The 46598-nt window shown below is 70.1% G+C and carries 42 protein-coding genes and 1 pseudogene; 20 read left to right on the top strand and 23 right to left on the bottom strand.

Translation table 11 applies throughout. The features are described 5' to 3' along the window. Window positions 1–195 precede the first annotated feature (195 nt). Window positions 196–786: a malonic semialdehyde reductase gene (locus tag AB0K36_RS28695; protein WP_005312557.1), complete on the top strand. Its 591-nt coding sequence runs from the start codon at window positions 196–198 to the stop codon at window positions 784–786. Between the two features lie 112 nt (window positions 787–898). Here the strand turns inward: AB0K36_RS28695 and AB0K36_RS28700 are convergent, their stop codons facing one another. Further along, window positions 899–1465 (bottom strand): DUF4245 domain-containing protein, encoded by a 567-nt coding sequence (locus AB0K36_RS28700; protein ID WP_364599933.1) that lies wholly within the window; start codon window positions 1463–1465, stop codon window positions 899–901. Between the two features lie 136 nt (window positions 1466–1601). On the opposite strand from AB0K36_RS28700, the gene glpX reads away from it, so the two are divergent. Beyond that, window positions 1602–2633 (top strand): class II fructose-bisphosphatase, encoded by a 1032-nt coding sequence (gene glpX, locus AB0K36_RS28705; RefSeq protein ID WP_364599875.1) that lies wholly within the window; start codon window positions 1602–1604, stop codon window positions 2631–2633. Window positions 2634–2729: 96 nt separating this feature from the next. On the opposite strand, the gene AB0K36_RS28710 is transcribed toward glpX, so the two are convergent. After that, complete coding sequence (locus tag AB0K36_RS28710; protein WP_159687804.1) at window positions 2730–3083, bottom strand: WhiB family transcriptional regulator; 354 nt, start codon at window positions 3081–3083, stop codon at window positions 2730–2732. Between the two features lie 198 nt (window positions 3084–3281). Beyond that, the gene (locus AB0K36_RS28715; RefSeq protein ID WP_364599877.1) at window positions 3282–3974 is read right to left on the bottom strand and encodes a DUF1707 SHOCT-like domain-containing protein; all 693 of its coding nucleotides are present in this window, start codon (window positions 3972–3974) and stop codon (window positions 3282–3284) included. 282 nt (window positions 3975–4256) lie between these two features. On the opposite strand from AB0K36_RS28715, the gene AB0K36_RS28720 reads away from it, so the two are divergent. The 3 genes from AB0K36_RS28720 to AB0K36_RS28730 all read left to right on the top strand — a co-directional run bounded on the left by AB0K36_RS28720 (window position 4257) and on the right by AB0K36_RS28730 (window position 9914). Beyond that, entirely contained in the window at window positions 4257–5231 is a 975-nt protein-coding gene (locus tag AB0K36_RS28720) for a helix-turn-helix domain-containing protein (protein ID WP_364599879.1), read from the top strand. A 188-nt stretch (window positions 5232–5419) separates the two neighbouring features. Next, the gene (locus AB0K36_RS28725; RefSeq protein ID WP_364599881.1) at window positions 5420–8092 is read left to right on the top strand and encodes a S8 family serine peptidase; all 2673 of its coding nucleotides are present in this window, start codon (window positions 5420–5422) and stop codon (window positions 8090–8092) included. A gap of 145 nt (window positions 8093–8237) precedes the next feature. Further along, window positions 8238–9914, top strand: coding sequence for a fumarate hydratase (locus AB0K36_RS28730; protein WP_364599883.1), 1677 nt, complete (start codon window positions 8238–8240; stop codon window positions 9912–9914). 74 nt (window positions 9915–9988) lie between these two features. Here the strand turns inward: AB0K36_RS28730 and AB0K36_RS28735 are convergent, their stop codons facing one another. The 4 genes from AB0K36_RS28735 to AB0K36_RS28750 all read right to left on the bottom strand — a co-directional run bounded on the left by AB0K36_RS28735 (window position 9989) and on the right by AB0K36_RS28750 (window position 11858). Then, a complete protein-coding gene (locus tag AB0K36_RS28735) occupies window positions 9989–10300 on the bottom strand; it encodes a hypothetical protein (protein WP_364599885.1) in 312 nt (103 codons plus the stop codon). After that, on the bottom strand, window positions 10272–10850 hold the full coding sequence (locus AB0K36_RS28740) for an RNA polymerase sigma factor (RefSeq protein ID WP_364599887.1): 579 nt from the start codon (window positions 10848–10850) through the stop codon (window positions 10272–10274). Before AB0K36_RS28740 ends, AB0K36_RS28735 begins: the two co-directional genes overlap by 29 nt. A 424-nt stretch (window positions 10851–11274) precedes the next feature. Beyond that, window positions 11275–11421 (bottom strand): hypothetical protein, encoded by a 147-nt coding sequence (locus AB0K36_RS28745; protein WP_364599889.1) that lies wholly within the window; start codon window positions 11419–11421, stop codon window positions 11275–11277. Window positions 11422–11513: 92 nt separating this feature from the next. Continuing rightward, on the bottom strand, window positions 11514–11858 hold the full coding sequence (locus AB0K36_RS28750; RefSeq protein WP_364599890.1) for a hypothetical protein: 345 nt from the start codon (window positions 11856–11858) through the stop codon (window positions 11514–11516). 163 nt (window positions 11859–12021) lie between these two features. On the opposite strand from AB0K36_RS28750, the gene AB0K36_RS28755 reads away from it, so the two are divergent. After that, window positions 12022–12285, top strand: a complete 264-nt coding sequence (locus AB0K36_RS28755; protein ID WP_364599892.1) for a GntR family transcriptional regulator — start codon at window positions 12022–12024, stop codon at window positions 12283–12285. A gap of 27 nt (window positions 12286–12312) precedes the next feature. On the opposite strand, the gene AB0K36_RS28760 is transcribed toward AB0K36_RS28755, so the two are convergent. Further along, entirely contained in the window at window positions 12313–13833 is a 1521-nt protein-coding gene (locus AB0K36_RS28760) for a ricin-type beta-trefoil lectin domain protein (protein ID WP_364599894.1), read from the bottom strand. 106 nt (window positions 13834–13939) lie between these two features. Here AB0K36_RS28760 and AB0K36_RS28765 point away from each other — a divergent pair, with 106 nt between their 5' ends. The 3 genes from AB0K36_RS28765 (at window position 13940) to AB0K36_RS28775 (ending at window position 18363) form a co-directional block, all read left to right on the top strand. Continuing rightward, window positions 13940–15334 (top strand): class II fumarate hydratase, encoded by a 1395-nt coding sequence (locus tag AB0K36_RS28765; protein WP_364599896.1) that lies wholly within the window; start codon window positions 13940–13942, stop codon window positions 15332–15334. 70 nt (window positions 15335–15404) lie between these two features. Further along, complete coding sequence (fomD, locus tag AB0K36_RS28770) at window positions 15405–16133, top strand: cytidylyl-2-hydroxypropylphosphonate hydrolase (protein ID WP_364599898.1); 729 nt, start codon at window positions 15405–15407, stop codon at window positions 16131–16133. Between the two features lie 337 nt (window positions 16134–16470). Then, window positions 16471–18363 (top strand): SpoIIE family protein phosphatase, encoded by a 1893-nt coding sequence (locus AB0K36_RS28775; RefSeq protein ID WP_159687830.1) that lies wholly within the window; start codon window positions 16471–16473, stop codon window positions 18361–18363. Window positions 18364–18429: 66 nt separating this feature from the next. Here the strand turns inward: AB0K36_RS28775 and AB0K36_RS28780 are convergent, their stop codons facing one another. Continuing rightward, window positions 18430–20664, bottom strand: a complete 2235-nt coding sequence (locus AB0K36_RS28780; RefSeq protein WP_364599900.1) for a transglycosylase domain-containing protein — start codon at window positions 20662–20664, stop codon at window positions 18430–18432. A gap of 278 nt (window positions 20665–20942) precedes the next feature. Between AB0K36_RS28780 and AB0K36_RS28785 the strand changes: the two genes are divergently transcribed. The 5 genes from AB0K36_RS28785 (at window position 20943) to AB0K36_RS28805 (ending at window position 26010) form a co-directional block, all read left to right on the top strand. After that, complete coding sequence (locus AB0K36_RS28785) at window positions 20943–21911, top strand: SPFH domain-containing protein (protein WP_435877951.1); 969 nt, start codon at window positions 20943–20945, stop codon at window positions 21909–21911. Beyond that, window positions 21857–22186 (top strand): type II toxin-antitoxin system antitoxin, encoded by a 330-nt coding sequence (locus AB0K36_RS28790; RefSeq protein ID WP_435877952.1) that lies wholly within the window; start codon window positions 21857–21859, stop codon window positions 22184–22186. Before AB0K36_RS28785 ends, AB0K36_RS28790 begins: the two co-directional genes overlap by 55 nt. A gap of 199 nt (window positions 22187–22385) precedes the next feature. After that, window positions 22386–22910, top strand: coding sequence for a PadR family transcriptional regulator (locus AB0K36_RS28795; protein ID WP_364599902.1), 525 nt, complete (start codon window positions 22386–22388; stop codon window positions 22908–22910). After that, the gene (locus AB0K36_RS28800; RefSeq protein WP_364599903.1) at window positions 22907–23593 is read left to right on the top strand and encodes an ABC transporter ATP-binding protein; all 687 of its coding nucleotides are present in this window, start codon (window positions 22907–22909) and stop codon (window positions 23591–23593) included. The genes AB0K36_RS28795 and AB0K36_RS28800 overlap by 4 nt, the downstream gene beginning before the upstream one ends. Further along, window positions 23590–26010, top strand: a complete 2421-nt coding sequence (locus tag AB0K36_RS28805; RefSeq protein ID WP_364599905.1) for an FtsX-like permease family protein — start codon at window positions 23590–23592, stop codon at window positions 26008–26010. The genes AB0K36_RS28800 and AB0K36_RS28805 overlap by 4 nt, the downstream gene beginning before the upstream one ends. Before the next feature lie 25 nt (window positions 26011–26035). Here AB0K36_RS28805 and AB0K36_RS28810 read toward each other — a convergent pair whose 3' ends face one another. Then, on the bottom strand, window positions 26036–26980 hold the full coding sequence (locus AB0K36_RS28810) for a LysR substrate-binding domain-containing protein (protein ID WP_364599907.1): 945 nt from the start codon (window positions 26978–26980) through the stop codon (window positions 26036–26038). Between the two features lie 131 nt (window positions 26981–27111). On the opposite strand from AB0K36_RS28810, the gene AB0K36_RS28815 reads away from it, so the two are divergent. Together AB0K36_RS28815 and AB0K36_RS28820 are read left to right on the top strand one after the other, a co-directional pair. Next, window positions 27112–27666 carry a peroxiredoxin gene (locus AB0K36_RS28815; RefSeq protein WP_189466326.1) on the top strand — a complete coding sequence of 185 codons (555 nt, stop codon included), beginning with the start codon at window positions 27112–27114 and terminating at the stop codon, window positions 27664–27666. Window positions 27667–27672: 6 nt separating this feature from the next. Next, window positions 27673–28206 (top strand): alkyl hydroperoxide reductase, encoded by a 534-nt coding sequence (locus tag AB0K36_RS28820; protein ID WP_189466328.1) that lies wholly within the window; start codon window positions 27673–27675, stop codon window positions 28204–28206. Between the two features lie 65 nt (window positions 28207–28271). Here the strand turns inward: AB0K36_RS28820 and AB0K36_RS28825 are convergent, their stop codons facing one another. From AB0K36_RS28825 to AB0K36_RS28845, 5 genes are all read right to left on the bottom strand, one after another. Next, a complete protein-coding gene (locus AB0K36_RS28825; protein WP_364599909.1) occupies window positions 28272–29048 on the bottom strand; it encodes a hypothetical protein in 777 nt (258 codons plus the stop codon). Continuing rightward, window positions 29045–30394, bottom strand: coding sequence for an AI-2E family transporter (locus tag AB0K36_RS28830; protein WP_364599911.1), 1350 nt, complete (start codon window positions 30392–30394; stop codon window positions 29045–29047). The genes AB0K36_RS28825 and AB0K36_RS28830 overlap by 4 nt, the downstream gene beginning before the upstream one ends. Before the next feature lie 159 nt (window positions 30395–30553). Beyond that, window positions 30554–31255: an aggregation-promoting factor C-terminal-like domain-containing protein gene (locus AB0K36_RS28835; RefSeq protein WP_189466334.1), complete on the bottom strand. Its 702-nt coding sequence runs from the start codon at window positions 31253–31255 to the stop codon at window positions 30554–30556. Window positions 31256–31675: 420 nt separating this feature from the next. After that, window positions 31676–32998, bottom strand: a complete 1323-nt coding sequence (phoH2, locus tag AB0K36_RS28840) for an RNA 5'-3' helicase PhoH2 (RefSeq protein ID WP_189466335.1) — start codon at window positions 32996–32998, stop codon at window positions 31676–31678. A gap of 421 nt (window positions 32999–33419) precedes the next feature. Continuing rightward, window positions 33420–34181, bottom strand: coding sequence for an isoprenyl transferase (locus tag AB0K36_RS28845; RefSeq protein WP_189466337.1), 762 nt, complete (start codon window positions 34179–34181; stop codon window positions 33420–33422). Between the two features lie 107 nt (window positions 34182–34288). Between AB0K36_RS28845 and mgrA the strand changes: the two genes are divergently transcribed. Both mgrA and AB0K36_RS28855 read left to right on the top strand, forming a co-directional pair. Beyond that, window positions 34289–35326: an L-glyceraldehyde 3-phosphate reductase gene (gene mgrA / locus AB0K36_RS28850; RefSeq protein WP_364599914.1), complete on the top strand. Its 1038-nt coding sequence runs from the start codon at window positions 34289–34291 to the stop codon at window positions 35324–35326. Between the two features lie 317 nt (window positions 35327–35643). Continuing rightward, window positions 35644–36849 carry a winged helix DNA-binding domain-containing protein gene (locus AB0K36_RS28855; RefSeq protein WP_364599916.1) on the top strand — a complete coding sequence of 402 codons (1206 nt, stop codon included), beginning with the start codon at window positions 35644–35646 and terminating at the stop codon, window positions 36847–36849. A 27-nt stretch (window positions 36850–36876) separates the two neighbouring features. On the opposite strand, the pseudogene AB0K36_RS28860 reads toward AB0K36_RS28855, so the two are convergent. Together AB0K36_RS28860 and AB0K36_RS28865 are read right to left on the bottom strand one after the other, a co-directional pair. Then, a pseudogene (locus AB0K36_RS28860) lies at window positions 36877–37286 on the bottom strand (cupin domain-containing protein). A gap of 50 nt (window positions 37287–37336) precedes the next feature. Then, the gene (locus AB0K36_RS28865; protein ID WP_364599918.1) at window positions 37337–38050 is read right to left on the bottom strand and encodes a prepilin peptidase; all 714 of its coding nucleotides are present in this window, start codon (window positions 38048–38050) and stop codon (window positions 37337–37339) included. 40 nt (window positions 38051–38090) lie between these two features. Between AB0K36_RS28865 and AB0K36_RS28870 the strand changes: the two genes are divergently transcribed. Next, the gene (locus AB0K36_RS28870) at window positions 38091–38456 is read left to right on the top strand and encodes a DUF192 domain-containing protein (protein WP_364599920.1); all 366 of its coding nucleotides are present in this window, start codon (window positions 38091–38093) and stop codon (window positions 38454–38456) included. A gap of 55 nt (window positions 38457–38511) precedes the next feature. Here the strand turns inward: AB0K36_RS28870 and AB0K36_RS28875 are convergent, their stop codons facing one another. The 6 genes from AB0K36_RS28875 to AB0K36_RS28900 all read right to left on the bottom strand — a co-directional run bounded on the left by AB0K36_RS28875 (window position 38512) and on the right by AB0K36_RS28900 (window position 45309). Then, window positions 38512–39084, bottom strand: coding sequence for a hypothetical protein (locus tag AB0K36_RS28875; RefSeq protein WP_364599922.1), 573 nt, complete (start codon window positions 39082–39084; stop codon window positions 38512–38514). Between the two features lie 92 nt (window positions 39085–39176). Continuing rightward, a complete protein-coding gene (locus AB0K36_RS28880; RefSeq protein WP_364599924.1) occupies window positions 39177–41456 on the bottom strand; it encodes a DUF6571 family protein in 2280 nt (759 codons plus the stop codon). Between the two features lie 48 nt (window positions 41457–41504). Next, the gene (locus tag AB0K36_RS28885) at window positions 41505–41951 is read right to left on the bottom strand and encodes a hypothetical protein (RefSeq protein WP_364599926.1); all 447 of its coding nucleotides are present in this window, start codon (window positions 41949–41951) and stop codon (window positions 41505–41507) included. 2 nt (window positions 41952–41953) lie between these two features. Next, window positions 41954–43231, bottom strand: coding sequence for a type VII secretion-associated serine protease mycosin (mycP, locus tag AB0K36_RS28890; RefSeq protein ID WP_364599928.1), 1278 nt, complete (start codon window positions 43229–43231; stop codon window positions 41954–41956). A gap of 17 nt (window positions 43232–43248) precedes the next feature. Further along, the gene (locus AB0K36_RS28895; RefSeq protein ID WP_364599930.1) at window positions 43249–44718 is read right to left on the bottom strand and encodes a hypothetical protein; all 1470 of its coding nucleotides are present in this window, start codon (window positions 44716–44718) and stop codon (window positions 43249–43251) included. A gap of 102 nt (window positions 44719–44820) precedes the next feature. Next, on the bottom strand, window positions 44821–45309 hold the full coding sequence (locus AB0K36_RS28900; RefSeq protein WP_435877953.1) for a DUF2563 family protein: 489 nt from the start codon (window positions 45307–45309) through the stop codon (window positions 44821–44823). A gap of 551 nt (window positions 45310–45860) precedes the next feature. Here AB0K36_RS28900 and AB0K36_RS28905 point away from each other — a divergent pair. Continuing rightward, entirely contained in the window at window positions 45861–46403 is a 543-nt protein-coding gene (locus tag AB0K36_RS28905) for an endonuclease domain-containing protein (RefSeq protein WP_364599932.1), read from the top strand. Window positions 46404–46598: the final 195 nt, after the last annotated feature.

Raw genomic sequence — 46598 nt, forward strand, 5'->3', positions numbered from 1 at the left:
CGCGTCCACCCGCCTACCCAGTGGGCGCGCCCACTGGGTAGGCGGGTGGACGCGGGCCCAGGGCCAGGGAGGCGGACGCGGCGCGAAGGGCCGGTGTGAGGACGGACACATTGGGCATGTAGTTGAAATTTAATTCAACGCGACCGGGTTGGCAGCCTCCGTAAGGCTTTTTCACGCACGCGGAAGGTACGCCCCATGTCCCTCGTTCTTGACCCCGTCGCCCAGGACCTCCTCTTCCGTGAGGCCCGTACCGCCAACACGTTCACCGACGAGCCGGTGACCGAGGAGCAGGTCCAGGCGATCTACGACCTGGTCAAGTTCGGCCCGACCGCCTTCAACCAGAGCCCGCTGCGCGTGGTGCTGGTCCGCTCCGCCGAGGCCCGCGAGCGCCTCGTCGGCCACATGGCCGAGGGCAACCAGGCGAAGACCGCTTCCGCCCCGCTGGTCGCGATCCTGGCGGCCGACAACGAGTTCCACGAGGAACTGCCGTCCCTGCTGCCGCACTTCCCGCAGGCCAAGGACATGTTCTTCAGCGAGCGCCCGGTCCGCGAGCAGGCCGCCGGCCTGAACGCCGCCCTCCAGGCCGCGTACTTCATCGTGGGCGTGCGCGCCGCCGGCCTGGCCGCCGGCCCGATGACGGGCTACGACGCCGCCGGCATCCAGAAGGAGTTCCTGGACGACGACCACACCCCGCTGATGGTCGTGAACATCGGCAAGCCGGGTGACGACGCCTGGTTCCCGCGCTCCCCGCGTCTGTCGTACGAGGACGTCGTCACCACCGTCTGAGCGACGCGCCGCCCCCTACGGGCCCGCACAGCACACGAAGGCCGCCGCACCCACACGGGTGCGGCGGCCTTCGCCGTACGGGACGGGCACCCGCAGCGCGGGTTCCCAGGGGTCAGGAGCCGGCGGAGGGCTTCGCCGACGGGGTGGGCGACGCCGTGCCGGCCGGCTCGGCGGCCTTGAGCGACGCCGCCATCTCGGCGAGACGCTCCGGCCCCGCCGTGCCGGTGACCACCGTCGTCGCGCGGTTGTCCGTCAGCACCAGGGCGTCGTACTTCGGGCCGTCCCAGAACTGCCAGGCCCGTCCGGCCACCTGCTGGGTCCGCTCCGTCCTGACGGCCTCGTGGGTGACCTCGCGGATGTACTTGTCGGCCGGCCGGGCCGTGGACTGCTCCACCGCCACGTACTGGTCCTGGGGGTCGAGGAAGCCGAGGTGCCAGGCGTGGGCCTTGTCCCGCTCGAACGTCACCGAGGTGGCCCGCCACCCCTTGTCCAGCCCGTCGGGCGCCGCCACCGGGTACGGGGCGGCGCGCTGCGCCGTCACCAGTTCGACGCGGTAGTCGACCGTCCTGATCGGGTCGGCGTTCTCGTCGTGCGGAACGAGCATGTAGATGCCCGCCACGACGACGCCGATCACCGCCATGGACTGGAACATGCCCCGGATCGTCTGCTTGCCTCGCATACCTGCCACGTCCACCATGTTCGCATCCGACAGGTCTGCTCATCCGTGGCCCCCTCTGCTCAATATGTCGACGTACCGATAGAGTCGCCCCACCCTCTTTATTTACGGCCGTCGTCGTACAGAAAGGTGCGCTCCGATGACCGAGAATCATCTGCCGTCCCAGCTCGAGGTCTCTCCCGAGGCCCCCGACCGCAACCTCGCCCTGGAGCTCGTCCGGGTCACCGAGGCCGCCGCCATGGCCGCCGGCCGCTGGGTCGGGCGTGGTGAGAAGAACGGCGCCGACGGCGCCGCGGTCAAGGCCATGCGGACCCTCGTCTCCACCGTCTCGATGAACGGCGTCGTCGTCATCGGAGAAGGCGAGAAGGACGAGGCCCCGATGCTGTTCAACGGCGAGCGGATCGGTGACGGGACCGGCGCCGAGTGCGACATCGCCGTCGACCCGATCGACGGCACCACGCTGACGGCCAAGGGCATGCCCAACGCCATCGCCGTCCTCGCCGCCGCCGACCGCGGCACCATGTTCGACCCGTCCGCCGTCTTCTACATGGACAAACTGGTCACCGGCCCCGAGGCCGCCGACTACGTCGACATCAACGCCCCCGTGTCCGTCAACATCCGGCGGGTCGCCAAGGCGAAGCACTCCTCGCCCGAGGACGTCACGGTCGTCATCCTCGACCGCCCCCGCCACGAGGGGATCGTCAAGGAGATCCGCGAGACCGGCGCGCGGATCAAGTTCATCTCGGACGGCGACGTCGCCGGTTCGATCATGGCCGTCAAGGAAGGCACCGGCGTCGACCTGCTGCTGGGCATCGGCGGTACGCCCGAGGGCATCATCTCGGCGTGTGCCATCAAGTGCCTGGGCGGCGTGATCCAGGGCAAGCTGTGGCCCAAGGACGACGCCGAGCGGCAGCGCGCGATCGACGCGGGCCACGACCTTGACCGCGTCCTGAGCACGAACGACCTGGTCTCCGGGGAGAACGTCTTCTTCGTCGCCACCGGCATCACGGACGGCGAGCTGCTGCGCGGCGTCCGCTACCGCGCGGAGACCGCGATCACCCAGTCCCTGGTGATGCGTTCCAAGTCGGGCACCATCCGGCAGATCGACTCCACCCACCGGCTGTCGAAGCTCCGGGCGTACAGCCAGATCGACTTCGACCGAGCGCAGTAGCCCTCGGGCCGGCGGCGCCGGCCGGAGTGCGGAGCAGGCAAACGGAAGGGGCGCCCTATGTGCGAGGGCGCCCCGTTTCCGTGCCGTTGTCCGGAGTCAGGCCGCTGAGGCCGACTTCTTCACCTCGACGTCGCGGCGCCTGCGGCGGGCCAGCACCACGCGGCGCTCCGCCGCGGTGAGACCGCCCCACACGCCGTACGGCTCGGGCTGGAGCAGTGCGTGCTCCCGGCACTCCACCATCACCGGGCAGCGGGCGCAGACCCTCTTCGCCGCCTCCTCACGGGACAGCCGCTCGGCCGTCGGCTCCTTGGAGGGCGCGAAGAACAGTCCCGCCTCGTCCCGGCGGCACACCGCCTCCGCGTGCCAGGGACCTGCCTGGTCCTCCCGGGCAGGAATGCGCTGGTGCGGCACGGCGGCCACCTGCAGGGACTGATGCGGCAGTTGCAGCACGGTCTACTCCTGACGACGGGATTCGCGAGCGAGAGACGATGCAGCAGTCCCTACCCGCTGTGCGCACGCCTATGCACTGAGTGGCACTGAGTTCCGACGTACGGAATTACGGATCGGCGCGTGCGGCGCGAAAGCGCCCCTTGGGCCCGGCCGCGCCCGCCCGCGCCCGCCCGCGTCCGGCCCTCACCCGCGGACCCGTCAGTGCAGGTGCTTGCGGAGCCGGTCGTGGAGATCGGAGATCCGCCGGCCGCGCTTCGGCTTCGCCTCGACATTGCCGAAAACCGTGTAGCCGTTGACGACGACCACCGGCGCCTCGGGATCGGCGGCCTCCAGCGTCACGACCTCGAAGTTCCCGAAGATGCCGGTCCCGCTGCCGCGCAGGGAGATGTTCTCGGGGACGCGCACCTCGACATTGCCGAAGATGGAGGTCGCGTTGATCACGGAGAGCCGCTGCCCGTAGAGCGCCTCGGTGAGGTCGATCTCGATGTTGCCGAAGAGCGAGAACGCGTTCGTCCTGCGGCCCACCCGCCAACGGCCCTTGCGGGTCGAGCTGGAGAAGACGGCGACGAGGTTCTCCGCCGGGCCGCCCGGGTCCGCCGAGTCGTCGTAGTCGCGAACGGCGGCGGAGTCGGTCCGCCGGCCGGAGGCGGGCAGGTCCCGCACGATCGGTTCCAGCTCGCCCACGGTCTTGGCGCGGTAGACCGCGTCGATGCGCTCCGAATGCTCCTCGGCGTCCAGCCGGCCCTCGGCCAGGGCGTCGCGGAGGATGTCCGCGATCCGGTCGCGGTCGGCGTCGGAGGCACGGATGGCGCCGCCCGGGTCCGGCGGGGCGGCCGGCTTCTTGGGCTCCCCGCGGCCGGAGGCCGCTGAATCATGCTTGTCGAGGTCCACGGCACCAGCCTAGCGAAACGCGATAGATCGCGACTAGTGGCCCACGCCGTTCCGCCCGAAGCAGCCACTCGCCCGGACGCGAGCCGACGCCGGAGGTCTGGCGGAAACCGGCCTGGCGGGAACCCGCCGCGCGTACCGGAGTTTCCGCCGGATCCGCCTCTGGCAGTGTCCCGGACGGAGCCCGGCGTACACAGGATGGCCGGATGCCGGCGTGCGAGGGGCGAGCCGTCGGGCCCGCTCGCTGTGAGCACCGGGCAGGGCGGGTCACGAGGAGGCGGGGCGATGCTCGAAAGTCTGGGACTCGACGCCGTGCAGGAGCAGGTCTACGTCTGCCTGCTCAGAGCTCCGGCAGCCGACGCGACGGCGGTGGCGGCCCGCACCGGGATCACCGCCGAGCAGGTGGTCCCGGCACTCGCCCGGCTGGAGGCGGAGGGGCTGGTGACCCGGCGCCCGGGCCGGCCCGCCGGCTACCACGCGGCGCCGCCCGACGTCACGTTGAACCTGATGGTGCTTCAACGTATGGACGAGGTGCGCCGGGTGCAGCTCGCCGTCGAACGCCTCGCCGCCGAGCACCGCGCATACGGACAGGGCGGCTCGGGGGCCGAGCCGGTCGAGGCCCTGGAAGGTGCCGCCGCCATAGCGGACCGCTACCGCCAGATCCAGCGCGGCGCCAAGGAGGTGTCCAGCCTGGTCGCCGGCCCGGCCGTGGTGGTGACCGCCTCGGACAACACCGGGCAACGGGACGCGCTGCGGGCCGGGGTGCGTTACCGGGCGGCGTACGAGCGGGCCACGCTCGAACTCGACAGCGCGGACAACCCGTTGCTGCTGGAGGAGTGGGCCGCCCTGGGTGAGGAGATGCGCGTCACGCCGGAGGTCCCCCTGAAGCTGGTCATCGCCGACCGGCGGATCGCCCTGGCGCTCCCTCGGCGGCAGGCGCCGGGGGCGCCGGTCGGGCTCGTGGTGCGCACCGGCATCATCCTGGAGGCCCTCAACTGGCTCTTCGACCGCATCTGGGCGACGGCCCTGCCGGTGCCCGCGGCCCTGGCAGCCGTGCCGGAAGGGCCGCTGTCGGCGTCCGACCGTCGACTGCTGTCGCTGCTGCTGACGGGCTGCACCGACCAGGCCATCGCCTCGCAGTGGGGCGTGAGCATGCGCACCGTGCAGCGGCGCGTGCAGCGCCTCATCGCTCTGGCGGGGGTGCAGACACGCCTCCAACTGGGCTGGCAAGCCGCACGTCTGGGGTGGATCGAGCCGTAGGCCCGGGACGCCGGAGAGGGGCGCGCGACGGCGCGCGACCCGGCCCGACGAGGCGGTGGGGACGACGCCGGACGGGCTGTCGCATTTGCGACAGGACGCCAACGCGACAGCCGCGAGGGCTGATGAAAGGCCATCACCACCTGCCAGTGTGACGGCCGTTCACAGCCCTCGAGTGCTGAAGGATGCCCATGTCCCGTCCCCGCTCCACCGCCACGAACCACAGAGCCGGGCGCAGCGCCGTCGCGATCGCGACGGCGCTGCTCGCCGCCGGGAGCCTCGCCCTGACCGCTCTGCCCGCCCAGGCGACCCCTGCCGCCGCCGAGCCCGACGTGTCCGCCGCCGCGACGCAGTCCGCCGACAAGCTCGGCAGCCACGACCGCGCGCTCCTCGCGACCTACCGCAAGCAGCACCTCGCCCGCACCACCATGAAGAACGCCGACCGGGCGGTCCCGGACTTCGCGACGCTGCTGATCGCCGTCCGGGACGGCCGGACCGCCGAGGCGGAGCGAGCGCTCGCGGCCCTCGGGATCGAGAGCGCCCGTACCGAGTCGGCCGTCGGCTACATCAAGGCCAACGTGCCGTTCGGCATGGTGGACCGGGTCGCCGCGATCGAGGACGTCGTCGCCGTCGACGTGGACGAGCTGCTGAGGATCGACGAGGTCCGCCCGGACGGGTCGGACGCCGTGACCGCCGCGGGCGGGCAGGGGCCGGAGGCGCCCTCCGCGAGGACCCCCGACAGCAACGCCTACATGCCCACCCGGGAGACCGGCTCTGTTCAGTTCAAGGAGGGCAACCCCTCCTACGACGGCCGCGGCATCACCATCGGCATCATGGACACCGGAGTCGATCCGACCCATTCGGCGCTCGCGACCACCACCACCGGGGAGCGCAAACTGCTCGACACGGTCGCCGGGACCGATCCGCGGAACTTGATCGACCTGCTCTTCGACGCGACCTGGCAGAACCTGTCGGCGACGGCCAAGGTGTCCGGGCCGGTCTTCACCGACCAGGTCCGCGGCGAGACGTGGAAGGCGCCGGACTCGGCCGACCTGCGCATCGGCCTGCGTCCGATCCAGCTGCCCCAGGGAGCCACCGTCGTACCGACGCTGGTCCGCGAGTCGGACTCCGCGGTGTGGGTCGACACCGACCTCGACCACGACTTCACCGACGAGGAACTGCTGCGTCCGTACAAGGACAAGCAGCAGATCGCCCACTTCGGGACCGATGACCCGTCGACGCCGGTCAACGAGCGGATACCGTTCACCGTCCAGGTCAGGAACGACTTCTTCCCCGGCACGGTCAGCGTCAACGTGAACGTCATCACCGAGGCGCACGGCACCCATGTCGCGGGCATCACGGCGGCCAACGGCATGTTCGGCGGCCGGGCGGACGGCCAGGCGCCCGGTGCCAAGCTGGTCTCGATGCGTGCCTGCCACTCCTTCGGGTGCTCCAGCGCCGCGCTGACCGACGGCATGATCGATCTCGCCACGAAGCACGGTGTCGACGTGATCAACATGTCCATCGGCTCCTCGCCCGAGTTCAACGACGGGCAGAGCGCCCGCGCCCTCGTCTACAACCGGCTGATCGACGAGTCCGGGGTCCAGCTCTTCATCTCCGCCGGCAACTCGGGTGCCGGTGCGAACACGGTCGGCGATCCGACGGCCGCCGACAAGGTCGTCAGCGTCGGCGCGTCCGTCTCCCGGGCGACGTGGTGGGCGAACTACGGATCGCAGGTGCGTGACGAGCTGGGCGTCTTCCCGTTCTCGTCGCGCGGACCGCGTGAGGACGGCGGCTTCAAGCCCGACCTGACCGCTCCCGGCGCGGCCGTGTCCACCGTCCCCGACTGGCTGCCCAACTCGTCCGTCCCCGAGACCGGCTACACCCTGCCCGTCGGCTACTCGATGATGAACGGGACCTCGATGGCGTCCCCGCAGGCCGCCGGCGCGGCGGCCCTGCTGCTGTCGGCCGCGAAGCAGCGTGACGTCAGCGCCACCCCGGCCGAGCTCCGCAGCGCTCTCTACTCGTCGGCCCGTTACAACGACGAGGTTCCCGCCGTCGCCCAGGGCCGCGGCGGCCTCGACGTCCCGGGCGCGTGGAAGTTCCTCTCCGGTGGGGACACCGCGGTCGAGGCGGTGAGCGTCGTCGCACCCGTGTGCACTCCGCTCTCCGGCAGGCTGCTCACCCCGCACACCGGCAGCGGCGTGTTCAACAGCTGCGCCCCGGGCAGCGGCGGCCAGGGCATCGGCGAGTCCCGCACCTACGACGTGACCGTCCGCCGGACCTCCGGACCTGACCGGAAGATTCCGTACCTGCTCTCCCTGACCGGGAACGACGGCACCTTCTCCACTCCGCGCACGGTCCTCCTCGGCCTCGACGAGCCGACCGTGGTCGGGGTCACCGCCGAGCCGGCCACGCAGGGTGTCCACAGCGCGGTCCTGACCATCGACAACCCGGCGACCGAGGCGGTCGAACAGGCAGCGATGCTGGCCGTCGAGGCGGCGACGCCGCTGGCGGAGGGCAGCACGTACGAGGTGACCGGCGTCGCCGAGCGCAACGGCACGGTCCACTACACCGTCGCCGTACCGGCGGGCACCACGGCGCTGACGGTGAAGCTGGACGGCCTCGCCGACGGCAGCCAGACCCGCTGGTGGGCGTTCCGGCCGACCGGCGTCAGCGGCGAGTCCGCCGCACCCGGCTCCCTGTCCTGCTACTCGGGGTACCTCGACGGAAACGGCTGTGACCCGTCCACCCGCACGTACAAGGCCCCGGCAGCGGGCGTCTGGGAACTGGTCGTGGAGTCCCGGCGCACGTCCCCGCTCCTCGACAACCCGTACCGGCTGACGGCGACCGTCACCCGGTAGCGACATCGCTTGCCTCGCCCGCGCGGCCCCGGTCCCGGCCATGATCCCGGCCAGTGAGCCTTACCTCACAGGATCGGGTCCGCGCGGGCGTCTTACATTGGATGGCGCTGCCAACGAAGGCACGCTGCTGTCTGCGAAGTGAGGAATGGGCGAAATGCCGGAGTTCGCGTATACGGATCTGCTGCCGCTCGGCGAGGACACCACGCCGTACCGCCTGGTGACGGCCGAGGGTGTCTCCACCTTCGAGGCCGACGGCCGTACGTTCCTCAAGGTCGAGCCGGAGGCCCTGCGCAAGCTGGCCTCCGAGGCGATCCACGACATCCAGCACTTCCTGCGCCCGGCCCACCTCGCGCAGCTGCGGCGGATCATCGACGACCCGGAGGCGTCGTCGAACGACAAGTTCGTCGCGCTCGACCTGCTGAAGAACGCGAACATCGCCGCCGCCGGCGTGCTCCCGATGTGCCAGGACACCGGCACCGCGATCGTCATGGGCAAGCGCGGCCAGAACGTGCTCACCGAGGGCGGCGACGAGGAAGCCCTGTCGCGCGGTATCTACGACGCGTACACCGAGCTGAACCTCCGGTACTCGCAGATGGCCCCGGTCACCATGTGGGAGGAGAAGAACACCGGCTCCAACCTCCCGGCCCAGATCGAGCTGTACGCGACCGACGGCGGCGCCTACAAGTTCCTCTTCATGGCCAAGGGCGGCGGCAGCGCCAACAAGTCCTTCCTCTACCAGGAGACGAAGGCGGTCCTCAACGAGGCCTCCATGATGAAGTTCCTGGAGGAGAAGATCCGCTCGCTCGGCACGGCCGCCTGCCCGCCGTACCACCTGGCGATCGTCGTCGGCGGCACCAGCGCCGAGTTCGCGCTGAAGACCGCGAAGTACGCCTCCGCGCACTACCTGGACGAACTGCCGTCCGAGGGGTCGGAGCTCGGCCACGGCTTCCGCGACGAGGAGCTGGAGAAGAAGGTCTTCGAACTCACCCAGAAGATCGGCATCGGCGCCCAGTTCGGCGGCAAGTACTTCTGCCACGACGTGCGCGTGGTGCGCCTGCCGCGCCACGGCGCCTCGCTGCCCGTCGCCATCGCCGTCTCCTGCTCCGCCGACCGCCAGGCCGTCGCCAAGATCACGGCCGAGGGCGTCTTCCTGGAGCAGTTGGAGACCGACCCGGCGCGGTTCCTGCCGGACACGACGGACGAGCACCTGGACGAGGCCGGTGACGTCGTGAGGATCGACCTCAACCGGCCGATGGACGAGATGCTGGCCGAGCTCTCCAAGTACCCGGTCAAGACCCGCCTTTCGCTGACCGGCCCGCTGGTCGTCGCCCGCGACATCGCGCACGCGAAGATCAAGGAGCGCCTCGACGCGGGTGAGGAGATGCCGCAGTACCTGAAGGACCACCCGGTCTACTACGCGGGTCCCGCGAAGACCCCGGAGGGCTACGCCTCCGGCTCCTTCGGACCGACGACGGCCGGCCGGATGGACTCCTACGTCGAGCAGTTCCAGGCCGCCGGCGGCTCCAAGATCATGCTGGCCAAGGGCAACCGCTCCCAGCAGGTCACGGACGCGTGCGGCACGCACGGCGGTTTCTACCTCGGCTCCATCGGCGGCCCGGCGGCGCGGCTCGCGCAGGACTGCATCAAGAAGGTCGAGGTCGTCGAGTACGAGGAGCTCGGCATGGAGGCGGTCTGGAAGATCGAGGTCGAGGACTTCCCGGCGTTCATCGTCGTGGACGACAAGGGCAACGACTTCTTCCAGGACCCGGCGCCCGCGCCGACGTTCACGTCCATCCCGGTGCGCGGCCCGGGCCTCGCGTAGCCCCGCACCCGACGGCTCGGCCCCTCCCGCAAGCTGCGGGAGGGGCCGAGCCGTCGGGTAGCGGCGCCTGCCCGCTACGTCGGGACCGAGGAGGTCGGCCGTTCCTCGTGGACCCGGTCCGCGACGGTCAGCCTGCACGCGCCGTCCTCGCAGGTGCGCCGCAGGCGGCCCCGCGAGACGGTCTGCATCAGGCCGATGGCCCAGCACATCGGGCAGCCGCGCAGTGCCAGCACGCCGACCGGCAGGAGCAGCAGGCTGACCGGACCGGTGACCGGGAGGAACGCGACCGAGCCGATCAGACTGCCGAAGCCGATCACCCCCCGGACCAGGTGTCGGGTCAGGGACGAACTCGCGAAGTCAGGACCGTCGGCCTTGGCTGTCGTCATGGGCGTCTCCAGACGCGGGTTCGGATGTGGCACGGAGGGACCGCTGGACCGCGGTGCGGGCGCGGTGCAGGCGCGATTTCATCGCGGCGGTACTGAGGCCGAGCGCCTCGGCGACCATGCGTCCGCTGTAGCCCTGGATGTCCCGCATGATCAGTACGCGGCGCTGCTCGGCCGGCAGAGCGGCGACGGCGGCCGCCACCTCGCCCGCCTCGATGCGCTGCAGAGCCACGTCCTCGGCCGAGCGCACGGCGGCGTCCGGCAGCGGCGCGTCGGCCCGCATCGTCCGCGCGCGCCGCAGGCACTCGTTGCGGACGATGCGGAACATCCACGACGCCAGTGCGCCGGACGCCCGCAGCATCCCGATCTTGCGGTAGAGGATGATCAGGGCTTCCTGCGCCGCGTCCTCGGCATCCTCAGGAGTGGCGCAGAGCGAGCGGGCGAATCGCCGCACGTTCGGATGCGAACCCGACACCAGCGCGGTGATCGCATCGATGTCGCCGCGCTGCGCGGCGACGATCAGATGATCAGCGGGCCAGGACGTGTCACCCACGGGCTTGCCTTCGCTTACGCATGACGAAATAGCTGCACGTGCAGAGCAGCACGGCTCCCGCGGCGATGGCGATACCTACGATCATGAAGACCTCCCGATCCCGTCCCGGCGTCCACCGGCACATGTATAGGAGGCGCGAGTCCACCGAAAGGATTCGGCCCGGCCCGGAACGGTCGACCGTGCCGTGCGGCACGGCGTCGGCGCAAGGGCAGCGGGCAGAGGTCGTCATCACGTCATGGCGGCGTCGGAGACTCGAGACACGTGTCCGGTGGGACCAGGGCGGTCGTGTGGCACGGGCAGTCGCACAGCAGGTGCCGTACGCCGGGGACACCGCTGTCGCAGGCCACGTGGTCGCGGCAGCGGTCGTGACGGCCCACGATGCACCGCGGAGACCGGAACGCGGGCTCGGGTGTCCCCTCGCCGGTCACCGCTCCTCCCCGGGCCGCAGGGTGAACGCGTCCGCCAGCGCGCGGGCGAGCAGGGACACGCTCACCGCGTCGGCGATCTCGGGTGTCACCCACCAGGCGTCCCCCGCCCTGTCGTGATGCGGCCCCTCGTGCCCGGACGCCAAGACGCACACCGACCCCGCACACACCGGCCGGACCACGGCGACGACGGCGAACACGGACCGCCGGGCCCCGCAGCGCCCCGACACTCCGCGGCTCATCGCGCGGCCCCGACGGCATGGATGTTCCGGTGGTCGACGTCGACCCCGACCGTGGCCGGCCACAGCGCCCGCCGTCGCCTGCGCTGGGCAGCCGCGCAGGAGTGATCCGCGAGGTAGGGGCGAACGAGGGGTGACCCGGCGCCGTCGAGGAGGGTGGCCTGTTCGCGGGCGTAGGCGGATCGCCGGGCGGGGATCCGGGGCGGTCGGGGTCGCGGTACCGGCCGGATCCGCCGGGACGGCCCGCACCGGTGCCTGCCGGTGGCGGGCAGCGCGAGCATCAGCATCTGGAGGAGGACGGGAATCAGGACCCGGCCCAGTGCACGCGCGATAGGGTTCCGCACGTCATCAACTCCCTTGAAGTTGGTGGCCATGCCCCGGGACCGGTCGCACGGTCGCCGGGGTCTTCGCTTGCATCAGCACCCTAGGCCGTGATGCACCGTGATGCATCATGATGTAGCTAGAGCCACCCATACGTGCCTTAGTATGACTATCTAGCGTTGCACCATGAGCCTTGATCCGGAGTCGGGACGCCCGCTGTACATGCAACTGGCGGACGTCATCGCCGCGAAGATCGCCACCGGGGAGTATGCGCCGGACCGCATGATCCCCACCCCCGCCCGTCTCGCCGACGAGCACGGCATCGCACAGATGACGGCCCGCCGCGCCATGCGCGAACTCCGCGAGCGCGGCCTGATCTTCACCGTGCCGGGCAAGGGCTCCTACGTGAGCCCGGACGCCGGAAAGACCGGCACCCCGCCCGAGGCGTAGCCCCGCACGCGGTGCCGGTCCCCGCCGTCAGGCGAAGCGCTGGTTCGCCGAGCCGTCGCACGCACGGAGCCGGACCGGCTCGTGCGCCGCACCCTGGGTCAGGCAGACCCCGGTCGCGGACGCCGGCCGGATCGTCGCCCCGGTGCGGACGAACTTCTGGTTGGCACCGCCGTGGCAGTCCCAGACGGCGAGGGAGACGCCCGCCCGGTAGTCGCCGCCGGGCACGTCCAGGCAGCGGTCCTGGGACAGTTCCGTGTGGACGGTCCCCCGCGCGGGGTCGTACCACCAGCCCTGGTTGCGCCCGCCGTGACAGTCCCAGCCGAGCACGCCCGTACCGTTCGCGCTGTCGGCACCGTCGACGTCCAGGCAGTCGCCGGTCGCCTCGTTGCGCAGCGGCTTGTAGGCGTCGTCCCAGGCGTACGGGAACAGGACCGGCTTCCCCGTGGAGTTGACGTCCGCGCAGCTCGCCTCGCGCACCGAGGAGTTGTAGAGCTGCGTCAGGCACGAGGCGAACGCCGCGTGGCCGCGGATGTTGGGATGGAAGGACTGGCGTACCGAGTTCGCGTCCGGCGGGAAGTGGCCGAGGTCGATGTAGAGACCGCGGGCCCAGGGGTCCTGGTAACAGACCTCGTGGCCGTGGAAGAGACGCGAGTTGTCCAGGTACACGGCCCCGGTGGCGCGCGCGGCGTCGCGCATTCCGCGTTCGAAGGCGGGGACGGCGGTGTTGCGGCCCCAGACGGTGTCGGAGTCGTAGCCCATCCCACCGCAGACCAGTTTGCCCGGGAAGTCGGGGTTGTCGCGGAAGTCGGGGCCGATCGGGCTCGGGTAGCCCATGACGACCAGCTTGTAGTCGCGGTCCTGGTACCCGGCGTCGCGCATCACGGTGCGCAGGTCGCGCACGGTCTGCTCGACCTTGGGGACGAGGCCGTCGACGCGGGCCTGCCAGCCGGGGGCGTACTTGGGCTCGCACGGCCCCTGGATCAGGACGTAGCGGGTGACGCAGTCGGTCATGACCGGGCCGAACTGGAGGTCGTCGTTGGCGCCGGCGACCAGTAACACCATCTTGACGCGCGTGTTGCGGGCCTTGACCGCCAGGTTGTCACTCTGGACCAGTTCGTCGGCGTGCTGCTTGCTGCCGCCGATGCGGATGTTGGGGGTGGACGCACCGGAGCAGGAGACGTTGTACGTGACGTCCGCGGGGATTCCGGTGCGGTGGATGGCGGCGTCGGGCGAGCGGTGGCACCAGTTGTCGGGCCCGTTGGTGCCGGGTTCGTAGGTGCCGACGCCCTCGCCGGATATCTCGCTGTCGCCGAGCGAGACGAGCGCGGTCCTGCGTTCGGCGAGCGGACGCTCCGCGGGGCTGCCGTAGAGCGCGGTCGCCTCGGCGGCCCGGACGGCCTCGAGTTCGGGCGGCAGGGGTACGGTCGCGGAGCCGACGGGCTCCGCCGCCGCGGGAGCGGCTACGGCCAGGCCGCTCAGAACGGTGACGAGTGCGGCGGCGGCCGCCACGGTGCGACGGAGTCGAAGTCTGGGAACGGTGCCTTTCATTGCGCCTCCCCGGGTTGTGGTTACCCGGGGTATTTACTGGCGGGTAGCGCAGTTGGGAATAGGCAGAACAAGACAAGTGCTCAACTTTTTCAGGAGGTACGACACGATGAGCGACGCCGACGAGTACCGGACCGAGCACGATTCGATGGGTGAGGTGCGGGTCCCCGTCCACGCCAAGTGGCGGGCGCAGACCCAGCGGGCCGTGGAGAACTTCCCCGTCTCCGGTCAGCGTCTGGAGCGTTCGCACATCGAGGCGCTGGCCCGTATCAAGGCCGCCGCAGCCCAGGTCAACGCCCAACTCGGCGTGCTGGACACGGACATCGCGGAGGCGATCGCCGCCGCCGCGGCGGAGGTCGCGGAAGGCCGCTGGGACGAGCACTTCCCGGTCGACGTCTTCCAGACCGGCTCCGGCACCTCCTCCAACATGAACACCAACGAGGTCCTCGCCACCCTCGCCACCGAGCGTCTCGGCCGCGACGTGCATCCCAACGACCATGTGAACGCGTCCCAGTCGTCCAACGACGTCTTCCCCTCCTCCATCCACATCGCGGCGACCGCGGCCGTCACCCGGGACCTGATCCCCGCCCTGGACCATCTCGCCGCCTCGCTGGAGCGGAAGGCCACCGAATTCGCGGCGGTCGTCAAGGCCGGCCGCACGCATCTGATGGACGCGACGCCCGTCACCCTCGGCCAGGAGTTCGGCGGCTACGCGGCCCAGGTCCGGTACGGGATCGAACGGCTGAAGGCCTCGCTGCCCCGTCTCGCGGAACTGCCCCTGGGTGGCACGGCCGTGGGCACCGGGATCAACACCCCGCCCGGCTTCTCCGCCGCCGTCATCGCCGAGGTGGCCCGCGTGACCGGGCTGCCGCTGACGGAGGCGCGCGACCACTTCGAGGCCCAGGGGGCCCGTGACGGCCTCGTGGAGACCTCGGGACAGCTCCGTACGGTCGCGGTCTCGCTCACCAAGATCTGCAACGACCTGCGCTGGATGTCCTCGGGGCCGCGCACCGGTCTCGCCGAGATCGCCCTCCCGGACCTCCAGCCCGGCTCCTCGATCATGCCGGGCAAGGTGAACCCGGTGATCCCCGAGGCTGTTCTGATGGTGGCCGCTCAGGTCACCGGCAACGACGCGACCGTCGCGGCGGCCGGCGCCGCCGGCAACTTCGAGCTCAACGTCATGCTTCCGGTGATCGCCAAGAACCTGCTGGAATCGGTCAGACTTCTGGCCAACGCCTCGCGCCTGCTGGCGGACCGCACTGTCGACGGCATCACGGCCGACGTGGAACGGGCCCGCGAGTACGCCGAGTCCTCCCCCTCGGTCGTCACCCCGCTCAACAAGTACATCGGCTACGAGGAGGCGGCGAAGGTCGCCAAGAAGTCGCTCGCGGAACGCCGGACGATCCGTGAGGTCGTGCTCGAGTCCGGCTATGTGGAACGGGGAGACCTGACCGTGGAACAGCTGGACGAGGCACTTGACGTGCTGCGCATGACCCATCCGTGACGCCCGGGCCGTGACACGGCCCGTGACACGCCTCGCAGCGTGGCCCGTTCCGTACTCCTAAGATCTGCTCATGACAGGCACGGGAGGCCCGGCACACGGAACGGGCAGGACGGAACCGCACAGGACCGAAGCGAAGAGCGCCGCACGCTGGGAGCCGGGCGACCACATCCTGTGGCGCTACCGCGGGCACGCGCCGGGCCGCGCCGGCCGGGCGTTCCACATCTGCCGGCCCGTGACCGTCGTCCAGGACACCGACGAGCTGCTCGCCGTCTGGATGGCCCCCGGCACCGAGTGCGTGAAGCCGGTCATCGCGGACGGCACCCCGGTGCACGAGGAGCCGCTCGCCACCCGCTACACCGCACCCCGCACCACCGCCCGCACCCGCTGGAGCGGCAACGGCGTGCTCAAGCTGGCGCAGCCCGGGCTGCCCTGGTCGGTGTGGCTGTTCTGGGAGCACGACTGGCAGTTCCGCAGCTGGTACGTCAACCTCGAGGAACCCCGTACCCGCTGGTCGGGCGGCGTCGACTCGGAGGACCACTACCTCGACATCTCCGTCTATCCCGACCGGAGTTGGCTGTGGCGGGACGAGGACGAGTTCGAACAGGCGCAGCGGGTCGGCCTGATGGACGCCCGGACGGCGAGGGGGGTACGGGAAGCGGGCCGCGCGGCGGTCGAGGTGATCAGCGCCTGGGGTGCGCCGTTCTCCGAGGGCTGGGAGGGCTGGCGGCCGGACCCCGCCTGGCGTGTACCGGCCCTTCCGGCCGACTGGGACCGGCTGCCGGCGCGGCAGGCGGCCTGATCCGGGCGCTCCGGCCGGTTCCCGACGGGAACGCGCTCCGGCGTATACGACCTCGTGAGACTCTTGATGCGCCCCCTGGGGTCAAACGTAGGATCGTCGTCCGCAAGGCTGCGCCGTACGAGGGAGCAGGAGCGCAGGGCCCGACCGTTCAGTCATTCACCAGTCACAGAGCGTCCAGTCACCGAGCGTCTCGCACGAGGCAGCACGAGTCACTCACCACAGGGGGTTGAGCTGTGCCGGAAGCCCGCCACCCTGTCGACGTCACCCCCAGAGCGGGTATACCGCCCCACGAGGCGATCGCAGCGCACCACCGGCCCGGATGGACGGAATCCCACGCGTGACGGAGCATCCCACCTCCCACGAAGGCCGGCAGCCCCTGGCTGCCCGGTCCCAGGAACGCACCCGGCCGCGGGCGCAGGCGGCCGGGGCATCACCCGCGCCCGCCGGGCCGCCGCCCAAGCCCCAGCCTCAGCCGCAGGTGCACACGGCGCCGCTGCAGGCCCAGGACATCGCGGGGACCGCGAGACGGGAGGGCGACCGGCTGCGGTTCGTAGGAGCGGCCACCCGGCGGATCGCGCGCGGCATCGACCTGGACGAGATCGTGCTCGGTCTGTGCCGGGCCACCGTTCCGACGTTCTCCGACGCGATCCTGGTCTATCTCCGCGACCCGCTGCCGGTCGGGGACGAACGGCCGGTGTCCCCGTTCGTGCTGCGGCTCCGGCGCACGGACAGGCTGCGCTCCAGCGCCGACGACACCGATCAGGGCGGCGTCGGCGCCATGCCGCTGCTGGACGCCGGGAGCGAGCCCACACCCGCCGCCGAGCTCTGTGAGGTCCGGTCCGGAGGGGCCCTGTCCGAGGTGCTGCGCGGCGTGCGGCCCGTCTTCGGCGACTCGGCCGCGGCCCGTGCCGCGCTGCCCGAGCTGCTCGGCGACGGACGTTCCGTACCGACCGGCCACCGCGCGATACTCGCGCCGCTGCGCGGCCGCCGCCGGGTGATCGGCGCCGCCGTCTTCCTGCGCCGACCCGACCGGCCCGCCTTCGAGCCGAACGACCTGCTCGTCGCCGCGCAGCTGGCGACCCACACGGCGCTCGGCATCGACAAGGCGGTGCTGTACGGCCGCGAGGCGTACATCGCCGACGAGCTCCAGCGCACGATGCTGCCGGACTCGCTGCCCCAGCCGACCGGCGTACGGCTCGCCTCCCGCTATCTGCCGGCGGCGGAGACCGCACGCGTGGGCGGCGACTGGTACGACGCCATCCCGCTGCCCGGCAGCCGCGTGGCGCTGGTCGTCGGTGACGTCATGGGCCACTCGATGACCTCCGCCGCGATCATGGGTCAGCTGCGGACGACCGCGCAGACCCTGGCCGGCCTCGACCTGCCGCCCCAGGAGGTCCTGCACCACCTGGACGAGCAGGCCCAGCGCCTCGGCACCGACCGCATGGCCACCTGCCTCTACGCGGTGTACGACCCGGTCTCGCACCGGATCACCATCGCCAACGCCGGGCACCCGCCGCCCATCCTGCTTCACCTGGGCGGGCGGGCCGAGGTGCTGCGTGTGCCGCCAGGCGCCCCCATCGGCGTCGGCGGGGTCGACTTCGAGGCCGTGGAGCTGGACGCCCCGGCCGGCGCGACGCTGCTGCTCTACACCGACGGGCTGGTCGAGTCCCGGCTGCGTGACGTGTGGACGGGCATCGAGCAGCTGCGGGAGCGGCTCGCGGACACCGCGCAGCTCACCGGGCCCGACCACTCGCCGCCGCTGGAGGCGCTCTGCGACGACGTGCTCGACATGCTGGGCCCCGGCGACCGCGACGACGACATCGCCCTGCTCGCGGCCCGCTTCGACGGGATCGCGCCGAGCGACGTCGCGTACTGGTTCCTCGAGCCGGAGGACGCGGCCCCGGGGCGGGCCCGCCGCCTCGCCCGGCGCGCACTGGCCCGCTGGGGCCTCGAGGAGCTGTCCGACTCGGTGGAGCTGCTGGTCAGCGAGGTCGTCACCAATGCCGTGCGGTACGCGGAGCGGCCGGTGACCCTGCGGCTGTTGCGCACCGATGTGCTGCGCTGCGAGGTCGGCGACGACTCGCCGCAGCTGCCCCGGCAGCGCCGGGCACGGGACACGGACGAAGGCGGACGTGGCCTGTTCCTGGTGAACCGGCTGGCGAGGCGCTGGGGTGCGACCCGGCTGTCCACCGGCAAGGTCGTCTGGTTCGAGCTGCCCACACGGGCCTGACAGGCATACGAAGGCGCCCGCACCCCGAGGACCGGGGTGCGGGCGCCTTCGTCGTTCCCGGGCCCGTCAGGGCTGCGGCGGGCGGCGGTCGGTGTCCTTGTCCGGGTCGCCGTCACCCGGCTCGACGGGAGGCGTGAACGTCCCCGTCGGCGGCGTGATCGTCGTCGTGGGCGTCGGGAACTCGTCCGTCGGCGTCGGGTCCGCCGAACCGGTGTCCGTGGGCGTCGGAGTCGGGTCCTCGGTCTCCGTCTCCGTCTCCGTGGGCGTCGGGGTCGGGTCCTCGGTCTCCGTCTCGGTCTCCGTCGGGGTCGGGTCCGGGCTCGCGATCTCCGCGACGTCGAGGTCGAACTCGGCGTCGGAGCCGCCGTTCAGCGCGCCGAGCGTGTAGTCGGCCCAGATCCTGGCGGGGAAGCCACCGCCGTTGGCGCGGCCGGCCTGTGCGGTGCCCGTGAGGGACACCTGGCCGCCGCCGTCCTTGGGAGACTCGCCGAACAGGGCCACCACCGTGGTGAGTTCGGGCGTGTAGCCCGCGAACCAGGCGGACCGGTTCTTCTCCGAGGTGCCCGTCTTGCCGGCGGCCTCGTAGAAGCTCGACTTCGCGGCGATGCCCGAGCCGTTCTTCACCACGCCCGTGAGTCCCGCGGTGACCGTGTCGGCCGTCTCACGGCTGATCACCTGGCTGCCGATCGGGTCCTGGACCTCGAATTCGCGGTCCTTGTGCTCGGCCTTGCCGACGATCGTCGGGGTGACCTTCTTGCCGTGGTTGTCGAGGGTCGCGTAGACACCCGCCATGTCCCAGGTGGAGGCGCCCATCACGCCCAGCGAGATCGAGGGACGCTCGGGGAAGTTGATGTCCGGCATGCCCAGTTCGAGCGCCGTCTCCTTCACCTTGTCCAGGCCGACGTCGACGGCCATCTGCGCGAAGGCGGAGTTGATCGACCTGTTCAGCGACGTCTGGACGCTGACGGGGCCGTAGCTCTTGTCGAGGTCGTTCTGCGGGCTGAACGGGGTGTCGCTGCCCTCGACCGGGCGCTTGCTGGTGCCGTCGTAGACCGTGTTGAGGCCGATCGGGTCGCCGTCCTGCGTCTCGGACTCGTTCTCCAGGGCGGAGGCGAACACGACCGGCTTGAAGGTCGAGGCCGGCTGGTAGTCGCGGCGGGTGGCGTTCGACAGCCAGTGCTGGGTGGCGTCCACACCGCCGTAGAGGGCCACGACCTTGCCGGTCTTCGGGTCGACGGAGGTGGCGCCGGCCTGCACGGTGGCGTCGACCTTGTCGCCCTTGCGGTCGAGCTCGTCCTCGAGCTGCTTCTGGACCGCGCCCTCCAGCTCCTTCTGGCGCTTGGAGTCGATGTTGAGGGTGATCGTCCAGCCGCCGGCGTCGAGGTCGGCCTTGTCGATGCCCTGGCGGGACAGCTCCTGCTTGGCGGCCTCGACGATGTAGCCGGCCTGCCCGCTGAGGCCGGCCGGCGCCTTCGGTGCCTGCGGGGCGGGGAACTTCAGGCTGTCGCGGGTGCTCTTGTCGAGCCAGCTCTCCTCGACCATGTTGTTGAGCACGTAGTTCCAGCGGTTGGTGACCGTCTCCTTGGTCTCGTCGGAGGCGACGGCCCAGTCGTAGCTGCTGGGGGCCTGGACGAGAGCCGCGAGGTAGGCACCCTGGGCGACGTTCAGCTTCTCGGCGTCGACGCCGTAGTACGCCTGGGCAGCCGCCTGGATGCCGTACGCGCCACGGCCGAAGTAGCTGGTGTTGAGGTAACCGGCGAGGATCTCGCTCTTCTCCCTCTTCCGGTCCACCTTGAGCGAGATCACCAGCTCTTTGAGCTTGCGGCTGACCGTCTGGTCCTGGTTCAGGTAGTAGTTCTTGACGTACTGCTGGGTGATCGTCGAGCCACCCTGCTTGCCCTGTCCGGTGAGGGTGTTCTTCAGACCCCGGAGCGTGCCCTTGATGTCGACGCCCGAGTCCTCGAAGAAGGTCTTGTTCTCGGCCGCGACGAAGGCGTACTGGACGTCCTGGGGGATCTTGTCCAGGCCGACGATCTCCCGGTTGACCTTGCCCTCCCGGGCCAGGAGCTTGCCGTCGCTGTACTTGTAGACGTTGCTCTGCAGCTTGGCCTCTGCGTTGGCCTCGGGGACCGGGACGAGCAGATAGGCCACGAAGAACGCGCCCATGGCCAGCAGGCACAGGCCGAGGAACGTGCCGAGCATCTTCTTGAAGGTGAAGAAGCGGCGTATGCCCGAGGGCCTGGATTTTCTCGCCCGGCGCGCACCGCGCTGCCGGGCCTGTCGCGCTTCCGCTCGGCCCATCGCTCCGTCGCTCCCGCTCTGTCGGCCTGCCGGCTCACTCGTCCGGCGTTCTGGTCACCGGTGTCTGCCCGGAATCAGCTCAGAAAGCTAACACCGGTCACCCAGACAAAGAGGAGCTGATCCCCCCTTTTCCGGACGTGAGAATGAGCACCCCGTCTCAAGGAACCGACTCACGAGAAGGCTCCAGGGTTGCGACATGCGTTAAAGTGATATCAGTTTGCTAGACCGACGACGGACCGGCGGACGGCATCGCGCCGTGCGCGGAAACGGGGACGACCATGCCTGCCACCTCCAGCCACGACACGGCCTCCGGCGTGAGGAACGGCGCACCCGACGCGCCGGAAGTACCGGAGATGCCCCAGCCGCGGGTGCGCGAGTTCACCGCCCACAGCATCGGAGGCGGCCTGGCACTGCTGCTCGGCCTCGTCGGACTGGCGGCGGGGGCGGCGCTCGTCGTCGCCGCCACCGCGTTCGACTCGGCCGGCACCAAGGCCGTACTGATCACCGGCGGCGTCGTGATCGGCATCGCCGCCTTCCTCGCCATGTGCGGGCTGAACATGGTCGCCCCGGGTGAGGCACGCGTCGTCCAGCTCTTCGGCCGCTACCGGGGCACGATCCGCACGGACGGACTGCGCTGGGTCAACCCGCTCACGGCACGGACCAAGATCTCCACCCGGGTGCGCAACCACGAGACGGCCGTGCTGAAGGTCAACGACGCGTACGGCAACCCCATCGAGCTCGCCGCGGTGGTCGTGTGGAAGGTCGAGGACACCGCCCAGGCCATGTTCGAGGTCGACGACTTCCTCGAGTTCGTCTCCACCCAGACCGAGGCCGCGGTCCGCCACATCGCCATCGAGTACCCCTACGACGCCCACGACGAGGAGGGCCTGTCGCTGCGCGGCAACGCGGAGGAGATCACGGAGAAGCTCGCCGTGGAACTGCACGCACGCGTCGAGGCGGCCGGCGTCCACATCATCGAGTCCCGCTTCACCCACCTCGCCTACGCCCCCGAGATCGCCTCCGCGATGCTCCAGCGCCAGCAGGCAGGCGCGGTCGTGGCCGCCCGTCGCCAGATCGTCGACGGCGCGGTCGGTATGGTCGAGGCCGCCCTCGCCCGGATCGCCGAGCAGGGCATCGTCGAACTGGACTCCGAGCGCAAGGCGGCCATGGTCTCCAACCTGATGGTGGTGCTGTGCGGCGACCGCGCGGCCCAGCCGGTCCTCAACACGGGCACGCTCTACCAGTGACGCCGCCGCCCTCCGAACGCAAGCAGGTGCTCCTGCGGCTGGACCCGGCGGTGTACGAGGCACTCGCCAGGTGGGCCGGGGACGAGCTGCGCAGCGCGAACGCGCAGATCGAGTTCCTGCTGCGACGCGCGCTGGCGGACGCAGGCCGGCTGCCCTCGTCCACGGCCCCCATCGCCCGGCGCGGCCGGCCGCCCAAGGCGCAGCCGGGGGCGGCCGGGGACGCCGGGAGCGGGGGCGCCGGCGGCACCAGGGGTGCCGGGGGCGGGATGCCGTAACGGCGCGGGGCCGGGGGCGGCGGGGCCGCTCCCGGCCCCGTCCTTTCCGGAACAGGACCTCACCCGGACCGGGTACCGCGCGGTGTCCTCGAGCGCCGTACGGGTCCGGGTCGCCCGGAGCCCCCGGTTCCGGGACCCCCGTCCGCAGCGGCGCCCCCGCTATACACATCGCGTATACACCCTCAGTACAGTGACCCTCATGTCCATCGGTCACGCACTCCTCGGCCTTCTCGAGGCCGGCCCCCGCCACGGCTACGACCTGAAGCGGGCCTTCGACGAGCGGTTCGGGCAGGACCGCCCGCTGCACTACGGACAGGTCTACTCGACCATGTCCCGGCTCCTGAAGAACGGTCTCGTCGAGGTCGACGGAGTCGAGTCCGGTGGCGGGCCGGAGCGGAAGCGCTACGCCATCACCGATGCGGGGATCACGGACGTCGAGCGGTGGCTCGCCCGGCCCGAGAAGCCGGAGCCGTACCTCCAGTCGACGCTCTACACCAAGGTCGTCCTCGCCCTGCTCACCGGCCGCAGCGCCGCCGAGCTGCTCGACGGCCAGCGCGCGGAGCATCTGCGGCTGATGCGGATCCTCACCGACCGCAAACGCGGCGGGGACCTCGCCCACCAACTGATCTGCGACCACGCCCTGTTCCACCTGGAAGCCGATCTGCGCTGGCTGGAACTGACCGCCGCACGGCTCGACCAGCTCGCCTCGGAGGTCCGGGCGTGATCCCCGCCGGTTCCCTGCTCGTCGCCGAGGGCCTGCGCAAGACCTTCGGGTCCACCACCGCCCTCGACGACGCCTCGTTCTCCGTCCATCCCGGCGAGGTCGTCGCCGTCATGGGACCGTCCGGTTCCGGCAAGTCGACCCTGCTGCACTGCCTTGCCGGCATCGTCCGGCCCGACGCCGGGTCCGTCACCTACGCGGGCCGCGAGATCACCGGCCTGTCGGACACGGAACGCAGCGCGCTGCGCCGTTCGGACTTCGGGTTCGTGTTCCAGTTCGGCCAACTGGTCCCGGAGTTGAGCTGCGTCGAGAACGTGGCGCTGCCGCTGCGGCTCGGCGGGGTGAAGCGCAAGGAGGCCGAGCGCACGGCGCGGGAATGGCTGGAGCGGCTCGAGGTCGGGGACACCGCGCGCAAGCGGCCCGGCGACATCTCCGGCGGTCAGGGGCAGCGGGTCGCCGTGGCCCGGGCGCTGGTCGCCTCGCCCAAGGTCGTCTTCGCCGACGAACCCACGGGCGCCCTGGACACGCTGAACGGCGAGCGGGTGATGTCGCTGCTCACCGACACGGCCCGCCGGCAGAACACGGCCGTCGTACTGGTCACCCATGAGACGCGCGTCGCCGCCTACTCGGACCGGGAGATCATCGTGCGGGACGGCAGGACGCGCGACCCCGAGCGGGTCGCATGAGCACGACACGGCACGAGCCGCGTCCCTCGCGTACGGCACCGGACCTGCCGCCTCCCGCGCGGCGTCCGCACCGCGGGCCCGCAGCGCGGTTGCGGGACCTCGCCATGGGCGTCCGGTTCGCCGTCTCCGGCGGCCGTGAGGGCCTGACCCGTACCGCGCTCACCGCCCTCGGAGTGGGCCTCGGGGTCGGGCTGCTGCTCATCGCCGCGTCCGTACCGCAGATGATGGACGCCCGGGACAGCCGTACCGCCGCCAGGACCGCCGTCGGACCGGAGCCGGGCGAGCAGGCGCCGGTCTCCGCGACGAGCCTGGTGACGGCGCCGGCCGACACCGACTACCGCACGGAGACCGTCGGCGGCGAGATCCTGCGGCCGGACGGCGCCGATCCGGCGCTGCCGCCGGGCCTCGACCGTGCCCCGGCGGCCGGCGAGATGTACGTCTCCCCCGCGCTCGCCGATCTGCTGGCCTCCCCGGAGGGGCGGCTGCTGAAGGAACGCCTGCACCACCGCACGGTGGGCCTCATCGGCGACGCCGGCCTTCTCGATCCGGGCGAACTGCGCTTCTACGCGGGCAGTTCCACCCTGACCACCGACACCGGCGGTGTGCGGGTCGACGGCTACGGCACCCGGGGCGGCGGCGATCCGATGGCCCCCGTGCTCATCGTCGTCGTCGTCCTGGCGTGCGTGGTGCTGCTGGTACCGGTGACCGTCTTCATCGCGACCGCGGTCCGTTTCGGCGGCGAGCAGCGCGACCGACGGCTCGCCGCCCTGCGCCTGGTGGGGGCGGACGCCAGGACGACCCGCTGGATCGCGGCCGGTGAGGCGCTGTTCGGCGCCGTGCTCGGACTGGCCGTCGGAGCCGGGGCGTTCGCCGGAGGGCGGCTGATCGCCGGCTCCGTACGGGTGTGGGACCTCAGCGCCTTCCCCTCCGACGTCGTACCGGTGCCCTGGCTCGGCGCGCTGATCCTGCTCGCCGTGCCGGTCGTGTCGGTGGTGGTGGCACTGCTGGCGATGCGCGCCGTGACGATCGAACCGCTGGGTGTCGTACGGCGGTCGGCACCGCGCCGCGGCCGCCTGTGGTGGCGGCTGCTGATGCTGCCCGCGGGACTGGCCGTGCTCCTGGCGACCGGCACCGTCGGCCAGGACTCGGACGTCGTCGAACCGTGGCCCGTCGCCGCGGGGACGCTGCTGGTGCTGTTCTCGCTGACCGCACTGCTGCCCTGGCTCGTCGACGCCGTGGTCCGGCGGCTCGGCCGCGGCCCCGTGGCGTGGCAACTGGCCGTGCGCCGGCTCCAGCTGGGCAGCACCTCCGCGACCAGGGCGGTGGGCGGCATCACGGTCGCGGTGGCGGGAGCGATCGCGCTGCAGATGGTGTTCGCCGCGGTGCACGACGACTTCAACCGCGTGACCGGAGAGGACTCCGAGCGGGCGCAGCTGACGGTCTCCGCGGAATTCCCGAGCGGTGAACTGGCCGCCGAGATGATCAGGGAGTTCCGCGCAACGGACGGCGTGCGGGGGGTGATCGGCACGGTGGAGGCGTACGTGGTGTCCCCGGAGCCCGTCGCCGAGGAGGACATCCGGCCCACGACCCTGATGACGGTCGGCGACTGCCCCACCCTGCGGGAACTGGCCCGCATCCGCTCCTGCGCGGACGGCGACACGTTCGTCGTGCACAGCGTCCGTGACGAGCCGCCGGGCGACTGGATCGACAGGACCGCCCGCAAGGGCAAGCAGGTGAACCTCAACAGCGACACCCCCTTCGACGGCTCCGCGCCGAAGCTGTGGACCCTGCCGGAGCGGTCACCCACGGTCATGGCGCGGCCCGACCCGGTGGGCGAGGAGCACACCGGCATCCTCGCGACACCGGGGGCCGTGGACGTGTCCGCTCTCCCCGGCGCCTGGACCACGGCGCTGGTGCAGATCGACGAGAGCGTGCCGGACGCGAAGGAGTTCGTGCGGAACACCGCCGCACGGATCGACGCCCCGGTCCGGGTGCGGACCATTCACAAGATCGAACGGGACCGGCAGTACGAGAGCGTCCGGACCGGGCTGCTCGCCGCCGCCACCGCGACGATGGGGCTCATCGCCGCGTCGATGGCGGTGGCCCAGATCGAACAGCTCAGGGAGCGCAGGCGGCTGCTGGCGGTGCTGGTGGCCTTCGGCACCGGCCGCGCCACCCTGGCCTGGTCGGTGCTGCTGCAGACGGCCGTCCTGGTGGTGCTCGGTACGGCGATGGCGGTCGCGGCCGGCATCGGGCTGGGCGCCGCGATGCTGCGGATGATCGGGAAGCCGGTCACGCACTGGGGATCGTTCCTCCCGGTGGCCGGCATGGGAGCGGGTCTGATCCTCGTGGTGACGCTGCTGAGCCTGCCCGTGCTGGTCCGGCTGATGCGCCCGGGGGGCCTGCGGACGGAGTGACGCCCGCCCGGCGCGGGCCGTCCTCTCAGGGCGCGACCCGCACCGGCAGCGCGCCCATCGCCTCTCGCAGCGCCGTTGCGAACTCCTCGAACTCGCCGCCCCGGGCGGCTCCCGACCGCATCGCCAGCGCGATCCGGCGCGACGGCGCCGGGTCGGCGAACCAGCCGGTCTGGAGGCGGCCGGCGCGGCCGGTCTCCACATCGACGGCCGTCCGCGGCAGCAGTGTCACGCCGAGGCCGCCCGCGACGAGCTGGACGAGCGTGGCGAGGCCCGCCGCGGTCGTGGTCACGGGGGCGCCTTCGGTGCGGCCCGCCTCGCGGCAGATGTCGAGAGCCTGGTCCCGCAGGCAGTGCCCCTCGTCGAGGAGGAGGAGATGCAGCTCGCGCAGCGCCTCGCGCGGGATGTCCTGACGGCCGCCGAGCCAGTGGTCCTCGGGGGTGACCAGGACGAAGTCCTCGTCGAACAGCGGCAGTTCGGTGACACCGGGCACACCGAGCGGCACGGCCAGCAGCAGCAGGTCCAGCCGCCCCGCGCCGAGCCCCTCCAGCAGTGACGAGGTCTGCTCCTCATGCACCTGGAGGTCGAGCTCCGGGTACCGCTCGTGGACCAGCTTCAGCACGGTCGGCAGCAGATACGGCGCGACCGTCGGGATCACGCCCAGCCGGAGCACGCCCGTGAACGGCGCCCGTACCGCCTCCGCCTCGTCCATGAGGGCGCCGACGGCTTCCAGGACGGCCCTTGCCCGGACCGCGAGCCTCTCCCCGGCCGGGGAGAGGAGCACCTTGCGCGTCGTACGCTCGAGGAGCTGGACACCGAGTGCCTCCTCGAGCGCCGAGACGGCGCCGGACAGCGCGGGCTGACTCATCCCGATCGCCGCCGCCGCGTCCCGGAAGTGCAGATGCTCCGCCACGGCCGCGAAGGCGCGCAGCTGTGCGAGGCTCGGCTGTTTGCCCCTGTTTATGACGGCCACTGATAGGTACCTCCGATCGCGATGACCGAGTCTAGCTATTTCCGCGATCAATGCACTCTGTGCCACTATCAAGATCCGTCCAACCCCACCGGATGCCCCCAAAAGGGAAATCCTGTTTGCAAGGAGAGCGCGTGCTCACTGTCGGTGACCAGTTCCCCACGTTCGAGCTGACTGCCTGCGTCTCGCTGGAGAGCGGCAAGGAGTTCGAGGAGATCAACCACAAGTCCTACGAGGGCAAGTGGAAGGTCGTGTTCGCGTGGCCCAAGGACTTCACCTTCGTCTGCCCGACCGAGATCGCCGCGTTCGGCAAGCTGAACGACGAGTTCGCCGACCGTGACGCCCAGATCCTCGGCTTCTCCGGCGACTCCGAGTTCGTCCACCACGCCTGGCGCAAGGACCACGCCGACCTGCGTGACCTGCCCTTCCCGATGATGGCCGACTCGAAGCACGAGCTCATGCGCGACCTGGGCATCGAGGGCGAGGACGGCTTCGCGCAGCGCGCCGTCTTCATCGTCGACCCGAACAACGAGATCCAGTTCACCATGGTGACCGCCGGGTCCGTCGGCCGTAACCCCAAGGAGGTCCTGCGCGTGCTGGACGCCCTGCAGACCGACGAGCTGTGCCCGTGCAACTGGACCAAGGGCGAGAACACCCTCGACCCCGTCGCGCTGCTGTCGGGCGAGTGATCCGACATGGCTCTCGATGAACTGAAGGCCGCCGTACCGGACTACGCCAAGGACCTGAAGCTGAACCTCGGCTCGGTCATCGGCAACAGCGAGCTTCCCCAGCAGCAGCTGTGGGGCACCGTGCTGGCCTGCGCGATCGCCTCGCGTTCGCCGCGGGTGCTGCGCGAGCTGGAGCCGGAGGCGAAGGCCAACCTCAAGCCCGAGGCGTACACCGCCGCCAAGTCGGCCGCCGCGGTCATGGCGATGAACAACGTCTTCTACCGGACCCGGCACCTGCTGTCGGACCCGGAGTACGGGACGCTCCGTGCCGGTCTGCGGATGAACGTCATCGGCAACCCCGGTGTGGAGAAGGTCGACTTCGAGCTGTGGTCGCTCGCCGTCTCCGCCATCAACGGCTGCGGCCAGTGCCTCGACTCCCACGAGCAGGTGCTGCGCAAGGCCGGAGTGGACCGCGAGACGATCCAGGAGGCCGTCAAGATCGCCGCGGTGATCCAGGCCGTGGGTACGACGCTGGACGCAGAGGCCGTCATGGCCGAGTAGTCCTCGCACTCGCGCAGAAGGGCCCCGCCGACCGGAAACGGCCGGCGGGGCCCTTCTGTGTGCCGTCAGCTCTTCAGCCTGGCCATCAAGGCCTTCATGTCCTCGGCCATCATCGGCTCGAAGTCGGCCACGTCCGTGAGCGGCTCACCGGTCTCCGCGTCCCAGTCGCTGCTGGTCGACATGGTGAGCACCGCCTGGCCGTCCAGCACCTCCAGAGTGATGCCGCCGCTGTCCCGGACGACGAAGGCCATGTCACCGAGACCGTCGACGCGCCGCAGTGCCGTCCCGTCGTCGCCGACCGACTCGTCTGATTCCTCGACGGCTGCTTCTTCGACGGCTGTGTGGCGGGCTGCCACGGCCCCCTCGAACTCGGGGCCCGGATCGGTCTTCTTGTGCAGGGTGTAGCCCACCGAGACGCTCGGCAGCGAGCCCAGCTCGTTCCCGTCCTCGTCGGTCGGGAGTTCGTACCCCGTCGGCCTCATCTCGAAGTAGCACGACGCGTCGTCGAGGCTCTCGTGCGTACTGCGCCATGCCGAGCCCTGGCCCACGCGCTCGCCCATCGCGGCCGACAGCGCCTTCAACTCCGCGTCCAGGCACAGGTTCCGGCTCACGCGGTACCCCCCGAGGTCCGGTTCGGCGGCGGAGTGCACGTACAGGCCGCCCGCCCACACCGCCGACGCGACGACCGCGCCGCCGAGTGCCCACAGCCAGGCGGGAAGGGCGCGGCGCGGGCCCGCGGGGCCCTGGTCCTCCGCCACCACGTCGTCGGCGGCCGGGCGTTGTCCGGGGAGTTCGGCCGCGCCGAAGTACCCCTCAGGCACGAGCTCCGGTTCCGAGATCACTCCGACTCCTCCGGTGTCCGGTTCCGCCCCGGCCGGGACTCCTCCGCCGCGGCCGTCGCCGCCGCCGCGTCGAGGGACGTCGAGCCGTGCGGCGGCGGGGAGTGGCGCAGCGCCTGTTCCTGGCCGTACACCCGCAGATAGCCGACGACCGTGTTGGTCACGGCGACCAGCGGGACCGCCACCACCGCGCCGCCGATACCGGCGGTCAGTCCGCCGCAGGCCACGGCGAGCACCACGGCGAGCGGGTGCACCCGCACCGCGCGGCCCAGGATGAACGGCTGCAGCACATGGCCCTCGATCTGCTGGACCGCGAGGACGACGACCAGCACCATGAGCGCCGTGAACACGCCCTGCGTGACCAGCGCGACGACCACCGCGAGAGCGCCGGAGACGACCGCGCCGACCAGGGGGATGAAGGCGAAAAGGAAGATGAACACGGCGAGCGGCACGGCCAGCGGCACATCGAGGAAGTAGATCCCGAGGCCGATGAAGATCGCGTCGATCAGTGCCACTATCACCGTGCCGCGGACGTACGCGGTCAGGGTGCGCCAGGCACGCGGTCCGGCACCGGCGACCCCCTGCCGCGCCTGTGCGGGGACGAGTTTGAGCACCCACTCCCAGATGCGCCTGCCGTCGTACAGCAGGAACAGCGTGGAGAACATCGCCAGCAGTATCCCGGTGAGCACCTCGACCATCACGCTCACACCCTGGAGACCCGCCGAGGTGATCTCCTCCGTGTTGGTGCCGATGGTGTCGCTGAGGTTCTGCGCGATGTCGTTGATCTGGCTCTCCGTCACATGGAACGGGCTGTCCAGGAGCCAGCGCTTCAGCTCGTCGATGCCGTCCCTGACGCGGTCGGAGAGGTTGTCCAGGTTGTCCATCACCTGCCACACCACGAACCAGCCGACCAGGCCCATGATGACGAAGCCGAGGATCGCCGTCACCGCGGTGGCGAAGCCCCGCGGGAGGCCGAGCCTGCACAGCCGGGCGACGGTCGGCTGGAGCATCGCGGTGACGAGCAGGGCCGCCACGAACGCCAGCACCACCAACTGCACGGCGCTGATCGCCCGCATCAACACCCAGAGGGTGCCCGCCAGTACGAGCAGCCGCCAGCCCGCCTCCGCCGCGACACGCATCCCCCAGGGGATGGCGGCGACCGGGTCGGGCTTCGCGGACACGGCCGGCGCGTAGGCAGGCGGCGGGGGAACGCTCTCGGGGAGCCGCGGGGCGCCGGGCAGCTCGTCGTCGGCGTCCGGGGCGCCCTCGTTACGGCGCTCCTCGAGACGCTCTCCCATCCGGGTCAGCCCGGCGCCCACCCGGCCGAGCCATCCTGGAACCTTCGACATGATGCTTCCTCTTCCCCCCGCCACTCTCCCCCTGCGCCCTCGAGGCACGGGTGTCCCCCGCCGGGGAGTACCGAATGGAGACCGTACACGCACGGAGCCCCTCACCGTAGGACGGTGAGGGGCTCCGAAAAGTTGAGCGACCGGCGGGCCGGAGGCCTGCTAGTACCAGTGGTTCGCCTGCCAGAACGACCAGGCGCCGCACGGGCTGCCGTAGCGGCTGTCCATGTAGTTCAGGCCCCACTTGATCTGGGTGGCCGGGTTGGTCTGCCAGTCGGCGCCGGCCGTGGACATCTTGGAGCCCGGCAGTGCCTGGACGAGGCCGTACGCACCGGAAGACGGGTTCTGCGCGCGGTAGTTCCAGCTGGACTCGTGGTCCACGATGTTGCTGAAGCACTGGAACTGGTCGGCGGGCACCATCTGGCGTGCCATCGCCTGGACCTCGGCGATGCTGTAGGACGCCTGGGTGGAGAAGCTCGACGCGTCGCGGACGGAGTCGCGGTTGGCGCGGGCCTCCGCGGCCGCGGCCTCCTCGCGCTCCTTCTTCGCCTGCTCCTCGGCGGCTTCCTTCTTCGCCTTGGCGGTTTCGGCCGCCTGGATGCGTGCCGATTCCTCGGCGGACTTCTTCGCAGCCGCGTCCGCGGCAGCGGCCTGTGCGTCGGCCTGCTGCGTCAGGGACGACACCTGGATCTGGGCCTGCTCGCCCATGGGAATGTCCGCGAGGAGCGTCGCGTCGGCGGCAGTCGTCTCGAGGTTGTCGCCCGAGGGCTGAGTGTTGCCCGACGCGACGCCGACGACGGCGCCGACGGTGGTGACCGCAGTAGCCGAAGCCACTGCGAATCCCCGGACCGAGATCCGGCTCACACGGTTTCCTTCCAGCATCGCTCGCACAGGTGACCCCGCGAGCGAAATCTTGCCCCTGACGCTGGCCTCCCCACTGATCGGGTCACGGGAGGCGCGGGCCCGGTGGGCAACTCCCGGGGGGAGCTGCCGCATTGTGCTCGCGGGCGGCATGCGACTGACATGTCTTGAATTGTGTGTTGCTGTGCACCAACTGTGGTGCGGATGTGTCGCATGCGGGGCCTGACGGAAGCAAGACTCTGCCGCAGGGCGAGGCCGCAAGGCAATTCTTCGTTGCGTGTGAAAGCTCACACCCCGTTTGAGCCAGGGCTTTTGAAGGAATCGGCGGACAGCACGACGCCGCCCGGCTACGCTCTTGCGCTTCGCCGGGCGGCGTCAAGTGACTTGCCCTTTTTGCCAGATAGGCCCCTGGGGCCTAACGGATCAAATGTGCCCGTCCTCCAGCATTTCGGTCACCAGCGCGGCGATCGGTGAACGCTCCGAGCGGGTGAGGGTGACATGCGCGAACAGCGGATGCCCCTTCAGCTTCTCCACCACCGCGACCACTCCGTCGTAGCGGCCGACCCGGAGGTTGTCCCGCTGAGCCACGTCATGCGTGAGGACGACCCGGGAATTCGCCCCGATACGGGACAGAACCGTCAGGAGTACGTTCCGTTCCAGCGACTGGGCCTCGTCGACGATGACGAACGCGTCATGAAGGGAACGGCCCCGGATGTGCGTCAGCGGCAGGACCTCCAGCATGCCGCGGTTCAGGACCTCCTCGATGACCTCACGGCCCGCGACGGCGGACAGCGTGTCGAAGACCGCCTGCGCCCACGGGCTCATCTTCTCGGCCTCGGTGCCCGGCAGATAGCCGAGCTCCTGCCCGCCCACCGCGTAGAGCGGCCTGAAGACCATCACCTTCTGGTGCTGCCTGCGCTCGAGGACCGCCTCGAGGCCCGCGCACAGCGCCAGCGCCGACTTGCCGGTGCCGGCCCGGCCGCCGAGCGAGACGATGCCGACCTCCTGGTCGAGGAGCAGATCGAGGGCGATGCGCTGCTCGGCGCTGCGTCCGTGGATGCCGAACACCTCGCGGTCGCCCCGTACCAGGCGGACGTTGCCCTCGGCGGTGACCCGCCCCAGCGCCTTGCCGCGCTCGGACTGCAGCACCAGACCGGTGTGCACGGGGAGATCCGCCGCCTCCGGTACGTACAGCGTCTCCTCCCCGTACAGCAGGTCGACCTGCTCCGCCGTCAGGGGCAGGTCGGTCATGCCCGTCCAGCCCGTGTCGGTGATGGCGAGCTCCGCGCGGTACTCCTCCGCGAGCAGGCCGACCGACGACGCCTTGATGCGCAGCGGCAGGTCCTTGGAGACGACCGTGACGTCGTACCCCTCCGCCTGGAGGTTGCGCGCGACGGCCAGAATCCGTGAGTCGTTGTCCCCCAGCCTGAAACCGGCCGGCAGTACGCCGGGATCCGAGTGGTTGAGCTCGACACGCAGCGTGCCACCGAGGTCCCCGATGGGCAGCGGAGAGTCGAGGCGGCCGTACCGGACACGGAAGTCGTCCAGCAGGCGCAGCGCCTGCCGGGCGAAGTAGCCGAGCTCCGGATGGTGCCTCTTGGCCTCCAGCTCCGTCACCACGACGACGGGGAGCACGACCTCGTGCTCGTCGAAGCGGCTCATGGCTTTCGGGTCCGCCAGCAGGACGCTGGTGTCGAGAACGTAGGTGCGCCGGTCGTTCATACGGCGCTTTGTGCTGTTCACCACGGAAGGACGTACCCCCTCGGACGAGGTCGGGGTGCGACGGCGTCGCGGGCCATGGGTCCTCCCGCCGAAGCGGGGGACGGGCCGGGCTCAGGCCACGATGCGCGGGCCGAGCGCCGGCCCTCCGCGTGGTCCGCACCGCTGGTGCAGTCCTTCGTGTGCAAAGGGCCTCCCGGGTGGGCGGCGTGAGCCGCTCACTGAGATACGACGTTCGTGGATCGGACGTCGACCTGCAAGAGGTATGCCCTCGAACAAGTGCGGCCATGCCAGGAGGCCGGGCGTCTGCCGGATGAACGTGCGGTGACGAGGCGCGTCGAGGGGGCGCGCGGCTGCCGCGCCACGCGGGGGAGGCGACACGGCGGTCCCGGGCGGAGCGTGAAGGGGACCGGGGCGGGGCCCGGTTCAGGGAGAGGCGGCGCGGCCGTCAGGCGCCGTAGCGGCGGTGGCGCGCCGCGTAGTCGCGCAGTGCGCGCAGGAAGTCGACCTTACGGAACGCCGGCCAGAAGACTTCGCAGAAGTAGTACTCGGAGTGTGCGCTCTGCCAGAGCATGAAGCCGGAGAGCCGCTGCTCCCCGCTGGTACGGATCACCAGGTCGGGATCCGGCTGCCCCCGCGTGTACAGGTGCTCGGAGATGTGTTCGACGTCGACGATCTCGGCGAGCTCCTCGAAGCTCGTGCCCTTCGCCGCGTGCTCCAGCAGCAGCGAACGGACCGCGTCCGCGATCTCCTGGCGGCCGCCGTAGCCGACGGCGACGTTGACCAGTATTCCCTTCACGTCCGCCGTGGCCTGCTCGGCCTCCTTCAGGACCCGCTGCGTGTGGTCGGGCAGCAGGTCCAGGGTGCCCACGTGGTGCACCCGCCAGCGCCCGTCGGCGGCGAGGTTACGCACCGTGTTCTCGATGATGCCCAGAAGCGGCTTGAGCTCTTCTTCGGGCCGGTCGAAGTTGTCCGTGGAAAGGAGCCAGAGGGTGACGACCTCGACGTCGGTCTCCGCACACCAGCCGAGCAGCTCGGAGATCTTGTCGGCACCGGCCTGGTGTCCCTGTGCGGCCGTGCCGCCGGACGCCTTCGCCCAGCGGCGGTTGCCGTCGAGGATGACACCGATGTGCTTGGGCACCTGGGCATGGTCGAGGCGGCCTTCCACCCGGCGTGCGTAGAGCCTGTACACCAGGTCGCGCAGGTTCACAGTTCTTACACCCCTCCATGCGGCAGTCCCCGAAGGCGCAACCCTACTGCGGGCCGGGCACGGCGGCCCAACCCGGAGTGTCACAAGTCCGTGATAAGGAGGGAAGCGTGACTGATTCCCCTTATTACCTCGCCGACGCCGACCGCTACGGGTCCATGGAGTACCGCCGCAGCGGCCGCTCCGGCCTCAAGCTGCCCGCGCTCTCCCTCGGCCTCTGGCACAACTTCGGCGACGACCGCACGCTGGGCTCGCAGCGCACGATCCTGCGCCGCGCCTTCGACCTGGGCGTCACCCACTTCGACCTTGCGAACAACTACGGACCGCCGCCCGGATCCGCCGAGCTGAATTTCGGCAAGATCTTCGCGCAGGACTTCTCCCGCTACCGGGACGAGATCGTCGTCTCCACCAAGGCCGGCTATCTCATGCACCCCGGCCCTTACGGCGAGTGGGGTTCGCGCAAGTATCTGCTGTCGTCGCTGGACGCCTCCCTGAAGCGGATGGGCCTCGACCACGTCGACATCTTCTACTCCCACCGCTTCGACCCCGAGACTCCGCTCGAGGAGACGATGGGAGCGCTCGCATCCGCCGTGCACCAGGGCAAGGCCCTGTACGTGGGCGTGTCCTCCTACAACGCGGAGCAGACGGCGGAGGCGGCCGGGCTGCTGAAGGAGATGGGTGTCCCGGCGCTCATCCACCAGCCCTCGTACTCCATGATCAACCGCTGGATCGAGAACGACGGCCTGCTGGACACCCTGGAGAGCGCCGGTATGGGCTGCATCTCCTTCGTGCCGCTCGCGCAGGGGCTGCTCACCAATAAGTACCTGAAGGGCATCCCCGAGGGCTCGCGGGCCACCCAGGGCAAGTCGCTCGACCCGAACCTGCTGTCCGACGAGGTCGTGCGCCGGCTCAACGGACTCAACGACATCGCCGCGCGCCGTGGCCAGTCGCTGGCCCAGCTGGCGATCTCGTGGGTGCTGCGGGACCCGCGCATGACGTCCGCGCTCATCGGCGCGTCGAGCGTGAAGCAGCTCGAGGAGAACGTCGCGGCGCTGGCCGGGGCGCCTCTGACGCAGGCGGAGCTGGAGGAGATCGACACCTTCGCGGTGGACACGAAGGGCACGAACATCTGGGCCGACCGGGGCTGACCCGTCGGGCGGAGACATAAAACGGGCCGGTCCGTGGGGGGGATACGGACCGGCCCGAGGGGGGGTTTCCACCATAACCCTTCGTAAGCGGTGCGCGGTGCCACGCCATGCCGGAAGTGGGGGCGGAATTCGCCGGGCGGCGCGAGGGGCGGGGCGGTACCAGCCCCGATGCCCCGGAACCGTCCCTCCCACGGGGGACCCGGGCCGCGAGGCGCGTCGTTGACGAATGTAGTGACGTTCCGTCAAATGCCCGACCGCCGCGCCTATTTGGCTTATACAGGACAGGTTCTGACCTATATGGCGCTTACCGTCTCCGCATGACGACGACTGACGTGACGTGGACGCGGGCGAGTGCCCGGCGACTGGCCCGCCAGGGCCTCACGGTCCAGGGGCTGACCGCCCAAGGACCGGCCGGCCGGGAAGGCCCAGAAGGCGCGGGCCTCGGCTCCCCCGCCGACGTCGTGGGCGCGATGCTCGGCGCACACGCCCAGGTGATGTCCGCGGCGGAGCTGTCGACAGCGCTGCGACTGCCGGCCGGCACGACCCGGACGGACGTACGCGAGGCGCTCTGGAGCGACCGGACCCTGACCAAAACGTACGGCCCGCGCGGCACCGTCCACCTGCTTCCCACGGCGGACCTGCCGATGTGGACGGGCGCCCTGTCCGCGATCCCGGCCGGGCCCGATCCCTGGCCCGACGACGTACGGATGACTCCGCAGCAGACCGACGAGGTCGTCGAGGCCATCCGCGACGCTCTGGCCGGTGAGCCGCTGACCGTCGACGAACTGACGGAGGCGATCGTGGACCGCACGGGCCCCTGGGCCGGGGACCGGGTCATGGAAGCCTTCCAGGACAAGTGGCCGCGCTGGCGGCAGGCGGCCCACACGGCCGCCCACCGCGGCGCCCTCGCCTTCGGCCCCAACCGCGGCCGCAAGGTGACGTACACCAGCCCCGGCGTCACGCCGGCGGACGGGCCTCGAGCCGTGCCGGAACTCGTACAGCGCTACCTGCACGCATACGGCCCGGCCACCCCGGCGCACTTCGCCAAGTGGCTGGCGGCACCGCCGGCGTGGGCGCGTGACGTATTCGCAGCTCAGGCGACCGCCGGCCGTATCGAGGAGGTCGTCTTCGACGGCGCGCCGGCCTGGGTCGTCTCCGGCGACACCGCCTTCCCGGACTCCGCCCCGCCGCAGGGCGTACATCTGCTCCCCTACTTCGACGCGTACCTGATCGCCAGCCGGCCCCGCGAGCGGCTCTTCCCCGGCGCCGCCTACGCCCGGGCCCTGGCGGGCGGCCAGGCGGGCAACTACCCGGTGGTGCTGGTGGACGGGACCGCCGCCGGCGTCTGGCACCAGCGCCGCTCGGGCAAGCGCCTCCTGGTTACCGTCGAACCGATCGGCCCCGCACTCGACTCGGCGCGCGCCCGGACCGCGCTCGCCGCCCAGGTGGACCGGGTCGCCGAGATCCTGGAAAGCCGCGCCGAGTTGACGCTGAGCACGGTGTCGGTCGGACCGCACGCATGACGGCCACTCAGGCCCCGAGAGGCATGGCTACTCCAGGTCGTGGCCGGTCGTGCTGTCGACGTTGTCCGGGAGCTCACCCTCGTGACGGTCACCGGTGGACTTCGTACCGGACGGCTCGAACATGAGGATCGAGCCGCCGGTGGAGGTGGGCTTGTGCTCGGTGCCCTTCGGGACGACGAAGGTGTCGCCCTTGCGCAGCTCGACCGTGGACTCGGTGCCGTCGGCGGCCCGCAGGGCGATGTCGAACTCCCCGTCGAGGACGAGGAAGAACTCGTCCGTGTCCTCGTGCACATGCCACACGTGGTCGCCAAGGGTGTGCGCGATGCGGACGTCGTAGTCGTTCATCCGGGCGACGATGCGGGGGCTGTACTGTACACGTCGTCGAAGGTGGCGAGGGCTTCGGTGAGGTTCACGGGCTTCTTCGCGATGGAGTCCATGAGATCGATTCTGCGCGGCCGGGTCCCACCGCGTCTCGTCCATTCCCGCGTCAGCGCAAAGCGAGGGCGCCGAGCAGGACACCGAGCCAGGCCCCCGACATCATGAACGGCCCGAACGGGATCGTGCTCCTGCGCCCCGCGCGGCGCAGGGCGATGAGCCCGAGGCCGTAGAGCGAGCCGAGCAGGAAGCCGGCGAAGGCGCCCGCGAAGAGCACCGCCCAGCCGTACCAGCCGAGGACGACGCCCAGCGACAGCGCCAGCTTCACATCCCCGAAGCCCATGCCGCCGGGACGGATCAGGAACAGCACGAAGTACACGCCCCCGAGAACCACACCGCCGAGCAGCGCCGTCGACCACGACCCACCGGCGCCCGGCAGCAGACCGGCGCCCCCGAGCAGGAGCACCGCCCCGGCAGCCAACGGCAGCGTCAGGTGATCCGGCAGCCGGCGCACCCTCACATCGACCACCGCCAGCAGTACGGCGAAGGGCACCAGCACCAGCCAGGCCACCAATTCGGGCCGCGCACCGGCCGCAGCGGCCAGCGCGGCGCACACCGCCGCGGTCACGAGCGGCGCGGCTCTGCGCGCCGGCAACTGGGCCGGGCAACACGCCCTACCCACCCACCCACCGTACGGATGCCCCGCCGGACACTCCGCACGCCACGCCTCCCCCGGCTCGACGGCGAGCCGGTACGCCGCCCGCGGACACAACCACCCGGCCCCGGCACCCCACAGGGCGGCAACGAACACCAACGCTGCTTCCACACCCCTGACCCTAGGACGATCGAGCGATAGCGTGAACGCCATGAGGCGGCGGCAATGGCACGACGGCACGGGCAGGTTGACGGTCGACGGCCTTGACGTCGCCCCGGTCGAGATCGCCGCCACGTACCGCACGCGCCGCCGCGGCCTCCTCGGCCGCGACGGCATCGAGGGCGCGATGCTCCTGACGCCGTGCGGCAGCGTCCACTCGTTGGGGATGCGCTTCCCCATCGACGTGGCCTACCTGGACCGCGACCTGCGCGTCCTCACCGTCCGGACGATGCGCCCGGGGCGGGTGGGCCTGCCGCGCCCGCGGGCCAGGCACGTCCTGGAGACGGAGGCGGGCGCGATGGCGGGGTGGGGGGTGCGGGCGGGCTCGCGCCTGACGATCACGCAGCGCGGCCGATGAGCTCAGCCGCCCTCCCTCGTAGTTCTGCGTCCGTCTCGCGCGTCGCGACGGTCGGTCACTTCACGGACGAGGGCGGCTCGGCAGGGATGACTGGCTTGTTCTCGCAGCCGATGGCTTTGGTCATGACCTTGGCGGAATGAAGCAGGTGGGTGAAGTGGACACGAGCGCTCGAGTTGCCGTTGACCCCGTCCCTCATCTGCCCCTCAAGTGGCACATCGTTCTTCTGCTGTGCCGGCGTACCGGGGATCTTGCAGCCAACGAAAACATGATAGCTGACATCCACCGCACCAAGTTTCAAAAGCAACCGGACGTCCGAATTCACTGGCGTTACAATCAAGCCATCCTCGTTTTCCCCAGAGATGGGGGCATCGAGCGGGAGGATGGAAGGTCCGAACTCCAAGGAGAACTCGCCAAATCCATCAGTCGCGGTGCAGAAACTGGGGGCCGAGTAGTAGGGGGTACCCTTCCTTTCCGGTGTCCAGTCGCGGAGCTGACTCCGGAAGCTGAGCCGAGCATCCTCAAGGTCGTTAGTACTTGACATCGTGAGTTCACCCCCCTTGCCGACGCCATCCTGCAGCCACCCAACACCGGCATCACCGAGAATTTCCCTACACGCCTTCGCTGTCACTTGGGGGCTACTTACCTCTTGTTCGCCTGCACACCCAGCGCCTGCCAGCAGTGAGACCAGTGTCAGCGTGGAGGGAACTACTCGCCTCGACATCAGTGCCCTCGCGCATTGTCGGTGTCGGTGCGCCGTGCCCCCGTTTGATATTGAACCTCAGCGTCGTCCATGATGTCCCAGACCCGGCGCTGCCCCATGCCGCGCGACTCAGCCCAATTGAGGAGCGGAGCCATGGCATTCTGCTCTCCTTCCACCGTTGCTTGCTGGATAGCATCCACGGCCTCATCTCTATTGTTGTATTCGTGCTCCTTCAGCCAATCCATCGTCTGGGTTGCGAAGTGCGTCTCAGCAGCACCGCCTGCCACCTCAAAGGCGAGAGGCACTGCGATGGCTGCCGCAACGCCGGCGGGCACGATGACAGCAGCGCCCACACCGGCCACGGTTCCGATCACAGCCGAGGCGGCAAAGTCCCGCCATGCCCCCTGCTTCGCGAGTTCCATATCCCTCTTACCCTTTTCGTCCGCGAACTCCTTGCCGATGGCTTCCATACGCACCTCGTCAAGCATTCCGTGCATCTTCACGCTGTGCATGCCGACATCCATCGCAGTTGCGTCGTCGGAACCGTGCGCGGCCATGGCGCTTGCCCCATAGATTTGCTGGGCAGCGGAAACAATCTCGTAAGCATCCTTGTCCGTAACCAGGGCCCTGATGAAGCTCGTACTCGACTCGAAATCGCGCAACTGATTCACCTCGGCACCAAACAATTCACCCCGACCCCCCCTATCGCCAACGCCCCCGAAGTTCGCCTCGGAATAATTGATGCTGTCGATGTGGCCCGCTGCCATCCTTGCCAGGCTTTCACGGATTCCATCCTGCTTGTCGATCAAGTCGGACGTCTTGTAGTGATCGACCACTCTCTCCATGAGCGCCGTCCGACCCTCACGCGCCTGAATCTCCTCCGCCGTCTTCGTGGACGGAATCGAGGGGTCACCGCTGTCGTACGCGTACCCGAGTGTCGCCGACTCCAGAGCATGACCCAGGAACTGGTACCCCGTCGTCTTGCCGTCGTCGTCCTTCGGCCAGGCCCGCGAGTCCTTGTTCTCCTTGTCGACGAGGTAGTCCCAGTTGCTGATCTCCTCCAGACCACCCTTGCCGTCGTGGCCGGATGACCCACCGAAGAACTCGAGGGAAGCCTCCGGGTTGTGCCCCAGCGCCTCCAGCAAGTGGGCCACCGGGTCCCTCTCGGAATCGGCGCCTGGCGGGTAGCTCAACTGGGCCGGGTTGTACTGGTTCTTCCAGAGCAGGTCCGGCGTGCCCAGCACCGGGTCCTTGGCCTTGCCGCGCTCGAAATCGATCAGCTTCTCGCCGTACTTGTTCAGGAATGCGGCATCCCACTTACCTTCGGACATCAACGGCCCGAAGACCTGGAAGCCGAACGGAGCGCTGCGGACGCCGTTCGGTCCATGGATCCGGTCGTCCCCGAGTCCGATGATGCCGTCCTTCCACTCCCGCATGGCGGCGGAGTCGACGCGACTGGCCGTGGCGAGCGTCATACCGAGGTTGTCCTGCACTGTCTCCAGGATCTTGGCCCGGTCACCCGATGGTGTCCTGCCTTGCCCAGGATCCGCCAGGGAGCGCCAGAATTCGAGAGTTCCCTCAGGCCCCAGCTTGGTCGCGAACCGCTCCGCGAACGCCGGGTTGTCACGGTGGTAGCCGGCAACCCGGTTGAAGCGCTCCAGTTCCGCGTCGGTCATCTCGTGCCCCTTGGCCGCGAGACGCAGCATGGCGTCCGCATCCTCGATGCCCTGATGCCGGTCGGCGTCCTTGAGCCCCGTGTAGCCCTTCTCGTCGAAGTCGTACCTGCTTTCAGCGTGGCGGCGCAGGGCCCGCGCCGTGATCCGGTCCGTCTCGTCCGCAGCCGCCAGGATTCGGTCGATGTCGGCCTGTGCGGTCACCATGTCCTGGTCGGCAGGCGGGAGCGGCCCCACGGGCTTCTCGACCAGGCTGAAGCGCTCGGCTTTCCCCTTGCTGTTGAAGTACACCTGCTTCTTGGACCATTCGGCGACCGCGGCTCGGAGGTCCCCTCTGTGCTTCGTCAGACTCGCGTGGGCATCTCTCAGGATGCTGTGAATACTGCGGGCCTCGGTGACCATGTCGTCGAATTGACGCGCTGTCGTTGTCGTGAACTTCTTGCTGACCGTCGCGTTGTCGCCTTTCCAGTCCGCCGCGTTGGCCCTCCGTTCGAGATCGGCGGCATTGACCTCGCCGTCACCCCCGTCGGCGAGAATGACCACCTTGTCGAGCATCTGCCGCCAGTGCGTGACCGCTGTGCTCAGCTTGGTGAGATTGAGTTCGTACAGTTCCTGGTATGTCACCATGAGATCTTCATTCTCCGAGCCTCCGACAGAACCGCCCATGGCGCCAGATCACTTGAGCAAGTCACTGATACGCGACGCCGTCATCAGCGTGCCGTCCAGTGCCTTCATATCGAGTTCGATCTTCCGCTCTGTCTTCGCATGAACGGACCGCGAGTAGTCGAGGTGGTTCGAGATGTGGCCGCAGGCTTCTTTGAGCGTGGCCAGTTTGGTGTTCCACGCGTCGTGCACCTCGAGCAGGCCCGCCCCCATGTCCAGACCATTGTTGAAGAGATCGTTGGAGGCTTCGAAGGTCGCGACGCGAGCGTGGTCGCCATGGGTGGACAACCCGTTCCTGAGCGAACGGGCCATGTCGCCCAGCTTGCCGAGGACGTCGTCGTGCACAACGAGGTCCTGGCCGGCACTGCCCTCTGCCGGGAGCTGGTTGAGCCTCATCTGCGTGGTGTCGGCACGGCTCGCTACGGCGGCCTTGGACTGTTCCCACTCGTCCCACGCCATGTTCATGTCCTTCCGTTGAAGCGGCGCTTGCGGAGGGCCGGTACGGCGATGGCCGCGCCGAGAAGGGCGGCGGCTCCAATGCCTGCGGCGATCCACAAGGTTGTCGAGTCGGGGTCCCCGTCGGCCGCGGTGGGTGAGTTGGCGGCGGGCACTTCGGCCCCGGCCGCGGGCGCGGAGGCGTCGGGCTTCGGGGCCGGCGACTTCGCGTCGGCGTAGCTGAAGTCGGGAATCGGGTACTCGTCGGCCGGGCCCGGGTCGCCGGGGCTCTTCAGCGCGACGCGCGGCCGGATCACTCCGTACCCGACGACGTCGTCCCGGCTGAGACCGTCCTCGTTGCCACTGGCGGTCTGCATCAGAACGCGGAGCACCTGATTGTTGGTCCAGTCCGGGTGCTGCGACCAGATGAGCGCGGCGGAGGCGGAGGCGAGGGCGGTGGCACCACTGGTGCCGGTGCCGCCACAGAGCTGCGTGCCGCCGGGGCAAGCACTGACCATGTCCTTGCCAGGTGCCGCAAGGTCGACCTGAGGACCCCACTGGGAGACCTTCATGGGCTTGGCTTTCTCGTCGACACCGGCGACGCCAACGACACCCGGCGTGCCGGCCGGGAACTCGACGAAGTTGGTCGTGTCGCCACTATTGCCAGCCGCAGCGAAGATCAACTTGCCCTTCTTCAGGGCCTCTTTGACCGCCGAGGCGATCTCCGGCGGTCCTCCGTCAGGAGCGCCTCGGGCATTCCCTACTGACATGGAAATGTTGATGATCTTCGCATCGGATTCAGCTGCATACCGGATCGCCTCGGCCATGGTCGTGGGGCCGTTCGGATCAGAGTTCAGGCTGCCGAAGTCGAGTTTGCCCTTTGGGTAAGGCATCTTGATCGGAAGAATTTTTACACCGGGAGCCAAACCATACGAACCGTTCACCTTGCCACGCGCCCCCGTTGCGGCGATGAGCGCGGCCATACCCGTGCCGTGTCCTGCTTGGTCCGTGTGCTCGTCACCCTTCAGCCCGGAGTAGTCCACGCCGTCAAGGATCTGGCCACGCAGATCAGCCAGTGAGTCGTCGACACCGGAGTCGAGCACGGCCACGGTGACGCCGCGCCCCGTGCTCGTCGCCCACATCTCCTCCGCATGCATGGCGTCGAGATGCCACTGCTGATCCCGCACCGTGTCCGCGTGAGCAGGAGCGCCGGTAGCGGCAGTCAGCACCACCGCCGCTACCAGCGAAAGGATGGAATGACGCCTCACCGGTCGGCTGCTCATGGGATTCATCTGATCCTTCATACGGCTTCTGGGCCTGATCACTCGATGACCGGTGGCACGACACGACGGTCATTCTGCCCCCAGGTCTCTTTGTCCTCGGTGAGGTACTCGGGCCGAGTGCCGTCACGACCGTCGCGGCTACGGTTCGAGCGATTCGCCCCTTGAGGGGCTGCTGCCATGCCCGGACGGCCGGCGGGAGCGCCGTGAGCGCCCGAGACAGCCCCGGTGCCATCCGGCGTGAACGGCCGAGACAGCGGGCGGCCGGTCTGCTGCGGCGTACCGCCGACGATCCCGCCCGTCTCCCGGGCAAGTCGGCGGCCCCCGGAGGCCCCAGTCTGCTGTGAGGCACCGTGCCCCTTGGGCCCACCGAGGCCCTGACCCATGGGGCCTCGGGGCATCATCCCCTCACCCCCGACGACGGTGCCACGCGGAAGTCCCTTCGCCGGGCCACTGGCTGTCGGAGGGACCGGCCGTCCACCGACGATGCCGTTGTCGCGTGGCAGACGCCCCGGCGTGCCGGTGCTCTGCGGTGCCTGACCTGGCAGTGCGGGTTGTCGAAGCCCACCTGCGCCGAGGCGACCCGTGACCGGTGGAGCCGCGGGGATGACCACTTTGCGTACGGGAGCAGCAGGTGGCACCGAAGGCGGTGTTCCTGCCAGTTCCGATCGGCCGGTGGGGGCATCAGTCGAAGGCAGCGGGCTCCCGGGCGCTCCTGGCAGGGACGTCACAGGCGCCAGACTGTCGAGTTCCATGCGGGCCGAGGCAGCACCGCGCCCCTGTCCGGACGCCACCTCATCGGACTGTCTCGCGGGCTGCGCCTCCTCGGCGCTCACGAAGGCGGGAGAAACGTTGCTCGGTGCTCCAGCTCCGACTTCAGCACGGGAAGGCCCGGCCGCCACACCACCCGGCAACGCCAGATGCCTTTCCTGGCGGCGCCATTCACCGCCCAAGTGCATCGCCGGCGGCGGAAACGTCGGCGGGGTCACGCCGTTGACCTGTTGCGCCGAGAACTCGTACGTCTGCGCCAGCTTCCGCAGCCGCAGCGCCGCCTCGCCCCGCGCCGCGTCGATGCGGCCCTGCGCGGCGGTCGCGTCGGACTGTGCGGTGGTGGCGACGGTGCGCGCGTCGGGGTCGTTGCGGTTGGCCGGGTCGGTGGCGGCCGCGAGGGCGGACTCGGCCTTGCGGAGCGCGCCCTGCGCCTGCGTCGTCTCCGACAGAGGCGGCATCGCCGCCTTCGCCTCCGTGATCGCCAGGGCCACCTGTTCCATCCAGCGTGACGCGACCTCGCTGTACTGGCCCAGGCGGAGCGTCGCGCTCGCCGTCTGGCTGCCCCAGTTGCGGAACGCGTCGCCTCCCTCGCCGTGCCAGGGCAGGCCCGTGACGTGCGCCCTGATGTCCTCGCCGATCTTCGTGATCGCAGTGGACGCCTTCGCCAGCTTCGTCGCGAGGGTCGACGCGCCTGACGGGTCGGCGGAGGCCAGCAACGCGACGAGCTGCTGGTGGGTCATCGACTCGAAGTCCGTGCTCCGAGGCTGCGGGTGCGGCGCTCTGCCGTCCGGCTGATCAGCCATGTTGTCCTGCCCCCGTGGTGGTGTGCTGTCGGTCGGCCGTCAGAAGCCGGTCTTCTTGTCGGCTTCCTTCTTGGCGGGCACGTCCTCGACGAACGGGTCGCGGTTCTTGTCGTAGTACGACTCCACCTCGGCGTTGATCGCCTTCATACGGGCCTGGATGTCGTCGTCGACGTCCGCGTAGTCCGAGCGGGAGGTCTGCACCGCCAGGCCCATGCCCTCGATCTGGGTTCCAAGTACCTTGGACAGCTTCGTCAGCTCGTCATGGACGATCTCGTACGACTCGTACAGGAACTGGGCCTCCCCGAGTTCCGGAGCGCCGAGCTGGGCACGGCGAAGGCGGTCGTCCCCCATCGTGCCGGGTGCGGCCTCGGAGCCGTCGAGCTCGATCAGCAAGCGGTCGACGCGGGACTTGAAGGCCGCCATCTTCTCGGCCTCGATCTTCAAGGCCATTTGCGGGTTCACCGCGTAGAGACTGTCGAACGACTGGCCCGTGTCGGGCGATGCCGTTCCACTTACTCCGTCAGCCACAGCCGCCTCCCCCGTGATCACAACTGCGCCGCCGATCATCCTATCCGGCCGACACCCCTGACTTCACAGCAGCAATTGAGCCAACGTCAGCCAGGGCGCTGACTCGACCTCCCGGCAGTTGTCCACAGGGGGTGCAGACTTGCGTGTTGGCTACGGACACTTCGCCTGTGCAGGATCTGACACGACTCACTCACTACGACGTACTGCTGACCGCGCAGGCTCTGGCTGCCGGGTGGCCGCCTCGCCAACTCACCCGACGGCTTCACCATGACGGCTGGCTCCAGATCGAGAGGGGCGCGTGGTTGGCGCCGGGTAGGACCGTGGACTGGCGCGTACGGGCCCGAGCGATGCAAATACTGCGGCCCCACCTGGTCTGCAGTCATGGCACAGCCGCCGCCCTGCACCGGATCGAGCTCCTGACGAGCAACGCTGAGCTCGAGCCTCTGGAATTCAGCACTGGGATTCGCGGCTCCTCCCGCCGACGTGGTGGCGTCCGCGTACACCTACTGCGGCTCTCCGACGTCGACCGGTGCGTCCGGAATGGGCTGGTCGTGACCACACCTGTCCGCACAGTCGGCGACCTCCTGCGCGCCGGACCTCGCGACGGAGCAGTTGTCGCCGCCGACTCCGCGCTGTCGCCCCGCCGCGTCGCGAACGTGTCCCGGCCGGCGTTGGTGACCCGCGCCGGACTCGCGTCCGAACTCGCCGCACCGCTGCGCGGAGCGCAGCAGGCCCGGCGGTGGCTCCGCCTCACAGACTCTGCGGCCGGGTCGCCGGCGGAGACGTTCGCCCGTTTGCGGATGCACGACGTCGGGCTGCACCCGGCGTCGCAGGTCGTACTGCGGACCACCGGCGGAAGGACGTTCCGCCCGGATTTCCTCTTCCGTGGCGAGGGACTGGTCGTCGAGATCGAGGGCTACGCATTCCACGGCACGCGCCCGGCTCATGAGCGCGACGCCCGACGCTTCAACGAGCTGGCCGGCTGCGCGGGTGTACGGCGCGTGCTGCGCTTCACGGCGCGCGAGGTCTTCCAGTCGCCGGACGCGGTCGTCGCATCGATCCGCCACGCGTTGGCGGACCTGGCCCGGGCGTGAGATCGGTGAGCGTTGAAGTGAGCCAGGTTGTCAGGCGCGACGCCTTACGGTCCCGGGGACGGCCGGGTTCGTTGGTGTGGTGTGGGGCCGCCCTCCTGGGCTTGATGGTCGCGGCTCCGGGGCGTGCGTCAAGGGCGCTCGGTCGTTCCTCCCTCGCGTCGCTGCGCGATGGGCTGCGCCCACCCTTGACCCCCG

Source organism: Streptomyces kurssanovii (assembly GCF_040677245.1).
GTDB lineage: Bacteria > Actinomycetota > Actinomycetes > Streptomycetales > Streptomycetaceae > Streptomyces > Streptomyces kurssanovii.

Bases quoted from the DNA above. Each gene is read 5' to 3' on its own strand.
- AB0K36_RS28695 (WP_005312557.1), top strand. From the start codon at position 196: ATGTCCCTCGTTCTTGACCCCGTCGCCCAGGACCTCCTCTTCCGTGAG.
- AB0K36_RS28700 (WP_364599933.1), bottom strand. From the start codon at position 1,465: ATGCGAGGCAAGCAGACGATCCGGGGCATGTTCCAGTCCATGGCGGTG.
- glpX (WP_364599875.1), top strand. From the start codon at position 1,602: ATGACCGAGAATCATCTGCCGTCCCAGCTCGAGGTCTCTCCCGAGGCC.
- AB0K36_RS28720 (WP_364599879.1), top strand. From the start codon at position 4,257: ATGCTCGAAAGTCTGGGACTCGACGCCGTGCAGGAGCAGGTCTACGTC.
- AB0K36_RS28725 (WP_364599881.1), top strand. From the start codon at position 5,420: ATGTCCCGTCCCCGCTCCACCGCCACGAACCACAGAGCCGGGCGCAGC.
- AB0K36_RS28730 (WP_364599883.1), top strand. From the start codon at position 8,238: ATGGGCGAAATGCCGGAGTTCGCGTATACGGATCTGCTGCCGCTCGGC.
- AB0K36_RS28735 (WP_364599885.1), bottom strand. From the start codon at position 10,300: ATGACGACAGCCAAGGCCGACGGTCCTGACTTCGCGAGTTCGTCCCTG.
- AB0K36_RS28755 (WP_364599892.1), top strand. From the start codon at position 12,022: ATGAGCCTTGATCCGGAGTCGGGACGCCCGCTGTACATGCAACTGGCG.
- AB0K36_RS28760 (WP_364599894.1), bottom strand. From the start codon at position 13,833: ATGAAAGGCACCGTTCCCAGACTTCGACTCCGTCGCACCGTGGCGGCC.
- AB0K36_RS28765 (WP_364599896.1), top strand. From the start codon at position 13,940: ATGAGCGACGCCGACGAGTACCGGACCGAGCACGATTCGATGGGTGAG.
- fomD (WP_364599898.1), top strand. From the start codon at position 15,405: ATGACAGGCACGGGAGGCCCGGCACACGGAACGGGCAGGACGGAACCG.
- AB0K36_RS28780 (WP_364599900.1), bottom strand. From the start codon at position 20,664: ATGGGCCGAGCGGAAGCGCGACAGGCCCGGCAGCGCGGTGCGCGCCGG.
- AB0K36_RS28785 (WP_435877951.1), top strand. From the start codon at position 20,943: ATGCCTGCCACCTCCAGCCACGACACGGCCTCCGGCGTGAGGAACGGC.
- AB0K36_RS28795 (WP_364599902.1), top strand. From the start codon at position 22,386: ATGTCCATCGGTCACGCACTCCTCGGCCTTCTCGAGGCCGGCCCCCGC.
- AB0K36_RS28805 (WP_364599905.1), top strand. From the start codon at position 23,590: ATGAGCACGACACGGCACGAGCCGCGTCCCTCGCGTACGGCACCGGAC.
- AB0K36_RS28820 (WP_189466328.1), top strand. From the start codon at position 27,673: ATGGCTCTCGATGAACTGAAGGCCGCCGTACCGGACTACGCCAAGGAC.
- AB0K36_RS28830 (WP_364599911.1), bottom strand. From the start codon at position 30,394: ATGTCGAAGGTTCCAGGATGGCTCGGCCGGGTGGGCGCCGGGCTGACC.
- AB0K36_RS28855 (WP_364599916.1), top strand. From the start codon at position 35,644: ATGACGACGACTGACGTGACGTGGACGCGGGCGAGTGCCCGGCGACTG.
- AB0K36_RS28870 (WP_364599920.1), top strand. From the start codon at position 38,091: ATGAGGCGGCGGCAATGGCACGACGGCACGGGCAGGTTGACGGTCGAC.
- AB0K36_RS28880 (WP_364599924.1), bottom strand. From the start codon at position 41,456: ATGGTGACATACCAGGAACTGTACGAACTCAATCTCACCAAGCTGAGC.
- AB0K36_RS28885 (WP_364599926.1), bottom strand. From the start codon at position 41,951: ATGGCGTGGGACGAGTGGGAACAGTCCAAGGCCGCCGTAGCGAGCCGT.
- mycP (WP_364599928.1), bottom strand. From the start codon at position 43,231: ATGAAGGATCAGATGAATCCCATGAGCAGCCGACCGGTGAGGCGTCAT.
- AB0K36_RS28895 (WP_364599930.1), bottom strand. From the start codon at position 44,718: ATGACCCACCAGCAGCTCGTCGCGTTGCTGGCCTCCGCCGACCCGTCA.